This is a genomic window from Corallincola platygyrae (assembly GCF_039544265.1).
In the GTDB taxonomy this organism is placed as follows: domain Bacteria; phylum Pseudomonadota; class Gammaproteobacteria; order Enterobacterales; family Neiellaceae; genus Corallincola; species Corallincola platygyrae.
Map to the genome: position 1 here is coordinate 346029 of NZ_BAABLI010000004.1, position 57356 is coordinate 403384.

Annotated in this window: 57 protein-coding genes (2 of these 57 cut by a window edge); 46 read left to right on the forward strand and 11 right to left on the reverse strand. The window is 50.3% G+C overall.

All coding sequences use genetic code 11. The annotated features are described in order from the left end of the window. Both fliD and ABEA14_RS02195 read left to right on the forward strand, forming a co-directional pair. On the forward strand, positions 1-1346 hold the 3' portion of the coding sequence (gene fliD, locus ABEA14_RS02190; protein WP_345338177.1) for a flagellar filament capping protein FliD. Its footprint begins 202 nt before the window's first position; only the last 1346 of its 1548 coding nucleotides appear in the window; its start codon lies off the left edge, out of view; the stop codon is at positions 1344-1346. Positions 1347-1469: 123 nt separating this feature from the next. After that, positions 1470-3509 (forward strand): motility associated factor glycosyltransferase family protein, encoded by a 2040-nt coding sequence (locus ABEA14_RS02195; RefSeq protein WP_345338178.1) that lies wholly within the window; start codon positions 1470-1472, stop codon positions 3507-3509. A gap of 72 nt (positions 3510-3581) precedes the next feature. Here ABEA14_RS02195 and pseI read toward each other — a convergent pair whose 3' ends face one another. The 7 genes from pseI to fliS are packed head-to-tail and all read right to left on the reverse strand — an operon-like array spanning position 3582 to position 9762. Further along, positions 3582-4631 (reverse strand): pseudaminic acid synthase, encoded by a 1050-nt coding sequence (gene pseI, locus ABEA14_RS02200; RefSeq protein WP_345338179.1) that lies wholly within the window; start codon positions 4629-4631, stop codon positions 3582-3584. After that, positions 4624-6156, reverse strand: a complete 1533-nt coding sequence (gene pseG, locus ABEA14_RS02205; protein ID WP_345338180.1) for a UDP-2,4-diacetamido-2,4,6-trideoxy-beta-L-altropyranose hydrolase — start codon at positions 6154-6156, stop codon at positions 4624-4626. Before pseG ends, pseI begins: the two co-directional genes overlap by 8 nt. Further along, complete coding sequence (pseF, locus tag ABEA14_RS02210) at positions 6156-6860, reverse strand: pseudaminic acid cytidylyltransferase (RefSeq protein ID WP_345338181.1); 705 nt, start codon at positions 6858-6860, stop codon at positions 6156-6158. The genes pseG and pseF overlap by 1 nt, the downstream gene beginning before the upstream one ends. Positions 6861-6863: 3 nt before the next feature. Beyond that, positions 6864-8021, reverse strand: a complete 1158-nt coding sequence (pseC, locus tag ABEA14_RS02215; protein ID WP_345338182.1) for a UDP-4-amino-4,6-dideoxy-N-acetyl-beta-L-altrosamine transaminase — start codon at positions 8019-8021, stop codon at positions 6864-6866. Next, on the reverse strand, positions 8018-9019 hold the full coding sequence (gene pseB / locus ABEA14_RS02220; protein ID WP_345338184.1) for a UDP-N-acetylglucosamine 4,6-dehydratase (inverting): 1002 nt from the start codon (positions 9017-9019) through the stop codon (positions 8018-8020). The genes pseC and pseB overlap by 4 nt, the downstream gene beginning before the upstream one ends. A 28-nt stretch (positions 9020-9047) precedes the next feature. Further along, positions 9048-9350 (reverse strand): hypothetical protein, encoded by a 303-nt coding sequence (locus tag ABEA14_RS02225; protein WP_345338185.1) that lies wholly within the window; start codon positions 9348-9350, stop codon positions 9048-9050. Further along, positions 9343-9762 carry a flagellar export chaperone FliS gene (gene fliS / locus ABEA14_RS02230; RefSeq protein WP_345338186.1) on the reverse strand — a complete coding sequence of 140 codons (420 nt, stop codon included), beginning with the start codon at positions 9760-9762 and terminating at the stop codon, positions 9343-9345. Before fliS ends, ABEA14_RS02225 begins: the two co-directional genes overlap by 8 nt. A 283-nt stretch (positions 9763-10045) precedes the next feature. Here fliS and ABEA14_RS02235 point away from each other — a divergent pair, with 283 nt between their 5' ends. The 32 genes from ABEA14_RS02235 to ABEA14_RS02390 all read left to right on the forward strand — a co-directional run bounded on the left by ABEA14_RS02235 (position 10046) and on the right by ABEA14_RS02390 (position 42005). Then, positions 10046-11488, forward strand: a complete 1443-nt coding sequence (locus ABEA14_RS02235) for a sigma-54 dependent transcriptional regulator (protein WP_345338187.1) — start codon at positions 10046-10048, stop codon at positions 11486-11488. Positions 11489-11705: 217 nt separating this feature from the next. Beyond that, positions 11706-12848: a sensor histidine kinase gene (locus tag ABEA14_RS02240; RefSeq protein ID WP_345338188.1), complete on the forward strand. Its 1143-nt coding sequence runs from the start codon at positions 11706-11708 to the stop codon at positions 12846-12848. 1 nt (position 12849) lies between these two features. Beyond that, positions 12850-14214, forward strand: coding sequence for a sigma-54-dependent transcriptional regulator (locus ABEA14_RS02245; RefSeq protein WP_345338189.1), 1365 nt, complete (start codon positions 12850-12852; stop codon positions 14212-14214). 174 nt (positions 14215-14388) lie between these two features. Next, positions 14389-14715, forward strand: coding sequence for a flagellar hook-basal body complex protein FliE (gene fliE, locus ABEA14_RS02250; protein ID WP_345338190.1), 327 nt, complete (start codon positions 14389-14391; stop codon positions 14713-14715). 30 nt (positions 14716-14745) lie between these two features. Continuing rightward, the gene (gene fliF, locus ABEA14_RS02255) at positions 14746-16488 is read left to right on the forward strand and encodes a flagellar basal-body MS-ring/collar protein FliF (RefSeq protein WP_377776169.1); all 1743 of its coding nucleotides are present in this window, start codon (positions 14746-14748) and stop codon (positions 16486-16488) included. Between the two features lie 20 nt (positions 16489-16508). Continuing rightward, complete coding sequence (gene fliG / locus ABEA14_RS02260; RefSeq protein WP_345338191.1) at positions 16509-17567, forward strand: flagellar motor switch protein FliG; 1059 nt, start codon at positions 16509-16511, stop codon at positions 17565-17567. A 51-nt stretch (positions 17568-17618) separates the two neighbouring features. Continuing rightward, positions 17619-18581, forward strand: coding sequence for a flagellar assembly protein FliH (gene fliH, locus ABEA14_RS02265; protein ID WP_345338192.1), 963 nt, complete (start codon positions 17619-17621; stop codon positions 18579-18581). Further along, complete coding sequence (gene fliI, locus ABEA14_RS02270; RefSeq protein WP_377776168.1) at positions 18559-19962, forward strand: flagellar protein export ATPase FliI; 1404 nt, start codon at positions 18559-18561, stop codon at positions 19960-19962. Before fliH ends, fliI begins: the two co-directional genes overlap by 23 nt. Before the next feature lie 11 nt (positions 19963-19973). After that, positions 19974-20432, forward strand: coding sequence for a flagellar export protein FliJ (fliJ, locus tag ABEA14_RS02275; RefSeq protein WP_345338193.1), 459 nt, complete (start codon positions 19974-19976; stop codon positions 20430-20432). A 92-nt stretch (positions 20433-20524) separates the two neighbouring features. Beyond that, positions 20525-22195 (forward strand): flagellar hook-length control protein FliK, encoded by a 1671-nt coding sequence (locus tag ABEA14_RS02280; RefSeq protein ID WP_345338194.1) that lies wholly within the window; start codon positions 20525-20527, stop codon positions 22193-22195. Between the two features lie 80 nt (positions 22196-22275). Next, positions 22276-22809, forward strand: a complete 534-nt coding sequence (fliL, locus tag ABEA14_RS02285) for a flagellar basal body-associated protein FliL (protein WP_345338195.1) — start codon at positions 22276-22278, stop codon at positions 22807-22809. Between the two features lie 10 nt (positions 22810-22819). Beyond that, a complete protein-coding gene (gene fliM, locus ABEA14_RS02290) occupies positions 22820-23887 on the forward strand; it encodes a flagellar motor switch protein FliM (RefSeq protein WP_345338196.1) in 1068 nt (355 codons plus the stop codon). Then, positions 23887-24309, forward strand: a complete 423-nt coding sequence (gene fliN, locus ABEA14_RS02295) for a flagellar motor switch protein FliN (protein ID WP_345338197.1) — start codon at positions 23887-23889, stop codon at positions 24307-24309. Before fliM ends, fliN begins: the two co-directional genes overlap by 1 nt. After that, positions 24306-24710 carry a flagellar biosynthetic protein FliO gene (gene fliO / locus ABEA14_RS02300; RefSeq protein ID WP_345338198.1) on the forward strand — a complete coding sequence of 135 codons (405 nt, stop codon included), beginning with the start codon at positions 24306-24308 and terminating at the stop codon, positions 24708-24710. The genes fliN and fliO overlap by 4 nt, the downstream gene beginning before the upstream one ends. Further along, entirely contained in the window at positions 24707-25462 is a 756-nt protein-coding gene (fliP, locus tag ABEA14_RS02305) for a flagellar type III secretion system pore protein FliP (RefSeq protein ID WP_345338199.1), read from the forward strand. The genes fliO and fliP overlap by 4 nt, the downstream gene beginning before the upstream one ends. A gap of 8 nt (positions 25463-25470) precedes the next feature. Continuing rightward, a complete protein-coding gene (fliQ, locus tag ABEA14_RS02310; RefSeq protein ID WP_345338200.1) occupies positions 25471-25740 on the forward strand; it encodes a flagellar biosynthesis protein FliQ in 270 nt (89 codons plus the stop codon). Continuing rightward, the gene (gene fliR / locus ABEA14_RS02315) at positions 25740-26519 is read left to right on the forward strand and encodes a flagellar biosynthetic protein FliR (protein ID WP_377776167.1); all 780 of its coding nucleotides are present in this window, start codon (positions 25740-25742) and stop codon (positions 26517-26519) included. Before fliQ ends, fliR begins: the two co-directional genes overlap by 1 nt. 17 nt (positions 26520-26536) lie before the next feature. Beyond that, a complete protein-coding gene (gene flhB / locus ABEA14_RS02320) occupies positions 26537-27667 on the forward strand; it encodes a flagellar biosynthesis protein FlhB (RefSeq protein ID WP_345338202.1) in 1131 nt (376 codons plus the stop codon). A gap of 82 nt (positions 27668-27749) precedes the next feature. Further along, entirely contained in the window at positions 27750-29858 is a 2109-nt protein-coding gene (gene flhA, locus ABEA14_RS02325) for a flagellar biosynthesis protein FlhA (RefSeq protein WP_345338203.1), read from the forward strand. 27 nt (positions 29859-29885) lie between these two features. After that, positions 29886-31337, forward strand: coding sequence for a flagellar biosynthesis GTPase FlhF (gene flhF / locus ABEA14_RS02330; protein WP_345338204.1), 1452 nt, complete (start codon positions 29886-29888; stop codon positions 31335-31337). Continuing rightward, entirely contained in the window at positions 31330-32202 is an 873-nt protein-coding gene (locus ABEA14_RS02335; RefSeq protein ID WP_377776166.1) for a MinD/ParA family protein, read from the forward strand. The genes flhF and ABEA14_RS02335 overlap by 8 nt, the downstream gene beginning before the upstream one ends. 4 nt (positions 32203-32206) lie before the next feature. After that, complete coding sequence (locus ABEA14_RS02340) at positions 32207-32923, forward strand: RNA polymerase sigma factor FliA (protein ID WP_345338205.1); 717 nt, start codon at positions 32207-32209, stop codon at positions 32921-32923. A gap of 47 nt (positions 32924-32970) precedes the next feature. Beyond that, positions 32971-33354, forward strand: coding sequence for a chemotaxis response regulator CheY (gene cheY, locus ABEA14_RS02345; protein WP_345338206.1), 384 nt, complete (start codon positions 32971-32973; stop codon positions 33352-33354). A gap of 21 nt (positions 33355-33375) precedes the next feature. Then, positions 33376-34110, forward strand: a complete 735-nt coding sequence (locus ABEA14_RS02350; protein ID WP_345338207.1) for a protein phosphatase CheZ — start codon at positions 33376-33378, stop codon at positions 34108-34110. Between the two features lie 14 nt (positions 34111-34124). Next, positions 34125-36281: a chemotaxis protein CheA gene (locus tag ABEA14_RS02355; RefSeq protein WP_345338208.1), complete on the forward strand. Its 2157-nt coding sequence runs from the start codon at positions 34125-34127 to the stop codon at positions 36279-36281. A 54-nt stretch (positions 36282-36335) separates the two neighbouring features. After that, the gene (locus tag ABEA14_RS02360; RefSeq protein WP_345338209.1) at positions 36336-37454 is read left to right on the forward strand and encodes a protein-glutamate methylesterase/protein-glutamine glutaminase; all 1119 of its coding nucleotides are present in this window, start codon (positions 36336-36338) and stop codon (positions 37452-37454) included. Beyond that, positions 37447-38190: a flagellar motor protein gene (locus tag ABEA14_RS02365; protein WP_345338211.1), complete on the forward strand. Its 744-nt coding sequence runs from the start codon at positions 37447-37449 to the stop codon at positions 38188-38190. The genes ABEA14_RS02360 and ABEA14_RS02365 overlap by 8 nt, the downstream gene beginning before the upstream one ends. Before the next feature lie 2 nt (positions 38191-38192). Further along, positions 38193-39149 (forward strand): flagellar motor protein MotB, encoded by a 957-nt coding sequence (locus tag ABEA14_RS02370; protein ID WP_345338213.1) that lies wholly within the window; start codon positions 38193-38195, stop codon positions 39147-39149. 24 nt (positions 39150-39173) lie between these two features. Beyond that, positions 39174-39965, forward strand: a complete 792-nt coding sequence (locus ABEA14_RS02375) for a ParA family protein (RefSeq protein WP_345338215.1) — start codon at positions 39174-39176, stop codon at positions 39963-39965. Further along, positions 39962-41041, forward strand: a complete 1080-nt coding sequence (locus tag ABEA14_RS19315; protein WP_377776165.1) for a chemotaxis protein CheW — start codon at positions 39962-39964, stop codon at positions 41039-41041. The genes ABEA14_RS02375 and ABEA14_RS19315 overlap by 4 nt, the downstream gene beginning before the upstream one ends. A 54-nt stretch (positions 41042-41095) precedes the next feature. Continuing rightward, positions 41096-41575, forward strand: coding sequence for a chemotaxis protein CheW (locus ABEA14_RS02385; RefSeq protein WP_345338217.1), 480 nt, complete (start codon positions 41096-41098; stop codon positions 41573-41575). Positions 41576-41597: 22 nt separating this feature from the next. After that, positions 41598-42005, forward strand: a complete 408-nt coding sequence (locus ABEA14_RS02390) for a DUF2802 domain-containing protein (protein ID WP_345338219.1) — start codon at positions 41598-41600, stop codon at positions 42003-42005. Positions 42006-42048: 43 nt separating this feature from the next. On the opposite strand, the gene ABEA14_RS02395 is transcribed toward ABEA14_RS02390, so the two are convergent. Continuing rightward, a complete protein-coding gene (locus ABEA14_RS02395) occupies positions 42049-42378 on the reverse strand; it encodes an EscU/YscU/HrcU family type III secretion system export apparatus switch protein (protein ID WP_345338221.1) in 330 nt (109 codons plus the stop codon). Positions 42379-42380: 2 nt separating this feature from the next. Continuing rightward, positions 42381-44675, reverse strand: coding sequence for a flagellar hook-length control protein FliK (gene fliK, locus ABEA14_RS02400; protein ID WP_345338222.1), 2295 nt, complete (start codon positions 44673-44675; stop codon positions 42381-42383). Positions 44676-44810: 135 nt separating this feature from the next. Here fliK and ccmA point away from each other — a divergent pair, with 135 nt between their 5' ends. The 10 genes from ccmA to ABEA14_RS02450 all read left to right on the forward strand — a co-directional run bounded on the left by ccmA (position 44811) and on the right by ABEA14_RS02450 (position 52951). Continuing rightward, entirely contained in the window at positions 44811-45470 is a 660-nt protein-coding gene (ccmA, locus tag ABEA14_RS02405) for a cytochrome c biogenesis heme-transporting ATPase CcmA (RefSeq protein ID WP_345338223.1), read from the forward strand. Continuing rightward, complete coding sequence (gene ccmB / locus ABEA14_RS02410; RefSeq protein ID WP_345338224.1) at positions 45470-46138, forward strand: heme exporter protein CcmB; 669 nt, start codon at positions 45470-45472, stop codon at positions 46136-46138. The genes ccmA and ccmB overlap by 1 nt, the downstream gene beginning before the upstream one ends. A 55-nt stretch (positions 46139-46193) precedes the next feature. Then, entirely contained in the window at positions 46194-46961 is a 768-nt protein-coding gene (locus ABEA14_RS02415) for a heme ABC transporter permease (protein WP_345338225.1), read from the forward strand. After that, on the forward strand, positions 46958-47161 hold the full coding sequence (gene ccmD, locus ABEA14_RS02420) for a heme exporter protein CcmD (protein WP_345338226.1): 204 nt from the start codon (positions 46958-46960) through the stop codon (positions 47159-47161). Before ABEA14_RS02415 ends, ccmD begins: the two co-directional genes overlap by 4 nt. Further along, the gene (gene ccmE, locus ABEA14_RS02425; RefSeq protein WP_345338227.1) at positions 47158-47634 is read left to right on the forward strand and encodes a cytochrome c maturation protein CcmE; all 477 of its coding nucleotides are present in this window, start codon (positions 47158-47160) and stop codon (positions 47632-47634) included. Before ccmD ends, ccmE begins: the two co-directional genes overlap by 4 nt. A 1-nt stretch (position 47635) precedes the next feature. After that, a complete protein-coding gene (locus tag ABEA14_RS02430) occupies positions 47636-49636 on the forward strand; it encodes a heme lyase CcmF/NrfE family subunit (protein WP_345338228.1) in 2001 nt (666 codons plus the stop codon). Then, complete coding sequence (locus tag ABEA14_RS02435; RefSeq protein WP_345338229.1) at positions 49633-50208, forward strand: DsbE family thiol:disulfide interchange protein; 576 nt, start codon at positions 49633-49635, stop codon at positions 50206-50208. Before ABEA14_RS02430 ends, ABEA14_RS02435 begins: the two co-directional genes overlap by 4 nt. Continuing rightward, positions 50205-50699: a cytochrome c-type biogenesis protein gene (locus tag ABEA14_RS02440; RefSeq protein WP_345338230.1), complete on the forward strand. Its 495-nt coding sequence runs from the start codon at positions 50205-50207 to the stop codon at positions 50697-50699. Before ABEA14_RS02435 ends, ABEA14_RS02440 begins: the two co-directional genes overlap by 4 nt. 8 nt (positions 50700-50707) lie before the next feature. Continuing rightward, positions 50708-52066, forward strand: a complete 1359-nt coding sequence (ccmI, locus tag ABEA14_RS02445) for a c-type cytochrome biogenesis protein CcmI (protein WP_345338231.1) — start codon at positions 50708-50710, stop codon at positions 52064-52066. A gap of 66 nt (positions 52067-52132) precedes the next feature. After that, positions 52133-52951, forward strand: a complete 819-nt coding sequence (locus ABEA14_RS02450) for an MlaA family lipoprotein (RefSeq protein WP_345338232.1) — start codon at positions 52133-52135, stop codon at positions 52949-52951. Positions 52952-52998: 47 nt separating this feature from the next. Here the strand turns inward: ABEA14_RS02450 and ABEA14_RS02455 are convergent, their stop codons facing one another. Together ABEA14_RS02455 and ABEA14_RS02460 are read right to left on the reverse strand one after the other, a co-directional pair. Continuing rightward, complete coding sequence (locus tag ABEA14_RS02455; protein WP_345338233.1) at positions 52999-53316, reverse strand: hypothetical protein; 318 nt, start codon at positions 53314-53316, stop codon at positions 52999-53001. A 173-nt stretch (positions 53317-53489) separates the two neighbouring features. Next, positions 53490-55082, reverse strand: coding sequence for a peptide MFS transporter (locus ABEA14_RS02460; protein WP_345338234.1), 1593 nt, complete (start codon positions 55080-55082; stop codon positions 53490-53492). Positions 55083-55452: 370 nt separating this feature from the next. On the opposite strand from ABEA14_RS02460, the gene rfaH reads away from it, so the two are divergent. Together rfaH and ABEA14_RS02470 are read left to right on the forward strand one after the other, a co-directional pair. Then, positions 55453-55968, forward strand: a complete 516-nt coding sequence (rfaH, locus tag ABEA14_RS02465) for a transcription/translation regulatory transformer protein RfaH (protein ID WP_345338235.1) — start codon at positions 55453-55455, stop codon at positions 55966-55968. A 348-nt stretch (positions 55969-56316) separates the two neighbouring features. Further along, positions 56317-57356 carry the beginning of an SLBB domain-containing protein gene (locus tag ABEA14_RS02470; protein WP_345338237.1) on the forward strand. It continues 1732 nt past the right edge of the window, so the window shows 1040 of its 2772 coding nt (coding positions 1-1040); the start codon lies at positions 56317-56319; its stop codon lies off the right edge, out of view.

Consider the following 57356-nt stretch of genomic DNA (forward strand, 5'->3'; position numbering starts at 1 on the left):
TGAAGCTCGACAATACCTTTAATCAGCGCTCAGTGACCTTTGCCAACGGCAAAGAGCCTGAAGAGCAAAAGTTTACCGTTACGGGTGATTCCAGCTCAACTGAGGGTAGTTATGACATCGAAGTGATGCAGACTGCTCAGGCCCACAAGCTTACTTCGAACTTTGCCATTGGCGAGTTCGACCCAGTAGGCGAGGGTACGATGGATATTACGGTTGGCAGCGAAACTTACTCCATTGAGGTAAGTGCCACCGATACCCTAAAAGACGTTAAAGACAAAATTAATGACATCGCTGGCGAGAGCATCAGCGCAACTATTGTTACCACGGACAGCGGTGTAAATCTGTCACTTGCCAGCAAGAATACCGGCGAGGCTAATGCCATTGAGATCGCCGTGACTGACGTGGATGGAGTAGCTGATGCCAATGGCCTGTCACGTCTTCAATACGACACTAACTATAGCGCCAATATGCAGGAAACCTCTGCGGCGCAAGATGCGCGTATCAAGATTGACGGTTTCCTGGAAGTTTCCTCTGATACCAACAAGTTTGAGGGCGCGATTGAAGGCGTCACCATCTCTGTTAAAGAGGCTCATCCTGCGGGTGAAAGTGATACTTTCAACCTGTCTTTGGATAAAGAAAGTACGAAGGAAAAAATCCAATCTTTTGTTGATGCCTACAACCAGATGATGACGGTGGTTGATAACCTTACCTTCATTAATCGGGATGGCAGTGGCAACGTAGTAGACAGCAGCTCTTCAGATGACGATAGCACGGCGCTAACAGAAGAAGAGCGCGAGCAGCAGCAGATGGAGCGAGAGAAAGGCGTTCTGTCCTCTGATGCCACGATCAGAACCATGATCAACCAGTTCCGTGCGACGCTGTCCGACCCGGTAACCACGTCTGACGGCACCACCATGAACTTGTCAGTATTGGGCATTGAAACTCAAACTGACGGGACACTGAAGATTGATGAAACCAAGCTTGATGATGCATTGGAAAACAACTTCCAGCAGATCAGCGAGGTGTTCTCCGGATTCGAAACCAAAGATGTTGATGGCAATGTGATCGCGTCTTCAGATGGTGTGGCTGATAAGCTCAACAATCTGGTTCGCGAGTACGAAAAATTTGGTGGTATTCTGCAGACCAAATCCTCTTCGTTCAGCGACTCAATCGAAAAGTTGAATACAGAACAAACCAACTTCGATGAGATGATTGCGCGTTACGAAGCCCAGCTTTATAACCAATTTTTATACTTGGATACGATTTCTGCTCAGCTGGATAATACCAGCTCATACCTTGAGCAGCAGTTCAAGAATCTGCCAGGCGTGGCTGGTAGCAACGACTAACACCCTAATCACTTTTAAAGAGTTAGGCAGAGAGCACCTTTATGGTGCTCTTTTTGCATTATGCTCTTTGATAATCAATATTTTGGCGCTGCTAAGACGCCCATCGCTATTCGGGAGCCTTCTATGGCGATTCAGGTAGATAAAAACAGTCTTAACCTGCTCAGACAGGTGCTTAACCTTACGTTCACCAAGAACCTGGCGTTTTTAAAGGAACGCTTTCCTCACCTGGCAGAAAAGTTCGAAACTTATAAACCAAAAAGCATGGGACTGGAGATGGATCCCATGGGGCGCCTTAATATCTGCGGCGCAGAGGGCTTTATTTATGACGGTGACCCCAAGCAGGTTTGTGAAGAGCAAGCGAAACAATACTTTGACCGCCCGGTTACTGGGATTTACCGCTTGAGCCAGCAGGGCTGGGAAGCGTCGATGAAGCTATTTCGTCACGCTAACCTGCTCAAAGAGTTGGTGGACATGGGTGAAGGCTACGCCAAGAAAGCGGTGGAAGCGGGAGTACGCGAACCTTATCACTGGTTTCCGTTTTTTACCGTTTTGGGAGTAGGGATCGGCTACCACCTAGAGAAGATCCAGTTACAGGCTGACAAGATTGGCCACCTGTTTATTTATGAGCCGAACGATGATCTTTTCTACGCTTCGCTGCATGTGACAGATTACCGTCAGCTATTTGATACTTTTACCAGTCAGAATAAAGGCATCACGCTACTGGTAGGGTGTGGTCAGGAAGAGTTTGTTCATACCGTTCAAAAAGTGATGTTTAAAATCGGTATCTTCAAGTCGTGTGCGTTGCCGATCTATCGTCACTATGACAGCAAAACGGCCGATGAAAGCTTGCGTCGTTTCTTTGATAACTTAAGTAATTTCTATGCTGGGTTTGGCTTCTTCGAGGATGAGGTGATTTCGACCCGCCATACCATGAAGAATATGGCTGCAGGCTGTAACCTGATGGCCAATGATGTCGGTGAACATGGCTTCGACCGGCCCGTGTTTATCTGTGCCAATGGCCCATCGATTGATTACTCTCTGGATTACATCAAACAACACCGCGACGAGGTCATTGTTATCTCCTGTGGTACGGCGTTGAAGACGCTGCACAATGCGGGGATTAAACCGCACATCCATATTGAAATTGAGCGCGTCGAGTATCTGGCTGATTGGATCCGAGAGGTTGATCCTCAAGGTGACTATTTGAAGGACATTCACCTGGTGGGTATGAATACACTTTCACCGGGCGTCGTTAGCCAGTTCAAAGAAGCGACGCTGTTCTTTAAGCCGAATGATGTGGGTACAGAACTGGCGCGCGTGACGCTGTTTAAAGATTTTGCCCAGTACCTTCACCTGTTTAACTCAAATCCAACGGTATCAAATGCCGCCATGGCGTTGGCGATCCACTTCAAGGCGCCACAGGTTTATCTGTTTGGTGTCGATGTGGGCTATGTGGACCCTGAGTATCACCACTCCAAAGCAAGTGCCTATTATGGCCAGTTTAAGGGGGTGTTTGAGAAAGGGGGCTCAGGTGCCCATAAACGCGTGAAAGGTAACTTCCGCGACATGGTATCAACCAGTGCCGTTTTCGATTGGTGCCGACACGTACTTGAATTGGTGATCCGAATTAAAGGGGAGGGCATGGAGTTCTTTAACACCTCCGACGGTGCGCGAATTGAAGGTGCGACCCCTTGTAAAATAGAAGATATTTCGCTGCCAGAGGCGCCTGAGACTCCGTTCGATTCTGACCAATGGATCGCCAAAGCCAGGGTACAGAAGCCTGTGACGTTCGAGATGCTGTATGACAATTTCCGACAGCGACAGCGTACTATTCGCAAACTGCTCAACTTCCTCGCAGATGACGACGTTCTTGAGATCGACTGGGCAGAAAACGATGTGTTTGATCTGTTCCAGCGAAATCACCTGCAGCTTAGAAAGCACGTCGGTGGGCAGGACAACCCATCGGTAAGGATGATTGAAGGTAGTATGACTTACCTTCAGATCACCATCCTGGGTTACATGCATATGATCCCAAATAACGACCTTCGCAACCAGTTTGTCACGGAAGGGATTGAGCTGTTTGTACGTTACTTCAAAGAGATGAAGACAATCTTTAAAGGCTTGGAAAAAGAGCTGGAAGAGCTAGCCTTGAAAGTGAAGTAATAGTAAGGGGTATTCCCGGTAGTAAAAAGGCGACCTCTGGGTCGCCTTTTTCACTGTTGTCGCGGGGATTATTTAGTCTATCAAGTCCCAACTCAGTGGCGTGCCACGCTCGATATCGGTTTTGGCACATCTTCCCAACAGCTCAGGGTAATGTTTCGGCGCCAATCCAAATCCAGGTCGGATCCGTTTGATGTTTTCAGAAGTCAGAGCTTCACCTGCAACGATATCTTTTATTGCATATACCGAGCGTCTGAAGGTCAGGTTAGCCTCTTCGACAGGCTTTCTTTCGTAGCCCGCCTTACCCAGTGCCTGCCACGCTGTTTTTGTGTCGTTACACAGTTGCGCCAACTCCGCCGGCTCCAGAGAAAAGCTCGAATCAGGTCCCACATCTTCCCGACTTAGGGTGAAGTGTTTTTCAATCACACTTGCGCCCAATGCTACTGAGGCAACAGACACCGTGGTGCCGAGTGTGTGATCTGATAAGCCGCTAATCACATCAAAGCGATTCCCAAGGTCTGGCACTGTATGCAGGTTGCTCTGATCTGCCGGGACTGGATAGCCACTGATGCAATGCAGTAAAACTATCTGATCGCAGCCGCCACTTTTTGCTGCCTGCACAGCCTCTTCAATTTCAGCCAGATTGGCCATGCCGGTGGAGATAATCATCGGCTTTCCGGTACTTGCAACACGCCGGATTAGGGGCAGGTCCACGGCTTCAAATGACGCGATTTTATAAGCGGGCGCATCCAATGATTCCAGCAGATCGACCGCAGTTTCATCGAAAGGGCTACTGAAACAGGTAATACCTAACTCTCGTGCTTTTTCAAAAATGGCCTGATGCCACTCATAAGGAGTGTGTGCTTCCTCATAGAGCTGGTAAAGGGAATAGCCGTCCCATAAGCCACCCTCAATTTTAAACTCGGGTTTATCACACTCTATGGTCATGGTGTCGGCAGTGTACGTTTGGATCTTTATCGCATCAGCGCCTGCAGCCTTGGCCGCTTCGATGTGCTGAAGGGCTCTGTTCAGATCGCCATTATGGTTGGCTGACAACTCGGCAATAATATAGGGAGGGTGGTCTGGGCCAATTTTTCGGCCGGCGATCACTATCTCTTTACTCATCTGTCTCTTTCTCTCTTTTGTACCAGCCGGGAACATTATCTATCGGCTGATATCCGGCACGCCTGAATAGTTTTTGCGATGCCACATTGTGTTCTGAAATATACGCGAGCAGGGATAAGTCAGGAAATCCCATTTCAACTAAGGTTAACGCGTTGATGGCGTAACCTTTGCCGTAATGTCCAGGCGCTGTGTATATGGATATCTCGAAGCCACTTTGAGGTGTCTCTATCGGTGCTAATCGCAGATAGCCGACGGCTTCTTGGCTCGACATCATTAGAAACAGGTATTGATGGGTGTCGGCTAATTGCTTGGACAACCAGCGTAGGTGATCATCGTATTTTGGTGCAACTTGGCTGCGGGCATACTTTCGAGTTTCGGGTGCCGATTGCCACTCAAATAGCAGGTCGGCATCAGCCATTTCTATTGCCTTAAAACAAAAGCTTTCAGGCGAGAGTGCCAGCATTTTATTTACCACCCGTGACACGCCTTTACCATCAATATAGTCAGCGCTATCTAGCCCCAGCTGCTGCAGTTGATCAACGTTCGATAGCGCAGACGATAACAGTGAGGAAAGCTCACTAGTTGAGAGCGTACGCAGATCTCCCAGATAGTTTGCTAACGATTTTTCCGACAAGCGCTCGGCGATCGCCACTTGATTATCAGCCATGGTGAACAGCAGCGTAGGAAGCCCAAGGCAGCACCTCTCCCAGCTCGTTGTTCCTGCGGCCCCAATGGCAATATCTGAGTCTGCCATTAACTGACCCATCCCTTTGCAATCAATAATCAATTCGGCGTTGCTGATATTGTCGAGAATCTGTTTTAGCTCAGCTATCGATGGATAGGCGCTGCTAATGACGATCCGCATATTGAAATCAGCCGAGAGTTTATTCTCTATCAGAGCTCTGATGAGTTGCTCAGTAAATCGATACTCATCGGCCCCTCCCATGCTGATTAGCAGCTGTGGTTTTTGAGGGAGAGGCTGTTTTCTTCGTGGCAGCACCTGCTCTCTTAGTTGCTGAAACTCCGGTCTTAAAAGAGCGTAAGAGGTTCCGAGCAGGCAGGCACAATCTTCTCTAACGTATGGCTGATATTGCCTCGGTGTCGCATTGACGTTCTGATTGAGCAACAAATCGCAATTGAGTGGGCGATCGGCGAGGTCATCAATGACCATCACCTGTTTGGCTAATACATATGCGCCCTTATGCCATGAGGATGACAACTCATAGTGATCAACCACCAGCCAATCACAATGCGCAGCCACCTTGTTGGCTCTGGCCCAATTAAAAAAGGCATCTCGCGTTAGACAAAGGTCGGTTTGCTCGCTGTCTTGCTCAGTCGTCGCGATGGTTAAAAATGCTTGATGATTCTGTGCAAGTAACGACTGGTAAGTGGCAGGGGTTGATTCCCTGATCACAAACAGTGTTTCGACTTGATATTGTTGCAGTTGTTTTGCCAGGGTCAGGCAACGATGAAAGTGACCACTTCCGATGCTGATTGACGCATCACACCGAAACAGCGCCAGCATCAAGTCAGTTCTCCCGCTTGTTGAAGCGCTTGATACATAAATTCAGCACGAGTCCAGTCTTCCTCGGTATCAATATCCTGAACCAAGTGGCGAGGAATGATAACGCCGCTACTGTGAGGCGCATAAAGCGGTAGATCTGTAAGAAACGCATCGCTGTCTCCCCAGTAGAACTGGCCTGCATCATGGTAGTGTTCTTCCAGATCTTGAGAGCGTGTCATTGTGTATTCTGGATGCGCGGGAGATACGCAACCAGCGCTATCCAACACTAGAGAGCGTTGGACGGGAAAAGGAAAACTGGTGATGGCAAACGCATACCTGGTGGCATTTTTCTGAAGTTGTAACAAGCCTGACGCTAGAAACTCTGGCTTAAGAAAAGGGTTGGTAGCGTAGATACAGCAGGCATGGTGGAAGCTTCTCCCCTGCTGACCATAGGCTTCCAGTGTTTGTTTCATAATTGCCTGTGTGCCGGTGTAGTCGTCAGCCAGTGATGTTGGCCGCATAAATGGGATTACTGCACCGCATTGCTTGGCAACCTCCGCTATTTCCGGGTCTTCGGTAGACACCATGACTTCATCAAACAGGCCACTTTCATGTGCTGCTTTGATCCCGTGGGCAAGCATAGGCAGACCCGCAAACGGGCGAATATTTTTGCGGGGAATACGTTTACTTCCGCCACGAGCAGGAATAACTGCAACGCAACTCATTTTTTATTGCCCCATGATGTCAGCAAGGGTGTCGATGACATAGTCTTGTTGTTGCTCTGTAAGCTCAGGATAAAGCGGCAAGGTAATGGCGCGACTCGCATAGGCTTCTGCGATGGGGAAATCCCCACTTTGAAATCCCATCTCCTGATAGTAGGGCTGCAGATGGATTGGCGTGTAATGAAGATTTACGCCAATGCCTCTTGATTTAAGCTCCTCAAAAATCGAGCGGTGTTCAGAGGCTTTGTTTTCAGGGAGTACCAGCATAAACAGGTGGTAGGCACTCAGCGTATCAGCAGCCACTTGCAAGTAGTTGAGCCCCAATGCCTGAAGTTTTTCCTGATAGTTTTTGGCTAGCTGATTGCGTTGCGCTATCCAGTTGTCCAGATGGCGCATCTGGCTATTACCAAGTGCGGCCTGAATATCTGTCATGCGATAGTTGAAACCCAGCATCTGCTGTTCGTAATGCCAGGCTGGGGCTTGCTTCAACTTCAGATCTTCAGGAGCTCGGGTAATACCATGACTCCGGTAGAGGCGCATCTGTTTGGCGTAACTGTCGTTATTGGTAACCGCCATGCCACCTTCTGCACTGGTGATCACCTTGACCGGATGAAAGCTGAATACAGTGATATCACTGAAACGACAGCTCCCTGTGACAGCGTCACGATAGCGACTGCCGATGGCGTGGCTGGCATCCTCGATAATCTTGATTCCCAGAGGGGAGCAGAGAGTATGAATGGCCTCCATATCACAGGGCTGACCTGCAAAGTGAACTACCACCAACACTTTCGGCAAGGAATCGTTTTTTGCCGCTGCCTCGAGTTTTTCTGCAAGCGCTTTAGGGCAGATATTGCCAGTGGATAGATCGATATCCACAAAGTCTATTTGGGCGCCGCAGTAAAGCCCGCAATTTGCGGAGGCGACAAATGAGTTGGGACTGGTCCAGAGCATGTCTCCTTGGTTCAGTCCCAGCGCCAAGCAGGCGATGTGCAGTGCCGAGGTTGCGCTATTGACGGCAACCGCATGTTTGGCACCGCAATAGTCGGCGACAGTCTCTTCGAATCGCGGAACCTGAGGGCCCTGCGTTAAGAAGTCTGATTGCAGCACTGCGACAACTGCATCAATGTCTGCCTGGTCAATAGACTGCCTGCCGTAGGGGATCATTGTATTGCCTGCTCATTCATTGCCTGGATACCTTCAATATCTAGGAAGTCGGTGTTATCACGGCTGTTATATTCAAACCCTTGCTCCACCAGCTTGGCAGTTTCACCAATGGCGTTGATGCCAAAGTTGTTGGAACGGCTGCTGAACTGAATGGAAGGTGCGATGACAAAATGGTCTTCAAACTCGAAGGTATGATAGGAATCGTCTGCAGGGCACATGACTTCATGAAGCTTTTCGCCGGGGCGAATGCCAATAATGTTGATTTTCAGCTCAGGTGCCATCGCCTTAGCAAGGTCGACGATCTTCACCGATGGGATCTTCGGAATAAAGATTTCTCCGCCACACATGCGAGCAAAGTTCTTGAGTACAAAATCGACGCCCTGTTGAAGAGTGATCCAGAATCGTGTCATTTCATCATGGGTGACTGGTAACTCTTTTGCACCGTCGTCAATCAGTTTCTGGAAGAAGGGCACCACTGAGCCACGAGACGCAACGACGTTGCCATAGCGAACTACGGCAAAACCGGTCTTGTGTCCGCCTGACATGTTGTTGGCAGCGACAAACAGTTTGTCGGAACACAGCTTAGTTGCGCCGTATAGGTTGACCGGGTTGGCGGCTTTGTCTGTCGACAGAGCAATCACTTTTTCGACGTTGTTGGCCAGGGCTGCATCGATGACGTTTTCGGCACCATTGATATTAGTTTTGATACATTCCATCGGGTTGTATTCTGCGGCTGGCACTTGTTTAAGTGCTGCAGCATGAATAACGTAATCAACACCGTTCATCGCCCGGATTAGACGTTCTTTATCTCGAACATCACCGATAAAATAGCGCATGCAAGGGGCATTGAAGACCTGTTGCATCTCATACTGCTTCAGTTCGTCTCGAGAGTAGATAATGATTTTCTTGGGGCTGTACCTTTCAAGCAGGGTCTTGACGTACTTTTTACCGAATGATCCCGTACCACCAGTGATGAGAATCGATTTACCGTCAAACATGGGAAGTCCTTACCTTATTAAAGGCGATCTATCTATTATTCTGATAAGCATTTTTGCCTTTACCAGCGCGTTTGGAGCGGAGCAACAACTCTTTGGTTTTGTCCTGTCTGCTGGTAATGGTTTGTTTAATTTGAAGTACTAATGCGTTGAGCTCGGCCAATTCTGAACGGTCCTGGCAGTTTTTTGCGTGATTATTCACTGCCGTTAACCATTGCTCAAAGCCCAAGCTAGCTAAATCCAAATCTGGCTCGGGTGGCTTATCCAGTGTCTGCTGCAGGTTTCTTCCCTGCTCGACAAGCACTGCATAATCAGACTGCTCGGCTTTACTCACTTTCCGCAGCCTTCTTTTTCGCCAGGTCATCACGGACATCTTGCGGAATACCGTCCCAACCCTCTTTGATGTTTCTCATCACACCGGTCACTGCATCCATCGCTTCCAGCTCACCGTTGACTGAAGCTTGGCCCAATTTAAAGATGCAGAAATCATAAAGATCGTAGAGATTGCGGGATATCTCTCCGCCAACCTCCATATCCAGGCTTGCCTGCAATACACTAATAAGCTCAATGGCCTTGCCGATTTTAAGCCCTTTTGCTTCATGGTCTTTTCGCTCAATCGCTCCGCGGGCGGCGGCGACATTACCCAGAATATGCGCCATGATGGCTGATACCTGTGTATGAGGGTCCGCATCCGTCAGCGAGCTCACCGTACCTTGTCGGTACTGCTGAATCGATGTTCTTGCCATGTTCGTTTACCTTCTTCTGCGTTGTTACGCATGTGTGCAGTTGCTGTTCATAGTAGCAGCGTCAAAGATCCGCACAGACGGATCTGCCTCTCATTTGTGTAAGCAAATTGAGTGCCAGCGATCTAAACTGAGACTTTGCTCCCACTCCGATGTTGCTCTATCAGGCTCTTTCAATACAATAGAAGCCGATATTAATATAAGACCTCAGTAAAAGACGGTTTCTCCAGCGTCAAGGAAATGGCGGATTTTTCCGCAATACCCAGAGGGTTAAAAGGTTCCACTTATGCAGGGATTATCTGACGTTCTCGTCATTGATGATAATAATGAGCGCCGCGCGCAGTTAGATCTTCTATTAGGCTTTATCGGTGAAAGTTGCAGGGTCACAGGCTCTGATAACCTGGCGCTCATCAACAGTGAGGATAGCTGGCGCGCCGTAATAATAGGGGACATAGCAGACGAAGAGCCTTTGGAGTTCATTCAACGTCTTGCTTCTGTCCATCCGCTCCAGCCCTATATCCTGTTGGGTGATGATGGTGGTGTAGAGCTACCAAACCTGGTGGGCTCTCTGGAAATGCCTTTTAGTTACAGCAAAATGACGGAAGTCATTCATCGCTGTCAGGATTATCATCGTAAGCGCCCCGGCGGTAAGCCACAAACCGCCAGTCAAACCAAACTATTCCGAAGCTTGGTCGGTCGAAGCGACGCTATCGCGCAAGTGCGTCAGCTCATCGAACAGGTTTCCGTTACCGATGCCAACGTGCTGGTATTGGGAGACTCAGGTACGGGTAAAGAGGTGGTGGCGCGTAATATTCATTACCTGTCTGCCCGTCGTGACGGCCCGTTTGTTCCCGTCAACTGTGGTGCTATTCCAGCCGAGCTGCTGGAAAGTGAATTATTCGGTCATGAGAAGGGCGCTTTTACTGGCGCAATTACCAGCCGCAAAGGTCGCTTCGAATTGGCTCAGGGCGGCACACTGTTTCTTGATGAAATCGGTGATATGCCGCTGAACATGCAGGTTAAATTGCTACGCGTATTGCAGGAGCGTGTATTTGAACGTGTTGGCAGCGCTAAGTTGGTAACCGCCGATGTACGCATCGTCGCAGCGACGCATCGCAATCTCGAAGGCATGATCAGCGATGGCGGCTTCCGTGAAGATCTATACTACCGTCTGAATGTTTTCCCTATCGAGATGCCCGCACTTTGTGAACGTCAGGACGATATTCCTCTGTTGCTGCAGGAATTGGTATCTCGACTGGAAGCAGAACATAGTGCTGCTATCCGATTTACTGATAAGGCGATTGACTCTTTGATGTTGCACCCATGGTCGGGTAACGTCCGAGAATTATCTAACTTGGTTGAACGTTTGGTTATTCTCTACCCGAACGGCGTGGTTGACGTAAATGATCTGCCGCCTAAGTATCGTCATATTGAAGTAGAAGAGTACGAGCCGGTTTACTCTGAAGAAGTGTTGGAGCGTGAATCTCTTAATGCCTTGTTCAGAGAGGATGCTGAGCCTCTGATCGGTGAAGCTCAGGTGCCTCATGAGCTACCTGAAGAGGGGATCAACCTAAAAGAGATGCTCTCTGATATTGAAACTGACTACATTCAGCAGGCCTTGGTAAGACAAGACTGGGTGGTTGCGCGTGCTGCTGAACAGCTCGGTATGCGCCGCACCACGCTGGTAGAGAAAATGCGTAAGTACAGCATTGCTCGCGACGACGAGTAGCCAGTAAGTAAAAAGTTAATAGTAACGACTTAAAAAAGCGTACCTTTACAGGGTGCGCTTTTTGCGTTTTATAGGCGTCATATTCTCGTCAGACCTAATGACCTCCCCTTTTTATTTATCGCCTAAACCTTCTTAAGTTCATTTAAAACAGTCTCTTATCTTTTATGGCATGAATTTCGCTGATACGGGGTATCGTGTCAATGGGAGCGACAATGAGATGACACCAAGTACTCTTACAACACCCGCAGAGGTATCAGCGACAGCATCGGCTTTGCTCGGTGGTGATATGGCTGAACAGTTGGCTAGCGGCAAAGCTCAGCCAAAAGAGCAGGGTGTGACTAACAATGCCAGCCGCATGCGTCACCTGATGGAGATCCTGCCTGCAGGACTCGTCGTGATTGATGGTGATGGTATTGTTAGGGAAGCGAACCCCATTGCTATCGAGATGTTAGGTGAACCACTGATTGGTGAGTTGTGGCGAAACATTATTGCCCGAGCATTTGCCCCTCAGGCCGATGACGGTCACGAAGTATCTCTAACCAATGGCCGCCGCGTTAAGCTGGCGACAACCGCGCTTTCGCCTGAGCCTGGTCAGTTAATCCTGCTGACAGATTTGACCGAAACCCGTCAGTTGCAGGAAAGATTCAGTCATATGCAGCGGCTGTCTGCGCTAGGCAAAATGGTTGCGTCACTAGCGCACCAGGTAAGAACGCCGCTGTCTGCTGCCATGCTGTATGCCGCTAATCTGGGTAACAACACACTCAGCGGCGAGAATCGGCAAGCATTCCACCAGAAACTCCTGTCCCGCCTGCAGGATCTTGAGCAGCAGGTTAATGACATGCTGCTATTTGCACGCAGTGATAGTCAGTTGGCGGCTTCGCCACTCTCGATGCAGGCGCTTCTTACTGATGTTCAGTCCCGAGTCGACGCCATGGTGACAAAAAGCCGCGGCAAACTGACTTTGGTTCTGCCTGAACCAGACGTTGAAGTGCTGGGCAATGCGCCGAGTTTAGCCAGCGCCATGAGTAACCTGGTACACAACAGCCTGCAGGCATCAGCCACTCAGATAGAGATTGCAGCGAAAACAGAAGCTGAACGAGTGATGATCACTATTACCGACAACGGCAAGGGGATCCCTGAACCGATGCTCAGAAAAGTGATGGAGCCTTTCTATACCAGCCGCAGCCAGGGAACTGGTTTAGGACTTGCGGTTGTGCAGGCCGTTGCCACTGCGCACAAGGGCAAGATGCTGCTTAGCTCAGAAGAGGGCAAAGGGACCCGGGTAACCCTGGTTCTGCCCATTCGTAATGAACACCAAAACCATGCAGATGTGCCGTTAAAGCAGGTTTGGGGAGGATAAGATGGCCGAGACTAAAGTACTGGTAGTTGAAGATGACGCCGGCTTGAGAGAAGCCTTGGTCGATACGCTGATGATTTCGGGTTACCAAGTGACCGAAGTTGATTCAGGTGAAGCCGCCTTGCTTCAACTCTCCAAAGAGAAGTTTGATATTGTCGTCAGTGATGTACAAATGCCGGGTATGAGTGGATTACAGCTACTCAGGTCTATCCGCAGCAAATTACCGCAATTGCCAGTACTGATGATGACAGCTTATGCCACGGTGGATGCCGCTGTGACGGCGATGCGCGAAGGTGCCAACGATTATCTGGCAAAACCTTTTGCCCCTGAAGTGCTTTTAAACCTGGTCAGCCGCTATGCACCGACGGAAGGTAAAGAGCGCTATTCCCCCGTGGTCGGAGACCCGGCCAGTGAGCAGCTATTAGCTTTGGCAGCCAAGGTCGCGGCCTCAGAAGCGAATGTGATGGTGCTTGGTCCCAGCGGTTCAGGTAAAGAAGTGCTGGCGCGCTATATTCATGACAACTCGCCTCGGGCAGACGGCCCCTTTATTGCCATTAACTGTGCTGCCATCCCTGAAAATATGCTCGAAGCAACACTGTTTGGTTATGAGAAGGGCGCATTTACCGGCGCATTACAAGCGTGCCCTGGCAAGTTCGAACAGGCGCAGAACGGAACCATTTTACTTGACGAGATCACCGAAATGGATCTGGGTCTGCAGGCTAAATTACTGAGGGTCCTGCAGGAACGTGAAGTGGAGCGGTTAGGTAGTCGCAAGACCATCAGTTTGAATGTGCGCGTTTTGGCAACCAGTAACCGCGAGTTAAAACAAACCGTTACTGAGGGCAAGTTCAGGGAAGACCTTTACTATCGATTGAATGTATTTCCGCTTACCTGGAAGCCGCTGAACCAGCGCCCGGGAGATATCATTCCATTAGCTGAACATCTACTGGCGCGGCATAGTCAGCTTTCTGGCACCGCTGTACCTGAGCTGACAGCAGCAGCGAAACACCGGTTGCAGATGCATGCCTGGCCGGGGAATGTCAGGGAGTTGGATAACGTCATTCAGCGTGCCTTAATCCTTCAGTGCGAAGGGCGAGTGGATGCGACCGATCTGATTATTGAAGATGAGATGCAGATGCCTGTAACTGAGCCATTAGTGTCGACCCACGTTGAAGAAACAACCGCAGCAGATGACGGTGATGGTTTAGGCGGTGAGCTTAAAATGCAAGAGAATCAAATTATTCTGCAAACACTGGCGTCCTGTCAGGGGCGTCGGAAAGATGTCGCTGAGAAGCTGGGGATCAGCCCTCGCACCCTAAGATACAAGCTGGCGAGAATGCGTGAAATGGGCATCGAAGTGCCAGCGTAACAAGTTCTTAGCATATTTGATGGCGGGCAATTTGCCCGCTTTTCAATTGGTTAACAAAACAAACTCCATTATTTCTCTTCTACTTTCTTGCCAATGTAAATAACTTGGCAAGCTCTTTGCAGTTTATGTTCCCAAGAGCGAAAAATTGACGCGAAATGCGTTGGGAGCATTCAGATGCAAGTTAAAGCACACGACCTATACAGCGAAATGCAGGCGATGATGCGCCAGGCCCAGGGAACCGAAATGCGTCCCGATGCCGTGGCTACTAATAACGCTGGAGATAAGTTCGGTGGTTTACTCAAAAACGCAATCGACGGCGTCAATGATCTGCAGTCACAGACTGGACAGTTGAGAACAGCCTTCGAAATGGGTGATCGCAGTGTCAGTCTGGGCGATGTAATGATTGCTTCGCAGAAATCGAGTGTTGCTTTTCAAGCTACGGTCCAGGTTCGGAACAAGCTTGTAGAGGCCTACAAAGAGATTATGAACATGCCGGTTTAACCCGCTGTTCATTGGTACGGAGATTAGATTGTGGCTGAAGCAACCCCGAATACAGAATTGATGGTCCCTCAAGATGGGGCGGATACAGGAACGCAGGCGGATACCGAAGAGAAGAAGTCGTCGGTGCTTTCGCATTTAGGCAGTGTTGATGTCTTGCGACAAATAACCATTATCTTGGCGCTCGCCATCAGCTTGGCGATTGGTGTGTTTGTATTGATCTGGGCGCAAGACCCGGAGATGCGTCCTCTGCCAAGGATGGAAAGTGATGAATTGCTGCAGACACTGGATTTCTTCGACCAGAACCAGATCAACTATCGCCTTGACCGTGACACCATTTTCATTCCCGCTACCGAATACCAAGACATTAAGTTGAAGTTGGCCCGTGCTGGCCTGGGTGCTGAACCTGCCAATGGTACGGACATCCTGATGCAGGATATGGGTTTTGGTGTAAGCCAACGCCTGGAGCGTGAACGTCTCAAGCACAGTCGTGAACAGCAACTGGCTCGCACCATTGAAGATCTCCGCAATGTTAAGCGTGCTCGCGTGTTGCTCGCTATCCCTCAGCAGTCTGTATTCGCGCGTCGTGAAAAGAGCCCCAGTGCCACGGTGGTTGTGACTGTGGGCCGTGGCTCAACCTTGAGTCGCGAAGAAGTCGATTCAATCGTTGATATCGTTTCCTCTGCGGTCAACGGCATGGAGCCAACACGAGTGACCGTGACTGATGCCAGTGGTCGCCTGCTTAACTCGGGTTCACAGGATGCGTTGTCTGCCAGGTCTCGTAAAGAGTTTGATCTGGAGCGCCAGCGTGAATCTGAATACCTGAACAAAATCGACTCGATCCTAATTCCCGTTGTGGGCTTAGGTAATTACACCGCTCAGGTAGATGTCACCATGGACTTTACCTCCGTAGAGCAGACTCAGCGTCGATTCAATCCCGACCTGCCTGCGCTGCGCAGTGAAATGACCATCGAAGAAAACTCTGTAGGCAGTGCCATCGGTGGTATCCCAGGTGCGCTTACCAATCAACCACCTGCGCAGGCAGATATTCCTGAAGTTGCTGGTGGTGGCGCTGCTGGTGGTGGCGGGACCCCAGGTCGTAGCCATCGTGAAGCAACGCGTAACTACGAGCTGGATACGACTTTGAGTCATACCCGTCAGCAGGTAGGTGTGGTGCGCCGAGTGAGTGTATCTGTTGCTGTTAACTATAAAAACGTACCAAACGCAGAAACTGAGGGTACCGACCTTGTGCCTCGTTCTCAGCAGGAGCTGTCAAACCTCCGTCGCTTATTGCAAGGTGGTCTGGGCTTCAATGTACAGCGCGGTGACACGCTGGAAGTAGTCACTATTCCGTTCGTTAAAGAGGATGAACTGGCTGACATCTCTGTGCCTATCTACGAACAACCTATGTTCTGGACTGGTATGCGCATGATCACCGGTATTCTGAGTGTGCTTATCCTGGTACTGCTGGTAGTGCGTCCAATGCTGCGTAAGCTGACAGCGAAAGAGGATGATACAGCAGATGAAGATAGAGCATTGCTCGACGGCGCTGTTGCCCGCGGTATCGAAGGTGGATTGCTTGCCGCTGAAAGTGAACTAGATAGTGAAGTGAACGAAGAGCTGATTGGTAGTATTGTTGGCGGCAAAGTACAGTTGCCGGACCTGCATAAAGAGGAAGATGTACTCAAAGCAGTTCGTGCGCTGGTGGCCAATGAGCCTGACCTGTCGGTACAGGTTGTTAAAGGCTGGCTAGAAGCTGAAGCAAACAAGAAGTAATCCTGGTTAAGGAATAGAAAATGGCTGAAGAAAAGAAAAAAGACGAAGCTGCCGAGAATAACAACCAGGAGTTTGATGTCGGTGAGATCAGCGGATTCGACAAAGTTGCGATATTGCTGCTCAGCCTGACAGAGGAAGATGCCGCGCAGATCTTGCGTCACCTGGAGCCAAAGCAGGTACAGAAGGTGGGTATGGCCATGGCGGGCATGCAGGACTTTTCTCAGGCCAAGATCAGCGCTGTTCATAACCTGTTTCTTGACGATATCCAGAAGTATTCAAGTATTGGTCTGGACAGTGAAGAGTTCGTGCGGAATGCCTTAACGCAAGCTCTGGGTGAAGACAAAGCTGGCAACCTGATTGACCAGATCATCATGGGCGGTGGCGCTAAAGGTTTGGATTCACTGAAGTGGATGGATGCACGTCAGGTCGCCAATATTATTCTCAACGAACACCCGCAGATCCAAACTATCGTGCTCTCTTATCTGGAGCCTGAGCAGTCCGCCGAAATTCTGGCGCAGTTCTCAGAGAAGGTACGTTTGGATCTGACAATGCGTATCGCCAATCTCGAAGAAGTACAGCCTGCCGCTTTGCAAGAGCTTAACGAGATCATGGAGAAACAGTTCGCTGGTCAGTCCGGTGCACAGGCAGCCAAGATGGGCGGCTTGAAGGCTGCCGCAAACATCTTGAACTACCTGGATACCAATGTTGAAGGCCAGTTGATGGATTCTATTCGTGAAAACGACGAAGAGATGGCACAACAGATCCAAGACCTGATGTTCGTATTCGAGAATTTGGTTGACGTGGATGACCGTGGTATCCAAGCACTGCTTAGAGAAGTGCCACAAGAGCAACTGCTTAAAGCGATTAAAGGTGCTGATGACACCCTGCGTAACAAGGTCTACGACAACATGTCTAAACGTGCTGCAGAAATGCTTAAAGATGATCTCGAAGCGATGGGACCTGTGCGTATCAGTGAGGTTGAAGCAGCACAGAAAGAGATTCTCTCTATCGCTCGTCGTCTGGCGGATGCCGGAGAGATTATGTTGGGCGGTGCCGGCGGTGGCGAAGAGTTCCTTTAACTCATCAGCGGCATACCAGTAGCGTGATAGATAAGCGAGTGCAGCAGCCCAATGGCAAATAAGAACGAAAACGAAATAGACTCCTGGCAATTGCCTGATGTGGGTGAAGAGATCGATTTTGACTCGATACCTACCAATGCCATGGGGCTCCGACCTGGTGAGCGTCATGAGATCGAGGTGGAAGAGGAAGAGGAGATCCCTGTTCTTACCGCCGAGGAGTTGGAGTTAATCCGCAAAGCTGCATACGACGAAGGACTATTGCAGGGCCATGAAGAAGGGCACGCAAAAGGTTTTGAAGAGGGTAAAAAAGAAGGTTTTGAGCAGGGGCATAAAGAGGGATTGGTAAAAGGCCAGGCGGAAGGTGAAGCTGCGGGGGCTGCGTTAGTCCAGGAGCGAGCAGAAGCCTGGTCAGCACTGGCACGTCAATTTGAGCAACCGTTGATGCATGTGGATGGGGAAGTTGAGCGCAGCTTGGTTGGATTGGTAGTCGAATTAGCCCAAGAAGTTATTCGTTGTGAAATTGCCACTAATGAAGAGGTGATACTTAAAGTGCTGAGAGAGGCCACGAATGCGCTTCCGCTCAGTGCGAGAAAACTCTCTATCAGTTTAAATCCTGACGATTTGGCACTGGTTGAACGTCACTACAGTGAAGAGATGCTGAGCGAGCGTGGCTGGCAGTTAAGCGCAGAGCCGTCCATGAACCGAGGTGACTGCCAGATTTCTTCAGAACAATCCTATGTCAGTGTTTCACTCAAAGAGCGAGTGAAGACACTGATGGAGCGTTTCTTACATCAAAGTGTACCTGCGCTGGAGCCGGATACGACACCTTTGCCCGCGCAGGGCACAGCCCCAGTCACTGAATCGCCAGTCTCTGAATCGGCAGTCACTGAAGCTGTGGCCGGAGTAGAGCAGGCTGAAGGGCTAATAGAACAACTCGAACAAACGAACTCACCTGAACCACTGCAAGAAAGTGCTAAACCGTCAGGAGAAGATGATGCATCGCCTGAGAAATAGCGCCGCGCTGGTGTCCCAGCTTCATCACTATCGTAAAGCGATCAGTGCACCGCGCCCTGTTGTTTCAGGCATGTTAACCCGCGTTGTTGGCCTCACATTTGAGGCCGTTGGCTGTCGCGCACCTATTGGCAGCCGCTGCAAAGTGGAAACCCTCGAAGGGGAAATTGAAGCTGAGGTAGTTGGCTTCAGCGGTGAAATTCTCTATTTGATGCCAAGTGGTGAAGTCAAAGGGGTTGTTCCCGGCGCAAAGGTCACTCCCACTTCCAGTGAATACGGTATTCCGGTGGGTATGGAGTTGTTGGGACGCGTTGTTGACGGTAATGGTCACCCTATCGATGGACGCGGCCCCTTGGTTACCAATGACCGCGCATCTTTAAAAGCTGAGCCTATCAATCCGATGATCCGCCGCCCCATTCAGCGCCCCTTAGATGTTGGCGTTACCGCCATCAACAGCGCCCTGACCATCGGCGAAGGCCAGCGGATGGGGCTCTTTGCAGGCTCTGGCGTGGGTAAAAGTGTACTTCTGGGCATGATGACCAGGGGAACAACGGCCGATGTGATTGTGGTGGGCTTGATTGGTGAGCGTGGCCGAGAAGTAAAAGAGTTTATCGATGAGATCCTGGGCGAAGAGGGAAGACAGCGTGCGGTTGTGGTAGCAGCCCCTGCTGATGCCTCTCCTCTGATGCGGCTTAAAGGCTGCGAAACCGCGGTCACTATTGCAGAGTACTTCCGAGATCAGGGGTTAAACGTACTCTTGCTGATGGATTCTCTCACCCGATTTGCACAGGCTCAGCGAGAGATTGCCCTTGCAGTAGGCGAGCCTCCGGCGACCAAAGGGTATCCGCCTTCGGTATTTGCCAAATTGCCGCAACTGGTTGAGCGTGCCGGTAATGGGGGCGATGGACAGGGCTCAATTACTGCCTTCTACACTGTTCTGGTTGAAGGGGACGACTTGCAAGACCCCATTGCTGATTCCGCGCGAGCCATTCTCGATGGGCATATTGTCTTATCCAGAGAGTTGGCGGATGAAGGTCATTACCCGGCCATTGATATCGAAAAATCGATCAGTCGTGTTATGCCCATGGTTACCAGCGATGAGCATCAATTATTGGCTCGCCGCCTCAAACAGATTTACGCCACTTATCAGCGCAACCGCGATCTTATCTCCATTGGTGCTTATGCCCGAGGGAGTGATCCTGAAGTAGATTTGTCCATTCAGATGCTGCCAGTGATTAACAACTTCCTGCAACAGGGTATGAAAGATGTGAAATCTTATGACGCCTGTCTGGGAGCGTTGCAGCAGGTACTGATGCAGAGTGTTCAGCAAAGTCAGCAGAATATGGCCCCTGGCGCTGTCCCGCAACAAGGTATGCCGCAGTAGAGGAATAACCAATGGCAAAGCTGGCTCAATTACAACTGGTCGCCAAGATGGCTGAAGAAAAAGAGCAACAGGCGGCACGTCAGTTGAAACAAGCATCTGAGCGGGTCATGGCGGAAGAGCAGCAAGAAACCATGCTTCAGCAGTATCGCTTGGATTATCTCAGACAATTGAGACAAAAAGGCAGTGACGGTTTAGGCAGCGCGGTTTACTTCCAGTTCCAGCAGTTTTTAGACCGACTGGATGGCGTGCTGATCGGTCAGCAGACCAAAATTACAGAGGCGAAGGCCGCACAGCAGCAACGTCGTTATCACTGGGACCAGGCGAGAAAACAAAGAAATGCCATCGATCTATTGATCGAGAAACAGAAGAAAGCACAGCAGGTAAAAGCAGATAAATTGGAGCAAAAGCTGGCAGATGAATTCTCTACCCAGCAACTTGTTCGCCGTTTGATGACAGAGGAACAGAACTAATTTGGTGGACTGGAACGGATATTGCTTTGTCTGTTGGTAATAAGAATATTCAGCTGAAAAGCGGCAAATCTTGCCGGTTTTGAGAGGTAAGCATGGCATCAATGCAAATGGCCGCAGGCCTAAGTGAACAGGATGCGGGCCTGTTTGATGGATTGTTTGGCGCTTCGGTCAACGGAGACGGCGAGTCAGATCTGTTTGCAGAAATGTTAGATGAGACGTTAGCGGCATTTCAGCAGGCGCTGGCGGAAGGCGAAGTCGAGCAGGGCGATTGGCTCAACAGTCTGCAACAGAAATTTGGTGAAGATGAGCTTGATGGACTGCTGACTCAACTGGGGTTGAAGCTGGAAGATGGTCATCTGACAGCGCAGGTGCCTGATGAAGCAACCCTGCACTCCGACAAAGAAAATCAGCGGGCAGAAGCAACTTTAGATGTTCCTGATCAGAACCCCATTCCATCCGCAGGCGATGAGTCACTGGATACTCCAGATAACCTGTTGAATTTTTTGACCTGGGCGGAGAGTGCGCTTAACCGACGCGTAGCGGACCAAGAACAGTCCAAAGCTGGTAAGGGTGTGTCGGGTGATACCTCCACTGAGCCGCTAGTCGACGGGGAAGTATTGGACGCAGCCAATGTTGATAATGACATTGAGAGTATTTCTGCCGGAGTCGAACTGGAGTCCGCACTGTCCGTTGATGGCAATAAGAGCAGCGAAGAGTTACAACGAGCCAATGTCGCTGTTAGTGAGCAAGGCAAAGATCAAGCAAATAGGCCTAACGAACAGACAGTTGCTGCATCAGTGCAACAGCCACAAACACAAACCGTTTCAGGTAGGGGCGCTGAGCTCAGACCAGATCTTGTTGCGGCTCCTCAACCATCAACCAGCGATACGCCGGTAGACGCCGAAGTAGAGTCTGCTATCGAGTTAATTCGACGCGCTGCTAACAACCAAGCCACTTCGCCATCGGCATGGAGCGGCAAATCAGGTCAGCCTATGGCCAATGGCATTGCTGGCACGGCGACTGCGAGCGACTTAAAAGCTGAGGCCGATGCTAAACAGCAGGGACTATTTGACGCGCTGGCGGGAGACGCTGAAGGCGGTGAGCCAGAACCGGAAGCAGAGGTGTCTGTATCCCGGCTGGCGAATGCGGTGGCACAGCAACTAGGCAGTCGGAATGGCGAAGGCCCCGTGCCGCAAGCAAACCTGACCTCTGCATTTGAAAGGGCCGAGTTGGCATCCCAAGGGGTAATTTCGCAATCTCAAACAGCAACGGGTACCGCAACTCAAACACCACAGGTGCAGCAAGCAAGAGCTGATCTTCAAACCATGTTGCAGCAGGCCGTCGATATACGCCAACAAGAGGTGGCTGCCAACCAGCTTCGTGAACGAATGATGCTGATGGTGAACGGTCGCATGGATAGAGCCGAGATCCGCTTGGATCCACCTGAACTTGGTTCGATGATGGTTCGTGTGCAAGTGCAGCAGGACCAGGCACAAGTGCAGATTGTGACTCAGAACCAGCAAGCGAAAGAGATGCTGGAGCAATCCTTGCCTAGACTGAGAGAGATGTTGCAACAGCAAGGCGTTGCTTTGGGAGATACTCAGGTGTCACATCGCGAGTCTCAGGGCGAGCAGGGGCAGGCCCATGAACATGATCCTGCACTTGCCTTTGAGCATGCGCAGGAAGATATGCTGGAAGCTGAGATAGATATCCCTGTGATCCAGCGCCAGATTGCGCCGGGAAGAGTGGATTACTTCGCCTGATCCCATAGGAGCAAGCTGAAAAATGTGGTAGCTTGCGGCTTAATTTAGTGACTAATTTTTAGCTTAAAAAACGTACAGTTATGGCAGAAGATCTCGAATTAGAGTTAGACGACGGCGAAGGCAAAAAAAAGCCGATGATGCTCATTATCATCATTGCGGTCGTAGTGTTGGTCGGTGGTGGCGCGGCTGCCTTTTTCCTGTTGTCTGGTGATGACTCCGCACCAGCTGAGGCTGCTGTTGAAGGTGACTCTGCAGCGGCTGCACCCGCAGCGCCTGCAGGAGATGCTCAAACGGGCAATGCACTCTATGTAGCAATGCCAAGGCCGTTTGTGTTTAACGTGCCGGGTAGCGGCCGGGACCGACTGGTACAGATTAAGGTGCAACTGCTGGTGAGAGGCGGTAATAACGAGTCATTGGCTAAGAAACATATTCCGATGATTGAAGGCACCCTGTTGAAAACCTTCTCCGGCGCAAATGCCGACGAATTGGCAACGCTGGAAGGTAAAGAGCGTCTGCGCGAGCAAGCTTTAAATGATGTGAAGTCTGCTCTGCAAGGATTGGAAGGCACTGAAGTGGTGGAACAGGTTCTGTTCACCGGCTTCGTGATGCAGTGAGCGTACTCCGATGGCGGTAAGCGATCTTTTATCACAGGACGAAATCGACGCGCTATTACACGGTGTTGATGAGGTCGAAGAGGAAGAGGTCAGTGACGGTGGCGATGGTGCCGCCCAATATGACTTCTCTTCTCAGGACCGAATTGTCCGGGGGCGGATGCCGACCCTGGAGATCGTTAATGAACGTTTCGCTCGTCATATGCGCATCAGCCTGTTCAACATGATGCGCCGCACGGCAGAAGTGTCGATCAATGGCGTTCAAATGATTAAGTTCGGTGAGTACGTACATACCCTGTTTGTACCTACATCACTGAACATGGTTCGATTCCGCCCGCTGAAAGGCACGGGATTGATAACCATGGAAGCTCGTCTGGTTTTCATTCTGGTAGACAACTTCTTTGGTGGCGATGGCCGTTATCACGCCAAGATTGAGGGGCGAGAGTTTACCCCGACTGAGCGCCGCATTATTCAGATGCTGCTTAAAATCATCTTCGAGGATTACAAAGAAGCATGGGCTCCGGTGATGGACTCTGAATTCGAGTACTTGGATTCGGAAGTGAACCCGGCCATGGCTAACATTGTGAGTCCGACAGAAGTGATTGTTGTGAGCTCCTTCCATATCGAATTGGATGGTGGTGGTGGTGATTTCCATATTGCACTGCCTTATTCGATGCTTGAGCCTATTCGTGAACTGCTCGATGCCGGTGTTCAAAGTGACAAAGAAGACACCGATATGCGCTGGTCCAAAGCGCTACGTGACGAGATTATGGATGTGCCTGTAGAGATACATGCCACCCTGCTGGAACATACTCTGTCGTTGCAGGAGATCATGAATATGAAAGAGGGGGATGTGATCCCGGTCGAGATGCCGGAACACGCCACCGTTTATGTTGAGGAACTGCCCACTTATCGTGCCAAACTGGGACGCTCCCGCGACAATCTTGCATTGAAAATTGCTGAAAAAATTAAGCGTCCTGAGTCAGTTAAATCTGACTTAGAGATGGTGACGCGCCAAGGGGTGCGGATCGACTCAGACGCAGAACTTGAAGAACTCGAACGTACCATAGGGGAAGCCTGATGAGTAACGATAACGAAGATATCCCTGACGATTGGGCAGCTGCGTTTGCAGAACAAGAGGCTGCTGAAGCGGGTTTAGTTGAAGAGCCTGCAGAGACTTCGACCGAAGTGGCTGAATTTGAAGAGTTGGCCGAAGATGAATCGCCACTGTCCGCTGAAGAGCGACGCAAGTTAGATACGATCCTGGATATTCCGGTCACCATTTCAATGGAAGTAGGCCGAAGCCAGATCAGTATCCGCAACCTGCTGCAATTGAATCAGGGCTCGGTGGTTGAGCTCGACCGTGTGGCGGGTGAGCCACTTGATGTTTTGGTTAACGGCACCTTGATCGCCCATGGCGAGGTGGTTGTGGTAAACGACAAGTTTGGTATTCGTCTGACAGATGTTATCAGCCAAACGGAAAGGATTAAGAAACTCAAGTGAGTGCATTCAGCTTACTGACGACTTCAGCATCGACTGCCGTACAGACCAGTGCTGGCAGCGGTGCGGCCAGCTCACAAATTCTCTCCCTGCTGTTTTCTCTGATCACCGTCCTTATCATTATTTTTCTGCTCGCCTGGGTGCTTAAGCGGTTTAATATCGGTGTGGGACAAAGTCGGGGCGCCATGAAGGTTCTCGCGACACTGGCCATGGGCCGAAACGAGCGCATCGTGTTGGTTGAACTCGGAGATAAACAGCTTTTACTTGGCGTTACCGGCCAAAACATCAATTTACTGCATACGTTTGACGAGCCTATTGTGGTTGAGGAAAGCGGCAGTGGAAGCAATCCATCGGCACTGTTTCAACAGAAGCTGATGAGCTTTATGAACAAAACGGAAAAGTGATGACACGGATATTGCTGATTCTCGTGATGGCTTGCTTGGCGCCTTCTGTATGGGCGGCAGATCCTATTGGTGGAAGCCTGCCTGCGGTGACGGTCACAACAGCCCCTGATGGCTCCCAGAGCTACTCGGTAACCCTCCAAATCCTTGCCTTGATGACAATGCTGTCGTTCCTGCCAGCCATTGTCATTATGATGACTTCGTTTACCCGAATTACCGTGGTATTAGCGATCCTGCGGCAAGCAATGGGATTGCAGCAAACACCTTCAAACCAGGTGATTGTCGGTATTTCACTGTTTCTCTCGTTCTTTATTATGGCGCCAGTGCTCAACAAGGTTTATGACGATGCGGTTGCGCCCTATATGAATGAGCAGCTTGAAGCGCAACAGGCATTTGCCCTGGCAAAACAGCCGTTTCGAGAGTTCATGATGTCTCAGACCCGAATTAAGGATCTGGAGACATTTGTTGAGATCGCAGGCTTGCAGGATGAAGTAACCGCGCCGGAAGAGGTACCGATGACGGTACTGATCCCAGCGTTTATTACCAGTGAGCTGAAAACCGCATTTCAGATCGGGTTTATGCTGTTCATTCCATTTCTGATTATTGACTTGGTTGTGGCCAGTGTACTGATGGCAATGGGTATGATGATGTTGTCACCTATGATTGTGTCATTGCCGTTTAAATTGATGTTGTTTGTGTTGGTTGATGGTTGGAACCTGGTCATGGGTACCCTGGCAACCAGCTTTGGACTATAGGGGGACATATGAGCCCTGAAATGTTTGTCGACATCTTCCGAGATGCGCTATTTGTAGTACTGACTATGGTGGCGGCAATTATTCTGCCATCATTGGGCATTGGTTTGGTGGTGGCTATTTTCCAGGCCGCTACATCCATTAATGAACAGACCCTGAGTTTCCTGCCACGTCTGATCGTGACCTTGCTTACATTGATGTTTCTTGCCAACTGGTTGGTGCGGGTATTGATGGACTTCACCATCAATATGATTAAAGAGATCCCCATGGTCATCGGCTGATGGAATTTCCAATGAACATCATCATGGAATCAATGGCCGCATACATATGGCCATTGTTTCGCATCACTTCCATGTTGATGGTGATGGTTGCCTTCGGCACGCAAAATGTACCTACCCCCATCCGTTTGGGCCTATCGATAGCTATCACTATTGCCGTTGCTCCTGCGCTACCTGCGCCCCCGCCCATTGATATGTTCTCTATTCAGGGCGCTTTGGTCACCATGCATCAGGTGTTAATCGGTACGCTGACTGGCTTCATCTCGATATTGGTGCTGCACACCTTTGTTGTGGCGGGACAGGTTGTGGGTATGCAGACCAGTTTGGGTTTTGCGTCTTTGGTGGATCCTAACAATGGGCAGTCGGTTCCTGTTATCGGTCAGTTTTATCTGATGTTGGCTACGCTGCTGTTTTTTGCCATTGATGGCCACCTTCTGATGATCCGCATTATCGTTGAGAGTTTTCACACCATGCCAGTGGGGCCAGAAGGTATCTCGCTGCCAAAATTTGAAGCCGTGGCGCGCTGGGGAGGTTGGATGTTTGCCGGCGGATTAGCGTTGGGGCTCAGTGCTTTAGTTGCTTTGCTGCTGATTAACTTCTCCTTTGGTGTGATGACCAGAGCCGCGCCGCAGTTAAACATTTTCACTATCGGTTTCCCGGTGACCATGTTGTCAGGTTTGCTGATTATCTGGTTGACCCTCGGGAATTTCGTCAGTCATTTTGAAGCACAGTGGTATAGAGGCGTAGAGCTTATGTGCCAGGTGCTCAATGATGCTTGTTAGCTTAGGAGCGAAAGCAGATGGCTGAAGATAGCGATCAGGAACGTACAGAAGACCCCACACCCCGACGATTACAACAGGCGCGGGAGAAGGGGCAGGTTGCGCGTTCGAAAGAGCTGAACACCGCTGCCGTACTTCTGGCATCGGCGTTCGGCATGCTGATTTTTGGTCAGTCGTTGGCGGAAACCCTGGCCAAGGTAATGAAGCGCATGTTCACGTTGAATTATGATGAGGCACATGACGTTAATCAGATGATGAGCGCCTGGCCTGATGTGCTGGTTCAACTGATCTTCCCAATGGGCGGATTTATCGCGCTACTATTTGTTGCCACCTTCGCCGGCACTATTTTGATGGGCGGATTGACCTTCAGTGCTGAGGCGATGGCACCGAAGCTTAACAAGATGTCGCCCTTTAAAGGCTTCAAACGTATGTTTGGGGTTCAGGCTTTAGTTGAGCTACTTAAAGCCTTGGCCAAGTTTGTCTTTATCGCTCTGTTTGCCTATCTGCTGCTCTCATTCAAATTCGAAGAAATATTGCATATCAGCATTGAGGACTTCCCCGGCAACATTGCCCATGCCGTGCAGATGCTGTTGTTGATGTTCATTATCCTCTGTCTGTCGTTGCTGTTTATTGTGGCGATTGACGTGCCATTTCAGATCTGGAATCACACCAAGCAACTGCGGATGACCAAGCAGGAAGTGCGGGATGAGATGAAGGATGTGGAGGGTAAACCGGAAGTCAAAGGCCGTATTCGCCAGATGCAGCGTGAAATGGCACAGCGGCGGATGATGGCGGAAGTGCCCAAAGCTGATGTAGTGGTGACCAACCCCACCCATTATTCAGTGGCAATAAAATATGATGTAGATGGGCCCAGCGCCCCGCGTGTGATCGCCAAGGGTAATGATGAAGTGGCGATGAAAATAAGAGAAATTGCCCGTGAAAAAGAGGTGCCTATTATGGTTGCGCCTCCGCTTGCCCGCGCCATCTATTACACCACCAAACTGGATAAAGAGATCCCTGAGGGCCTGTTCCTTGCTGTGGCGCAGGTGCTGGCTTACGTCTATCAGATGGAACAGTTCAAGAAAGGTACTGGCAAACGCCCGACGCCACTGCCGAATGAGCTGCCGATCCCGGATGAACTGAAACACTAATCCCACCTCTGCTTTTTCTATGCATAGCTTGGCCTGACTATTGCAGTGACGACCCTATAGTCAATTTTGTGTCGCATTAGCTATGGATTTAAGAGCCACTCTCGGCAGTCTAGATTTTCAACGTGTTCGCCAAATCCAAGGGATTGGTGCTCCCATCATCGTACTGGCTACGCTGGCGATGGTGGTGCTGCCAATGCCCCCGCTATTGTTGGACATGCTGTTCTCATTCAATATCGCGCTGGCGCTGGTCGTATTGCTGGTGACGGTATATACCCTGCGCCCACTTGAATTCGCCGCTTTTCCTACCGTGTTGCTGGTTGCAACGTTATTGCGTTTGGCACTGAACGTTGCCTCTACACGTGTGGTATTGCTGCGAGGCCACGAAGGCCCAGATGCGGCCGGTAGCGTGATTGAAGCTTTTGGCTCGGTAGTGATCGGCGGTAACTATGCCGTTGGTTTGGTGGTGTTTGCCATTCTGGTAATTATCAACTTTGTGGTTGTCACAAAGGGTGCCGGGCGTATCTCGGAAGTTAGCGCACGTTTTACCTTGGACGCGATGCCGGGCAAACAGATGGCCATTGACGCTGATCTGAATGCCGGTCTTATCAGTCAAGACCAGGCGCGAACCCGTCGCGATGATATCGCCAGGGAAGCCGACTTCTACGGCTCTATGGATGGTGCCAGTAAGTTTGTAAAAGGGGATGCTGTCGCTGGCATCCTGATCTTGTTCATTAACGTCATCGGTGGCTTCATCATTGGTATGGTGCAGCACGATCTGGGCTTTGGTGAAGCGTTACAGATTTATACCCTGCTCACCATTGGTGATGGCCTGGTTGCTCAGATCCCGGGCCTGCTATTGTCTATCGGCGCGGCGATTATGGTTACTCGCCAAAGTGCATCAGCCGACATGGGCCAACAGGTTATCTCTCAGATGTTTGATAACCCGAAGGCGCTCATTATCTCTGCTGCTGTTCTGTTCTTGATGGGGATCGTCCCAGGTATGCCGCATTTTGCATTTCTTGCCTTAGCTGCAGCGGCTGGTGGTGTTGCTTATGCTATGCATCGTAAGCGTATTGCTGCGGAGAAGGCTGCTGCTGAAGCCGCTGCCAATGCACCGACGCCAGAACAGCAAGCTGCCGCAGCGCCACCGAAGGAGCTTGGCTGGGATGATGTGCGTCCAGTCGATGTGATTGGGCTGGAAGTAGGCTACCGCTTGATCCCGCTGGTGGATAAAGGGCAGGGCGGTGAACTGCTGAACCGGATTAAAGGCGTGCGCCGTAAGCTCAGTCAAGAGTTGGGTTTCTTAGTACCCGCAGTGCACATTCGCGACAACCTGGACCTACCACCTAATACCTATCGTGTATCACTCATGGGGGTTTCAGTGGGCGAGGCGGAAATCCGTCACGACTGTGAACTGGCTATTAACCCTGGGCAGGTGTTTGGCCGTGTCGATGGTGTTGATACCACTGACCCCGCCTTTGGACTGGAAGCGACCTGGATCAGCCCTGATCAGCGTGAACACGCACAAACGCTGGGTTATACCGTCGTTGATGCCGCAACCGTGGTAGCCACTCACTTGTCTCAAGTGCTGACTAACAATGCCAGCAGCCTACTGGGCCACGAAGAGGTTCAGAACCTGCTAGATATTCTGTCGAAGAACAATCCAAAACTGGTTGAAGGCTTGGTGCCTGAAATGCTGCCTTTGGGGCACATTGCCAAAGTGCTCCAGAATCTTCTCAATGAAGGTGTACCGATCAGAGATATGCGAAGTATTGCTCAGACTCTCAAGGAATATGCGCTTAAGAGTCAAGATCCTGACGTGCTTACAGCAGCATGCCGAATCTCTCTTCGCCGCATGATCTGTCAGGAAATCAATGGGATAGACGAAGAAATGCCAGTTATCACATTGGCGCCAGAGTTGGAACAGATGTTGCACCAGTCTATGCAAGCCGCCGGAAATGAGGGCGCAGGTATTGAACCTGGACTCGCCGAGCGGATGCAAGCAGCACTGACTGAGTCAGCGCAACAGCAAGAGCTAGCAGGCCAGCCTGCGATATTGCTGACATCGGGAATACTGAGAGCCACATTGGCCAAGTTTGTGAAAAACACCATTCCTAGCTTGCGGGTACTGTCGTACCAGGAGATACCGGACGACAAGCAGATAAAAATTATCTCGTCTATCGGGCAGTAATAGAAGCCCTGCAACGGAGAGAAGGACATGAAGATTAAGCGTTTTTTTGCCAAAGATATGCGTACAGCACTGAATGAAGTAAAAGCCACCCTGGGTGCTGATGCTGTCATCATGTCCAATAAAAAAGTCACTGGTGGCGTCGAGATCGTGGCGGCGATTGACCAGGATACAGGTGCCAAGAAACCGGCACCGGCAAAACGCCCTGCAGCAGAAGAAGCGGTACCGTCATTTGACAGCCTGCGTAACAAGCTCAGCCAGGTGGCGCGTCAACAACCACCTAAGCCAATCGCTGAAGCAAAGATTCACCGAACTATGCCAGATAACGCATCACAAGACGAAGACCAGATCGCTGATTCGCTACAGGCATTGCTTGCTCGTCAAAACAAACCTGACACCCATTCAGCTGCCAAGCCTGCTAAGGCTCCTCGTCCAATTGGTGCCTCAGCTAAGCGTCCATTGCAGCCCCAAAACACCCCCTCTCATGCGGGTGAATCTCAGTGGGGGGGCCTGAAGCAACCTTCTCATAGCCGTGGGCAGAATAGTGAGATGGAACAACTCAAGGCTGAGATGACTCAGATGCGCAAACTACTGGAGCATCAGTTATCAGGATTGATGTGGCAGGAAGTAGAGCGTCGCGAGCCGATGCGTGCCATGCTGGTTTCTCAGCTTAAAAAGATGGGATTTGCAGACGATCTGGCGGATCAGGTTGCATGTTACATTCCAGACGAAATGGAAGCGCACGAAGCGTGGCCAAAAGTTCAGAACCTGATAGCCGACCAATTGATCACCAACAACGACGCGATTATGCGCGAGGGTGGTGTGGTTGCGCTACTTGGGCCTACTGGCGTAGGCAAAACCACGACCATTGCAAAGATCGCAGCACGCTATGCGATGCAATATGGCGTTGACCAGGTTGCCTTGGTGACCACGGATACCTATCGAATTGGTGCTCATGAGCAGTTGGCAACCTATGGCAAGATCCTCGGCTGCCCGGTAAAAGTGGCTAAAGATGCCGAAGAATTGGCGCAGACACTACATCAGCTTCGCAATCGTTCGTTAGTACTGATTGATACCGCAGGCATGGGCCAGCGAGATACGCGTCTGACTGAACAGCTGCAAACGCTAATGGATGGCAGCGAACATGAAATCAAAAACTATTTGGTGCTTTCCGCTACATCTCAGCGTCAGGTTCTTCAGGAAGCGGTATCTCATTTCCGTCGCATCCCGCTTGCTGGTTGCATTTTCACCAAACTTGATGAATGTTTGAGTTTGGGCGAAATTCTGAGTGTCACAATTCAAAACGCCTTACCTATCGGGTATCTTACTGACGGACAACGAGTCCCCGAAGATATTCAGGTCGCAGATCCACGCTATCTTGTGACGAGGGCGACAGAGCTGATGGAAAGTACCAGCCAAGAGGAAGGTTACCTCTGGACAACTGATACATTCAGTGAGATCAATTCAGAATTATATGACTAACATGTTTTCCGACCAGGCGAGTGGTTTAAGAAAAATGAATCGCGCTCAGATGGTAAAAGTAATCGCTGTCACCGGAGGTAAAGGTGGCGTAGGTAAAACCAACGTATCTATTAATACGGCTGTAGCGATGGCCGAGCAGGGAAAACGTGTACTTGTTTTAGACGCTGACCTTGGGTTAGCGAACGTAGACGTAATGTTAGGTCTACGTGTTGAACATAACTTGTCTCACGTTTTGTCTGGTGAAGTTGAGCTGGAAGATATCCTGCTCGAAGGCCCTAAGGGCATCAAGATTGTGCCCGCTTCGTCAGGCACCCAGTCTATGGTTGAGCTGTCTCAAACTGAGCACGCAGGATTGATTCGTGCGTTCAGTGAATTGAGAACCCAGTTCGACGTTCTTCTTGTTGATACCGCGGCAGGTATTTCAGAAATGGTGCTGAGCTTTGCTCGTGCCGCGCAAGATGTGATGGTTGTCGTGTGTGACGAACCAACCTCTATCACTGACGCATACGCATTAATTAAATTATTGAGCCGTGAGCATGGTGTTTTTCGCTTTAAGATCGTGGCAAACATGGTGCGCTCTCTGCGAGAAGGGCAAGAATTATTTGCTAAGCTTACCCGGGTAACCGACCGATTCTTAGATGTGGCGCTGGAGCTGGTTGCTACCGTGCCTTTTGATGAAAATGTAAGAAAGGCGGTTCGTAAGCAGCAGGTTGTTGCAGATGCGTTTCCTAAATCTGCAGCGTCCATTGCGTTCAGAACTTTAGCGGCCAAGGCTGTTAATTGGCCAATACCGTCTCAGCCAACTGGTCACCTGGAGTTCTTTATCGAACAACTGCTGCAGAACCCTGAAACAATCGAAGAATAGTTGCGTGAATAAAGCGGCTGCCTATATAGCAGAACAACGTCAGACCATCGTTGAACAGCACGCTGGATTGGTCAAGCGAATTGCGCATCACCTGAAAGGGCGGTTGCCCGCCAGTGTTCAACTGGATGACCTCATTCAATCCGGCATGATCGGCCTGCTGGAAGCAAGCAAGAATTATGATGGTTCAAAAGGCGCGAGCTTCGAAACCTTTGCTGGTATTCGAATCCGAGGCGCCATGCTGGACGAAATCAGGAAGGGCGATTGGGCACCAAGATCTGTCCATCGCAACAGCCGAAAAGTCGCAGAAGCGATCGCAGATCTCGAACAGCAACTTGGACGTGATGCAACGGACACAGAAATCGCGCAAAAACTTGATATCACGGTACAGGACTACCATCATATCCTTAATGAAGTAAGTACTGGAAAGATCATAGGCTTAGAAGACCTCGGCGTTTCCGAGGATGTGATAAGCGGAGATCAAGATTCGGCACGGAGCCTACCTTTTGAAGGCATAGAATCTGAGCGCTTCCAAGCAGCCTTAGTGACCGCCATCAAAAGCTTGCCAGAGCGGGAAGCGCTGGTGTTATCGCTCTACTATGATGAAGAGCTAAATCTGCGAGAGATCGGGGAAGTGCTGGGTGTGAGCGAGTCTCGCGTCAGCCAGATCCATTCGCAGTCGATGCATCGGCTTAAAGCCAGATTGAACAATTGGACTAACTGACCCTGAGGGTCAATAACGTACCACGGTAAAGCTCACTGGAGGGCGTCTTGGATACAAGCATGAAGATTCTCATTGTTGATGATTTTTCGACGATGAGACGTATCATCAAGAATTTGTTGCGGGATCTTGGCTTCAACAATACTCATGAAGCTGATGATGGCAGTACCGCACTGCCTATGTTGCAAGGTGGTGACTTTGATTTTGTTGTTACCGATTGGAACATGCCAGGAATGCAGGGGATCGATCTGTTGCGCGCTATTCGTGCGGATGACAAACTGAAAAGTTTGCCTGTACTGATGGTGACAGCAGAAGCGAAGAAAGAGCAGATTGTTGCAGCCGCCCAGGCTGGCGTAAATGGTTACATTGTTAAGCCATTCACCGCCGCGACCCTGAAAGAGAAGCTCGACAAAGTCTTTGAGCGTCTCGGTTAAGAGACTGACGAGGGGAGCTTCATGGCTGATTCAAATCTGCCAAGCCTTACGCTTGAGCAGGCTCGTGCACTGGTATCGCATCTAGAAAGCGGCGAAGAAGACAAAGCACAGCAGTTGCTGGCCTCTTCTCACCCGGCTTTTTCCAGTGACTTATTTTCTGAAGTCGGTAAGTTGACACGTCAACTTCACGACGCATTGCAAGATTTTCAATTAGATCCTCGTTTAGGAACACTCGCAACCGAAGACATGCCTGACGCACAGCAGCGTCTGAACTATGTACTTGAAAAGACGGAAGATGCAGCAAATCGCACCATGGATGCGGTTGACGCAAGTCTGCCTATTGCGGACCGTCTAAATAGCGAGCTGGGCACCCTGATGCCAGCCTGGAAATCATTGATGGAGCGACAGATTGAACTGGGTCAGTTCAAAGAGTTGTGCCATAGCCTTAATGATTTCCTGACTTCTGCCGAAAAGGATTCAGAGGTGCTAAGAGAAAGGTTAACTGAAGTGCTAATGGCCCAGGATTTTCAGGACCTTACAGGACAAGTTATTCGTCGGGTTATCGAATTGGTTAGAGAGGTGGAAGACAATCTCATCCATCTGTTGACGGTATTCGGAGCACCTGAGAAGGCCGATGATAGCCAAGAAAAAACCGCCATCACTGCCGAAGGACCTATCGTTGATGCGGAACAAAGAGAGGACGTAGTCTCCAACCAGGATGACGTAGACGACCTCCTATCAAGTCTCGGATTTTAAGGGGAAAGGCGCCCATGGGGTTTGAAGTTGATGAGGACATCCTCCAGGACTTCCTGGTAGAAGCCGCAGAAATTCTTGAACAGCTGCAAGAGCAGTTGGTTGATTTGGAAAACAACCCAGAAGATGCTGATCTGTTGAACGCCATCTTCCGTGGTTTCCACACCGTAAAAGGTGGAGCCGGTTTCCTTTCATTGGCGGAACTTGTTGATGCTTGTCACGGTGCTGAAAACGTTTTTGACGTTTTGCGCCAGGGTAAGCGCCAGGTAACGCCAGAGCTGATGGATGTGATCCTGCAGGCGTTGGACAGTGTCAATGAGATGTTTGCCCAGGTTCAAGCCCGTGAGGAGTTAACCCCAGCAGACCCCGAGTTACTTGAAGAGCTTCATCGCCTCAGCGAGCCGGAAGGTGAAGAGTCGGCAGCTGAACCTGAGCCTGCAGTTGAAGAAACTGTCGACCCCGAAGTTGTGGAGGCTGAGCAGCACCGCGCAGAAGGCAGCATAGACGAGATCTCAGAGGATGAGTTCGAAGCGCTGTTGGATGAGCTGCACGGTCCAGGTGGTGGCCCAACGACTGATAGTGCTGCTCCTGCCGCATCAGATGATGGGGATATCACCGACGACGAATTCGAGGCTCTGCTCGATCAACTGCATGGCAAGGGCCAACATGGTGGTGCGCCTGCAGCGCCCGCTGCTCCGGCTAAATCTGCTGAGCAACCCGCAGCAGCTGCAGGCAGTGACGAAGAAATTTCAGACGATGAATTTGAAGCGCTGTTAGACCAATTGCATGGCCAGGGCAAAGGCCCTGCAGCAGGCGCTCAGGCAAAAGCCGCTGCGCCGGCAGCCCCAGCCGCCAAACCTGCTGCGCCTAAACCAGAGCCAGCAAAAGCAGAAACGCCCAAACCAAAAGCAGCGCCAGCAGCCAAGCCTGCGGCGAAGGAAAAACCGAAAGCGCCAGCTAAAGCAGCGGCAAAAGCACCAGCTAAACCGTCTGCACCACAGGCGGAAACCACCGTACGTGTTGATACAGCCCGACTTGACCAGATCATGAATATGGTGGGTGAGCTGGTATTGGTACGTAACCGATTGGTTAGCCTCGTGGGAGCGAGCCGTGACGATGAGGAATTGTCCAAAGCGGTTGCGAATCTGGATGTGGTCACCGCTGACCTCCAGGGCGGCGTCATGAAGACGCGAATGCAGCCGATCAAGAAAGTGTTCGGTCGCTTCCCTCGCGTCGTTCGTGATTTGGCTCGTAGCCTTAAGAAAGAGATCAGCTTGGTTCTTGAGGGTGAAGAAACCGACCTGGACAAAAACCTGGTTGAAGCTCTGGCAGATCCCTTGGTGCATTTGGTTCGAAACTCCGTAGACCACGGTATCGAAATGCCAGATGTACGTGAGGCCGCGGGCAAGCCTCGCTGCGGTACAGTTAAACTGACCGCGTCTCAGGAAGGTGATCATATCCTGCTTACCATCGAAGATGATGGTGCAGGTATGGATCCAGAGAAACTGAAGCAGATTGCTATATCTCGAGGTGTGCTAGATGAGGACAGCGCTGCGCGCATGTCTGACAACGAAGCATACAACCTGATTTTTGCGCCTGGATTTTCAACCAAGGTAGAGATTTCTGATATTTCTGGTCGTGGTGTGGGTATGGATGTGGTGAAAACCAAGATCACCCAACTCAACGGCTCTGTTCATATCGACTCCATGCGCGGAAAAGGTACAACCCTTGAGATTAAAGTCCCGTTGACGCTGGCGATCTTGCCTACCTTGATGGTCGTCATTGGCAAACAGACATTTGCTCTGCCTTTGGCGGCGGTAAATGAGATCTTCCACCTGGATTTGACCAAGACCAATGTGGTCGATGGTCAGCTAACCATCATCGTTCGAAGTAAAGCGATACCGCTATTTTATTTGGATGAATGGTTGCTGGTGGGTGGTGAGCCAAATCAGCAACGTTCAGGTAATGGCCACGTGGTCATCGTACAGCAGGGCACACAGCAGATCGGCTTCGTTGTCGACTCTCTGATTGGCCAGGAAGAGGTCGTAATCAAGCCACTGGGTGCCATGCTTCACGGTACACCAGGTATGGCAGGTGCAACCATCACGAGTGATGGTGGTATCGCCCTCATTCTTGACGTTCCCAGCATGCTTAAGCATTACGCCAGAAGATAAGTTTGATGCGCCGTGGCATTCCTAAATAACGGCGCAAACAGTGAGTGAGTATTAATGGCCATTAAAGTACTGGTTGTCGACGACTCCAGTTTTTTCCGTCGCAGAGTGAGTGAAATTCTCGAGAAAGATCGGGGATTGCAGGTTGTCGGTAGTGCGAATAATGGCAAGGAAGCGATTGCTCAGGTCAAAAAGCTAAAGCCTGACGTGATTACCATGGATATTGAAATGCCTGTGATGGATGGTATTTCAGCGGTGAAAGCCATTATGGCTGAAGATCCCACACCTATTCTGATGTTTTCATCATTAACGCAGGAAGGGGCAAAAGCCACCTTAGATGCGCTTGATGCGGGCGCAATGGACTTCTTACCGAAGAAGTTTGAGGATATCGCTAAAGACAGGGATGAAGCGGCGCATTTGCTGCAATCTCGAGTTACCGCATTAGGTAGAAGAAGAGCGGTTCGTCGCGCAGCGCCAGCTGCCGCACCGACTCGACCAACAGCGACTCGTCCTTTAGCCAACCGCCTCAGTTCAGCATCTGCTACAGCTGCTAAGCCGACCGAATCGAAGAGAACCGCGCCGATCCGGAAAAGTGGCAAGCGCTATAAGCTGGTTGCTATCGGAACCTCCACCGGAGGACCTGTCGCACTGCAAACCATCCTAACCAAGATCCCTGCGAATTTTCCGCATCCGATTGTTTTAATTCAGCATATGCCAGCCACCTTCACGGGTGCTTTTGCCCAGCGCCTGAACTCGCTTTGCAAGATTAAGGTCTCTGAGGCAAAAGACGGCGACATGCTGCGTCCGGGGCATGCCTATCTGGCACCCGGTGGTAAGCAAATGCTGGTGGATGGTCGCGATTCAGCTGCCAGGGTTCGAATTATCGATGGCGGTGATAAGGTCAATTATAAGCCTTGTGTAGACGTCACCTTTGCTGCTTGTGCCAAGGTATTTGGTGGTGATGTCCTTGCCGCCGTGCTCACTGGTATGGGCGCAGATGGTCGTGATGGCGCCCGTTTGCTCAAACAGAAGGGCGCGAAGATTTGGGCACAGGATGAGAAAAGTTGTGTTGTCTATGGTATGCCGCAGGCTGTTGCTGCTGCCGGTTTGTCTGAAGCGTCATATCCTCTGGATGAATTTGCTGAACGAATAACTGTGGAAGCAGGGCATGGATAAACTGACCCTAATCGGGTTTGTTATAGCTTTATTTGCCATTGTTGGTGGCCTGGTGATGGAGGGTGGAAGTGCGCTCTCCCTTCTTCATGGCCCAGCGTTTCTAATCGTCGTTGGCGGTACGCTTGGCGCTGTGATGGTGCAAACCCCATGGAGGCAGTTTGCCCACGCATTTATCATGCTCCGTTGGATGCTGTTCCCACCTGCAGAACAACATAAAAAGCTGGTGACAGAATTGCTCGATTGGGCTGATGTTGCCCGCCAAAAAGGCTTTCTTGCCTTGGAAGAGGCCCTCGATAAAGAAAAAGATCCCTTTACCCGTAAAGCGCTCATTATGTTGATTGACGGTGAAGAGCCTGAAGTTATCCGTGATGCGATGGATACCGAGATCATTCTATATCGCGAGCATATGCTTCGCTCTGCCAAAGTGTTCGAGTCTATGGGCGGCTACAGTCCAACCATAGGCATCATTGGTGCAGTGCTGGGGTTGATCCAGGCGATGACCTTCCTCTCTGATCCCAATGAGCTGGGTAAAGGTATCGCGACCGCCTTCGTGGCAACTATTTATGGCGTGGGGTTTGCCAATATTCTGTTCTTGCCTGCTGCCAACAAGTTGCGTGCTCTCATCCATACCCAGGTGTTAAGTAAAGAGCTTGTGGTCGAAGGTGTTCTGGCCTTGGCTCAGGGTGAGAATCCACACCGTATCGAACACCGCCTGCTTGCATTTGTGCCTCGTTAGTCATGTACCGTTATCGTCGACGTCATCTGACCGAAGACCACGAAAACCTGGATCGCTGGTTAGTTTCTTATGCTGACTATATGACACTGATGTTTGCGTTTTTCGTTGTCCTTTACGCGATGGCGATGATAAACAATGAAAAATTCGAGCAGTTGTCCCATACGCTGGGTGAGGTTTTCAGTCAGCAGAAAGATCCTGGAAAGGGCGCGACAGGTGAGGGCGTCCTTACCGAAGTGAAAGATTCGGAGATCCCGCTGCATGGCGAGAGTTTGCTTGAGTCAAAAGGCGCTAAACCGGTTGACTCTGATACCCAGTTGACCAGCCTGGATAAGGAGCTGACAGGCACCCCTTTAAGTGAGCTAAAAGAACAACTGGATGAAGCTCTGTTACCCGTGGTGGAGAGTGGATTGGCTGATGTTGAGTTGATAGGGGATTGGTTAGTTATCGAACTCAAAAGTGGCCTGTTGTTTCCCAGTGGCTCTGCAGCATTGGGCCCTAACGCAGAGCCTATTCTATCGTCTGTTTCTGATACCTTGGCAAAGTCCCAGAATTATCTGCGGGTGAGAGGCTATACCGATGATATTCCGATCCGAAACGAACAGTTTTCCTCAAACTGGGAGCTGTCTGTTGCCAGAGCAACATCGGTATTAAGACTGATGGAAAGGCAGATACAGCCCGAGAGACTGGCGATTGAGGCTTATGGTCCCTACCAGCCTAAAGTCAGCAATGATACGGCTGATGGACGAGCGACTAATAGGCGAGTCGTTATCGCCGTGTCACAGTATGCGTGGGCGCCGGAAGTATTTATTGCTAATGAAAGTCGTGAACTCGCCGATGAAACTCCTGCGGAAGTAGATGAACCAGCGCAAGCCGATGCTACAGTTGATGAAGGTAAGAGTAAGATCAGGTTTGTGAGGTTACCTAATGGCGCGTTACGCATTACCACTCGAGAAGATTAAGGCACTAAGCCGGGAGCTGTTCGATTGAAAACCTGGACCATTGCCAATCAAAAGGGGGGCGTGGGTAAAACCACAACCGCCATTACGCTCGCCGGGATCCTTTCTGAGCGTGGCCATAATGTGTTGCTGATTGACACAGACCCTCATGCGTCACTGACCTATTACTTGGGTGTTGATGCTGAGTCCCTTGATATTACGACTTACGATCTGTTCTTGGCGGGTCGCGCTGTTAAACGTGATATGGTTGAGCAGGCGCGCCTGCACACGCCATTTGAAGGCATAGACCTGCTACCAGCGACGATGGCATTGGCAACACTGGATAGAAAGTTCGGACAGCAGGAGGGGATGGGGCTTGTCCTACGCAGGGCGTTGTCATTGGTAAAAGACCAATATGATTATGCCTTGATTGACTGTCCTCCGGTGCTTGGCGTGTTAATGGTCAATGCACTCGCTGCCTGTGACAGGATCCTTATTCCTGTGCAAACCGAATTCCTGGCGCTGAAAGGGCTGGAGCGCATGGTCCGAACCATGGAAATCATGCAGCGGAGCTGTGATAACACTTTCCGTTCAACCATTGTTCCTACTATGTATGACAAGCGCACTCGAGCTTCTCTGCAGGCCCTTGAGCATTTGAAACACAAGTATCCAGATGCTGTCTGGAACGGCGCCATTCCTACAGATACCAAGTTCAGAGATTCAAGTTTGCATCACCGTCCTCCAAGCATTCATACACCGCACAGTCGTGGCGTGGTTGCCTACAAAACGCTGCTTAGCTACTTACAGCAAGTAACAAGCGACACTCAGGATGAGGCATGAAAGATTATCTGAGTGCCACAGAGCGAACCATGGCGGAGTACTTTACCGCCATGCTGAGAGAAGAGTTTGATGTCGATGAATCAGCAGAAAATTCTGCTGAACTTAAATCGCCGAAGCCTGAACAGGCGCAACCTGAACAACAAAGTGTACAGGTTCAACTGACACCTGAAACACCAGAAGCAGCCAAGCATGCTGTTGATAACGCAAGTGCCTGGGATGAAAAGGTTGAAGATGGCAGTGATGCCGACATTGTTCCGAGTCAATTGACGGCAGCGCCGAGATTAACAGAGCTGCCCGAAGCTGAAACAGGGCAACTGGTCCGTCAGGCCCAGCCAGTAGAAGAGCTGCTTAAACAGGTCTCACAGCACGCTACGACGCCAACGATCCCTGCAGTTCCCGAAAAAGCTCCGGTGGCTGAGGAGATCAACGATTGGGATCCGGAACTGCTGGCACGTGAAAATGCAGAGGGCGAAGTTGAGCCTTATCAGCCCACTGAATTTGCAGAACCGGAGCCATCCTCTCCAACTATCGGCGTCAACCCAGAGCTCGATGGCTTAAAGAGTCTTTTGGCAGAGTCAGGACTTGAGCAACTGGCCGAAACCATTATCCCGCCAGAAACGCCAGCCAAACCCATTGAAGACAACGAGTTTCAAACGCTGTTTTTCGAAGTTGCAGGATTAACCCTGGCGGTACCCCTGAAGCAATTGGGTGGGATTTTACCTATCGAACGTGTTCATAAGCTGATTGGAAAGCCAGATTGGTTTAAAGGTGTGATGAACGCACGTGGCGAAAAGCAAAATGTAGTAGATACTGCGATGTGGGTCATGCCAGAGAAATACAATGAAGAATTGGCAGAGCACCTAAACTATCAATATCTTATAATGCTAGATAGTTCACCTTGGGGGCTTGCCGTTGAAAACATGGTGACGGCAGAACCGCTATCCCAGGACGGTATTAAGTGGCGCACAGAGCGCAGTAAGCGCCCATGGCTCGCAGGAATGGCTGTAGACCGTATGTGCGCGCTACTGGATGTAGAACAACTGATTTCTTTACTAGATAAAGGACTTGAAAGCTGAGGCTTTCAGTCGATATCGCATTAACCAAAGCGTAGGAGCTTAGGAGCAAAACTCATGGCTGAAGAGCGTAATACCCAGATTGATGATGAAGTGCTGCAGTGGGTCACATTCAAACTTGAGAGTGAAACCTACGGCATCAACGTGATGCAGGTGCAGGAGGTATTACGATATACCGAAATCGCTCCCGTTCCCGGCGCTCCAGACTATGTTCTAGGTATCATTAACTTGCGCGGTAATGTCGTGACGGTAATCGACACCCGCTCCCGTTTTGGCCTGCCACCGGCAGAGCTTACTGACAATAGTCGTATCGTTATCATCGAAGCGGAGAAGCTGGTTATCGGCATCTTGGTCGACAGTGTTGCAGAGGTGGTTTATCTGCGTGCGTCAGAAATCGATACCGCGCCAAATGTAGGCACGGAAGAGAGCGCCAAGTTTATTCAGGGCGTCTCGAATCGCGATGGCGAACTGCTAATTCTGGTTGATCTGAACAAGCTTCTCAGCGATGAAGAGTGGGAAGATCTGAACAACTTCTAAGTTCGGGCAGGATTTCAATAGGATGAGTTTGGCGGAGCTGGCGCTTGTATTAGCGGTTTTGCTGCCAGTAATGGTTGCGGTTGCCGGGTGGTGGTTTAGTCACTCGGTAAACCAGCGTTTGGCCATGCTGGAGATGGAGCGGGACCAGGCTGAATTGCAGTTAAATGAGATGCGACAGGAGTTGCAGGAGATCAGAGCGGGCGCACTCGGTGTGGTCAAGCGGGTCAAACTGCTTGAGCAGGAGCTGGTAGAGACTGCAGAAAAGCAGGAGGCGATGGCACTGAATGAGCCGGAAAATCGTCTATACAACCGCGCAATGAAGATGGTATCGCTCGGCGCAGACCTCGAAGAGGTGATGACCGAATGCGAACTGCCAAGGGCGGAAGCTGAACTCCTATTTACCTTACATAAAAACAAAACGCCGGGATAAATCCGGCGTTTTTTCTACCTTTAGAATTCGAACCTTTGAGTTTTTAAGCCTTAGCCCCCACCCCACCCGATGCGGTACGCCAAAATTCTGGGGTTTTTCCCTGTAACAGGTAGGTAAAAGCAATCAATTCGGCGATCACTGCAAACAGCTCTTTTGGGATCTGCTCACCCAGCTCTATGTGCTGAAGAAACTTTGCCAGCGCTGGGTCGTGATGGATATGAACGCCATGTGCTTCTGCTTCTGCGATGATCTCCTCGGCTAATACACCATAGCCCTTGGCCACCACTTCAGGCGCCTGTTTACCATCGAAACCTAATGCAATAGCTTCCAATAACTGTTCTATCTCTTCATTCTGTTCGGGCCTGTTACTCATAGCTAAACCTTTACCTCTACCAATTGGTTAGCTTGTGGCATCAGTGTTGCCGGCACTCTGCCTTGTCGGCTGGCTAACTCGGTTTGGAATCCCATGTTCTGCAGCCTGTCGTCCAGTTGTGTCAAATGGTTGTCGACCAAGCGCTTTAAGTTTCCTTTGCTGGCGGTGAATTTGATTTTTAGCTGCTGCTCAGCCAACCTGGCTTGTGCCAGCAGCTCACCATAGCTGCCAACGTCCAGTTTCAATGTTAGTTGCCAGCTTTTAACTTTTTCAGCATCTGGTTTGTCTTTTGATTCATCCTTGAATCGGTCAATGCGACCCTCTACCTGTTTGAACAATTGGCCTTCGGCTATGGGTAGGCTGAAGTAACTGGTACCCGTTTGTGTATCACTGCTCTGAGCTTGTTGAAACTGCGTGGTTTGAGCGATTTGGCCAATGCTTTTCTGTGCAGCCTGCCAGGACGCAGAACCATATGACTGGTTGATGGTAGCAGCATCCGCTTTGGCTTTTCCTGATAGCGGGGTTTTGCCACTTTGGTTGGCGATACGCTGGCCAATTTTTCCAGAAAACAGAAGACTTAGGATCATGCCCAGCGTATCGGATGCCTGTGGAGAAACCGCTTGGCCTTGAACAGCAGCTATTGAGTTGGCGAGTACAAGCGGGTTAAAAGGCTGAAATGACAACTGTTGTTTGATCCACTGCTGGATCTGCTCAGGTTTCAGTGAATCAGACTTAGGTATCTGTGACAGCAATCCCGCCAATTTTTCTGTCACAGCGGCGGGTAAGGCCTGACTGGCATTGGAAGCCTGATTAGGTTTGGCGCCCTGAGCAGCGCTTGGCATCACTGCGTTCGTATTGGGCGATAATAGTTTTGCTAACTGTTGAAGGGACGACTCAAGTGGCTGACTGCCTTTGGCCAGCAACGGCAGCAAGTGCTGAAGAAGAGGCAGGTTAACTGGCGCAGGTTTTCCTTGGTTCGCTGTTTGCTCAATGCCAGGTAGTGTTATCGCTTGGTTGAAAGATATCTTGCCCGTGTTATCCGATATCAATAGTGGCTGATTAATGTTGGTCAGCTCTTGCCGAGCACCTAATGGAAGCAATGCCGCCAATGCCTTACCTAGCACCGACTGTGGTGAAATGGTGGGCAATGAAGCCACACTGCTGCTTGAGTTCATCGGCGATTGGGGTTGCACATTGGCGGGCGGCGCAGATGTATTTTGGATGGGTTGAAGGGCCGGCAGTTTGACTTGAAAACCATCCACTATCCGCTGGAATACAAGCTGGCTGGGCATTGCTTGTTTCCCTTTTTGCATCGCGAGTGCCGCGAGCTGATTTTGTAATGCTTTAGGTAATACAGAAGTTTTGTTATTTGGCAGAGAGACGACCATCTCGCCTTGAGTGTTCCTGCTCAGAGGCAAACTAATTTGTTGCATTGCTGGTTGTGAGTTAAGCAATGACGCAGCGTCGGTTTTGGCCAAATTGATGTTGGTAAGCTGAATAGTCGGCTGCTGCCAGCGCAGTGTCACTGCAAGCTGTTTGAGTGCTTCACCCAGCGTGGCTGCTGGCTTGGGATGAGACTGGACGATATCAACATTCGGCTGTTGATTTTGCGGCAGTCCCGGCATAGGAGCAGGCAGCGCGTCAATCACACTGCCAGGCAGGTTGATTGGTCCTGCCGGGGAACTTAGCTGCCACTGACCAGAATTAGCATTTAGGTTCAGGGACTGAACCAGTGTTTGTAGCTGAGCAGGCGATAGTGTGACTTGGTTTTGCAGCAGCTCAGCTCTGCTGTAACTGCCATTGCTCTGTGTCGATAACAGATTGACTAGCGTGGTGACCTGTTGCTGGGTTAATGACAACTGAGCTGTCAGTTGGGCTGATTGAGCGGGCAGGGTCAGTGTCAGCTGGTTGGCGGCCCCTTCAACTTTTAAAGTTACTGTGACCGGAAGTGAGCTTCTTGGCTGAGATAAGGCTTGCTCAATAAGTGGTTTCAATTGTGGTGGTAATGAGGTGTTAGCAGGCAACGTTATTGTCGATGATTGGCGGCCACTTTGGCTGGCGTCGGCGGCCTGGCCAGCGTTTGCACTGTGGCCCGTACTCTGGTTTGCACTCTGACTTTCGCTGCGCGCTGGAGACAGCTGTAAACGACCAGCCTCAAGCTTCAGCTCGCCTTGGAGCCGGTAACTACCTGACTGCGGCTCGGCAAGGCGACCTATCGCGGCTGTAGAATCACTGCTTACACTTTTGGTCGCAGTCGTTGCTGAGCTTTGCTGTGAAGGAATAATCTCATTACTCATAGCGCTAGCCTAGTGTGAGTCAGCGTCCTCGGCAATCTCATTGAATAATTACTGTGATAACCGGAGGATTGCCAGTGGCTGAGCCTGTGTTAACATCGGGTAACTTTTCCTTTTAATCGCGAGTAACCCCTTCGAATGCTGGAAGCACGAGACCTCTGTTGTATTCGAGATGACCGACTGCTTTTCCAGTCCCTGAACCTCACTATTGCTCCCGGCGAATTACTGCAGGTTGAAGGCCCCAATGGCGCCGGTAAAACAAGTTTGCTGCGTATTCTGGCCTGTCTGGCAACGCCACAGGCGGGGCAACTGCTGTTTGAGGGCTCATTGGTTTCTGACGATCGCGAAGGCTATTTGGCAAATATGCTTTATCTCGGCCACAAGCCAGGAATCAAACAAGAGCTGACGCCGCTGGAAAACCTGGAATTTTACCAACGCGTTTCGCCAGTCACCGATCAGTTATCGGCGTGGGAACTACTCACTTTAGTTGGCCTGGCTGGTTATGAAGATATGCCAGCTGGGAAATTAAGTGCCGGCCAACAGCGAAGAACTGCACTGGCGCGTTTGTGGCAAAGCAGCGCCAAGCTATGGATTTTGGATGAGCCTTTTACTTCTCTTGATAAACAAGGGGTGGCAGGACTTCAAAAGCGATTTGCTGAGCATCTGGCGACTGGTGGCGCGATTATCATGACTACTCATCAGGAGTTGCAGATGGAAGCGGAGAATGTGCGTCGCCTGCGTTTGGGGCAAACCCTTGCCAGTGCCGAGCCTGTTGAAGCCGTTGAGGTGGTTGCCTGATGTTTGCTACCTACCGATATTTGATAGGTCGGGAGTTAACGATAGCCTTGCGACGCAAGGCCGATATCGTAAACCCTCTGCTGTTTTACCTCATTGTTGTCACGTTGTTTCCGCTGGGCATAGGGCCCGAGCCCAATCTTTTGCTGCGTATGGCGCCCGGGATAGTGTGGGTAGCGGCGCTGCTTTCCTCTATGTTAGCGCTCGAGCGTTTGTTTAGAGACGATTTTCTTGATGGCACTCTGGAGCAGATGTTGCTATTGCCGGTACCTGCCAGCATAGTAGTGCTGGCGAAAGTGACTGCCCACTGGCTGCTAACCGGCCTGCCGATTGTATTGTTCTCTCCATTACTTGCCGTGCTGCTTGGACTGGATATCAACACATTTAAAGCGGTGCTTTGGACGTTGCTTATCGGCACTCCAGCTCTGAGTTTGCTGGGAGCTATTGGTGTAGCGCTTACGGTAGGTATTGGTCGAGGCGGGGTATTGGTCAGTCTGCTGATCCTGCCTTTGTACATTCCTGTACTCATCTTTGCGACATCTGCCATTGATGCCGCGGGTTTGAATATGCCATACAATGGGCAGTTGGCTATTCTGGCCGCCTTTTTTGTTGGCGCACTGGTATTGGCTCCTATTGCCACTGCCGCTGCGCTCAAAGTAAGTAATAGCTAACTAATAAAAGTAAGTAATAGCTAACGATAACTAGAAACATGTTTTGGGGTTAACTATGTGGAAGTGGCTACATCCCTACGCGAAAGCTGAGAATGCGTATCGGTTAGCGGGGCGGATGCTGCCCTGGTTTGCGATTCCAGGCACTTTGCTTTTATTGCTGGGTACAGTTTGGGGTTTAGGCTTTACGCCGACTGACTGTAAGCAGGGCGATGGGTTCCGAATTATCTATATTCACGTTCCTGCTGCTTTTATGTCGATGGGGACCTATGCCGCCATGGCCATTGCTGCGCTGATTGGCATGGTATGGCAGATCCGTCAGGCTGATTATGCGGTTGCGGCTTTTGCGCCTGTCGGCGCTGCTTTTACTGTTATCGCGTTGGCTACCGGTGCCATCTGGGGTAAACCCATGTGGGGTGCTTGGTGGGTATGGGATGCACGGTTAACTTCTGAACTTATTCTGTTGTTTCTTTATCTGGGCGTGATTGCGCTCTACAACGCTTTTCCAGATCGCACGCTCGCCGGGCGTGCGGCAGGCATTCTGGCCTTGGTTGGTGTCGTGAACCTGCCCATCATCCACTATTCAGTTGAGTGGTGGAATACGCTGCACCAAGGTGCCACCATCAGTAAGTTTGAAAAACCTTCCATGGCGACCAGTATGTTGTGGCCACTGCTTATCAATATTCTGGCGGTATCTTTGGTGATGGGGGCTATTGGTTTAGCCAGCTTCCGTAATGAAATTCTGCGCCGTGAATCCCACCGTCCATGGGTTGCGAATGCTCTTGGCCTTGACGTTGATAAATCTGGTAAGGAGGGGCAAGCATGAAGCCAGTGATTGGAGAGTGCCTGCCCACCGGCATTCACGATGTTTATATCGCTGCCTCATTTGGCGTTTCTGCGGCAGTATTGATTGGTTTAGTCGCTTGGGTGGTCTGGTCCAAACGAACACTCAAAAAAGAGATTGCATCTCGTCAGGCAAGAGATAAGCGCCGTGGCCAGGCGCAAACAATGGAGCGAGCACTATGAACCCTAGACGTAAAAAGAGACTACTCGCGGCACTTGCGATACTGGGTGGCTCTGGTGCCATTATCGGCCTGATGACTTATGCACTTACCCAAAATATTGATCTCTTTTATACCCCCAGCGAGTTGGTGAACGGTAAAGGCCACAGCTTAGAAAAGCCCGTGGTCGGTCAGCGCTTGCGCATCGGTGGCATGGTGGTGCCGGGTTCGGTTAAGCGTGATCCCCAATCCCTGAAGGTAAGTTTTGATGTGATTGATAAGGGGCCCATTGCCACTGTGGTTTATGAAGGCATTTTGCCGGACCTGTTCCGCGAAGGGCAGGGTATCGTTGCTCAGGGCGTGCTGATTAACGCAACAACAGTAGAAGCAAGCGAAGTACTGGCTAAACACGACGAAGAGTATATGCCGCCAGAAGTCGCTGAAGCGTTGAAAGATATGGACCACATGAAGTCCGATTACGGCAAGACGGAGAGCTAGGATGATCCCAGAGATTGGTCATTTCGCCCTGATCATCGGCTTGATGCTGTCCATACTATTGGCCAGCTATCCGCTATATGGCGCTTTTAAGCAGAAAGAGGGGCTGATGAGGTTGGCCAGACCGTTGGCGTTAGGTCAGTTTGGTTTCACGTTGATCTCATTCTTATGCCTTGTGTGGGCGTTTATCTATAACGATTTCACCGTCGCCTATGTGGCGCATAATTCGAATACTGCATTACCGATCTACTACCGTATCTCCGCTGTGTGGGGGGCTCACGAGGGCTCACTGCTACTTTGGGTTCTGATATTGAGTGGATGGACGGCCGCCGTCGCTGTGTTCAGTCGCACGCTGCCACTTGATGCGGTTTCCCGGGTATTGGCTGTAATGGGGATGGTCGGAATTGGCTTTTACCTGTTTGTGCTACTGACATCTAACCCTTTCGAGCGGTTACTACCTATTTTTCCCGTTGATGGCCGTGACTTGAACCCATTGCTGCAGGACATTGGTCTCATTATCCACCCGCCACTCCTGTATATGGGGTATGTGGGCTTTTCTGTGGCGTTTGCATTTGCTATTTCGGCGTTGATGACAGGAAAGCTCGATAGCGCTTGGGCGCGCTGGTCACGTCCCTGGACCATGGCGGCCTGGATCTTTCTTACTCTGGGTATTGCGCTGGGTAGTTGGTGGGCATATTACGAGCTGGGCTGGGGCGGCTGGTGGTTCTGGGACCCAGTTGAAAATGCTTCCTTTATGCCATGGCTGATTGGCACTGCACTTATTCACTCGTTGGCTGTAACGGAAAAGCGCGGAGTATTTAAAGCCTGGACTGTACTGCTGGCTATCTCAGCGTTTTCATTGAGCTTGTTAGGTACTTTCCTGGTTCGTTCTGGCGTACTGGTTTCTGTGCATGCCTTTGCCAGCGACCCCACACGTGGTCTTTTTATTCTGGGCTTCCTGGGTATTGTTGTAGGTGGCTCTCTGGTTTTATTTGCCTGGCGCGGCAGCGAAGTAAAGAGTCATGGCCGTTACGAACTGTTCAGCAGGGAAGTATTGCTGATCGGTAATAACGTGTTTTTGACGGCGGCAACTCTGGTTGTGCTGTTGGGAACCCTATTGCCTCTGTTCTACAAAGAGTTGGGCTTGGGCAGTATTTCTGTCGGCGCACCTTTCTTTAATGACATGTTTACCGTATTGGTTATCCCATTTGCGATCCTGCTGGGTATCGGGCCGCTGACTCGCTGGCGCCGACAGTCGTGGGCACCGCTTGCTATGCCTCTCACTATTGCTGGTGGCGTGGCCTTATTGCTTGCTTTTGCACTGCCCTGGATCTTTGCCGATAGCATGACGTGGCATGCAGTGCTCGGACTGGCGTTGGCGATTTGGGTTCTGTTGGCCACAGTGCATGAGATACGTTTGCGTGTTGGTGTTAAGAAGGATGGTTTGAAAGGGCTGATGCGCCTGACCAAATCTCACTGGGCTATGGTTCTGGGCCATGTTGGGTTTGCTGTGACCCTTATAGGTATCGCACTCACCAGCAGCTATACCATCGAAAAAGATTTGCGTATGGCACCGGGCGATCGTGTGGAAATGCGAGGCTATCAATTTGAATTCAAAGGCGTAAAACCAATTGAAGGCCCTAACTATACTGCCAGCGCCGGTGTGCTAGCAGTGTATAAAGGTGGTAAAGAGCTCACTACTCTGGTAGCAGAGAAACGCTTTTATCCGGTGCAGCGCTCAGTGATGACCGAGGCTGCTATTGATGCTGGCCTGACCCGCGACCTATACATGGCGTTGGGTGAAGAGCTCGATGGTGGCGCTTGGGCGGTTCGTATTTACTACAAGCCTTTTGTTCGTTGGATATGGGCTGGTGCCTTGTTTATGTCATTTGGCGGACTCTTAATGCTGCTGGATAGGCGTTATCGACTCAAAGGGCGCGTGGTCAAAGCTGCCAAGCAGCAAGGGACAAGCCCGACGCTTAAGCAGAAGGAGGCCAGCGCATGACCAGAGGCCAAAGAGTATTTCTGTTTCTGATCCCATTTATTCTGTTTATTGGATTATCGGCCTTTCTGATGCGCGGTTTGTTCTCAGATCCGCGTGAGCTGGAGTCAGTTCTGGTCGGTAAGCCGGTGCCTGAATTCCAACTGCCTGATCTGTATCAGCCAACCAAGGTTCACGATCAGACCCTATTTGGTGGTGAGCCCATGCTGCTGAATATTTGGGCGACCTGGTGCCCCACCTGTAAAGCCGAGCATGCGTTTCTAAATCAGTTGGCAGAGCAGGGGGTTCGAATTGTCGGACTCAACTACAAAGACGATCCGGAGAAGGCAAAGCGGTGGCTTGCGCAGCTGGGTAATCCCTATCGGGTGAATCTGCTGGATGAACGTGGCACCCTGGCGTTGGATTTGGGCGTGTATGGCGCACCAGAAACTTACATTATTGATGGCAATGGTGTGGTATTACATCGTCATGTGGGTGATGTGAATCCACGTAACTGGCAGGCGAAGTTAGCGCCCATTTACCATCAGGCCGCCAGCAAACAGGTTGCTGGAACCGCAAGTGGAGTCGCGAGATGAAGCCAATTATCTCAATTGTGTTTTTAGTTCTGCTCAGCGTGGGTGGTTATGCGAACGCGGCTATCGAAGCGTATCAGTTTGAGGACGAAAAGCAGGAAGCCTTGTTCCGGGAGCTGACTGCTGAGTTACGCTGCCCCAAATGTCAGAATCAGAATATCGCAGATTCAGATGCGGCATTGGCGCAGGACCTTCGGGAAAAAGTATTCCTGATGGTCAGTGAAGGTCAGGACAAACAACAGGTGGTTGACTATATGGTCGCCCGATACGGCCACTTTGTGCACTACCAGCCACCTACCAGTGCCGCCACATTGATTATGGTTGGCCCAATTTTGCTGATTGTCATCGCCATGATTGTCGTGTTTTGGCGTGTGCGGCAAGGCAAGCTTGAGAGCGCAACGGATGAGCTTGATGAAGAGGTGCTGAATAAGATCCTCGAACAAGACCAACCTGACTCTTCTGACTTAGTGTCAAACCAGAACAACAAGGATTAAGCGAAAAGATGACCCAATTTTGGTTAGCAGCATTTTGTCTGGTTATTCTGGCGTTAGGTTTATTAATTCCTCTGTTTCGCTCGAAGGGCAATGCGAAAGAAACTCATGTTGATCAGGCTGCGCTTAATAAAGGCATTTACCGTGAGCGATTGGCTGAACTGAAAACTGAGTTGGCTCAGGGAGAAGTTGATCAGGCGAATTTTGACTCTATGGTCAAAGAGCTTCAATCAAGCCTGTTTGATGATGTCAGTGGCGTTGACGCAATCGATGCAGATGTCAAAGGCAAGGCGGCAAAAGAGAAACATGGTGTTGCGTTAGCTGTAGCCGCGCTATTGCTGGTGGTGGCGCCAGTTGTTTGGTATTGGCAGTTTGGAGCACATCAGCAGGTAACCCACTGGCAGCAAGTACACGCGCAATTACAGGATTACATTCAGCGTGGTGTGATGCAGCAGGGTGAGCCGCTGTCTGAATCAGAAATGCGTGACTTTGCACTAGCGCTGCGAACAGAGCTGCAGGTGAAACCCACTGACGATGCCACGGTTTGGCTACTGCTTGGTCGCATAGGTATGGCGATCGGTGATGGTGAGCTGGCCATGGAGTCGATGGAGCGTGCTTATGAGATGGCACCTACAAATCCATCCGTGGCGCTTGGTTATGCTCAGGTTGCACACTACTCAGACGATCCAAATGTCACTCACCGTGGTGCTAGAATTCTCGATGCCTTGATTGCCCATAACCCGGAGAATCTTGACGCGCTTTCGTTAAAAGCGTTTCAGGCATTTGAGAGAGGTGAGCACCAAGCGGCGAGAACTATCTGGCTGAAAATGTCCTCCTTGCTTGACGATGCTGACCCGCGTAAAGCGACCATTGAACGCACGCTGGCGATGTTAGATGCGCAACTTGCTGGTGGAGCAGGAGAGGGAGCAGGAGAAGTGCACACTAATCCTCACGCTCAAGCGCTGCAGGACACGCCTCCAGAGCAGCCCGCGGCCAACGCCCCTGCCGAGAAAGCGCCATCAGGGCAGGAGTTATCAGTGATCGTTAAATTGGCGCCAGAGCTAAGAGAGTCTTTGCCTTCTTCGGGCAATCTAGTGGTGTTTGCCCGAGCAAAAGAGGGGCCGCCACTGCCGCTTGCCGTTAAACGTTTGCCGATAGGTAATTTTCCGGTCAAAGTCGTTTTGTCTGACAGTGATGCCATGATGCCGGAAATGAAGCTTTCCAGCTTCCCTGAAGTTTATGTCACCGCCCGGGTCTCCAAAGACCAAGACGTGAGGTTGTCAGCAGGAGAACTCGAAGGCATTGGTGATGCGCTTAGCTTAAATGGTGAGCCGCAAAATACGACAGTCGTTATCAGTACAAAACACTAGAGAGTTAGCGCTTAGAAACAGTGCTAACTGATTGAAAATAAAAATTAGAGCTTGAGCTTTTTCGATATGAATATGGATATCTTCTCTGCCCGCAAAGCTTTTAGTGGTGTCATCTGTGTGATTGCACTGCTGCTTAGTCTTCCCAGCTTTGCTGCCAAGTTTTCGGTGCCTGATCTCCCGGTACATGCATACCAGGACCCTTGGATTGATGCCCGCTACGATGACGACAGGGATCCTATTGAAGGGATTAACCGATTGATCTGGCGCTTTAACTTCAACTTTCTGGACCAGTATGTTTTCCGCCCAACCGCGGTAGTTTATGTTCATGCGGTGCCAGATCTTATGAAGGACGGTGTAAATAACTTTATTGAAAACCTGAATGAGCCTTCCAGTGCAGTAAACAATACACTGCAAGGCAAGTTTGGTGACGCGGGGAATAGCGCCGGTCGTTTTGCGGTCAACACCACCGTCGGTTTATTGGGTACGATCGACGTTGCACAACGTATGGGTATGGAACGCAAACAGGATGAGTTTGGCGAAGTGCTCGGTTATTACGGCATCGGCAATGGCCCCTATCTGATGTTTCCTGTACTTGGCCCAACTTCAGTACGAGAGGAAGTGGGCGATTACGTGGACAACCTTTACCCACCTCTTTCCTGGCTGAGTTTTACGCAAAAGCTCATTAAAGGTTTACTCACAGGTCTGTATAAGCGAGCAGAGTTAATGAGTCAGGAAAAGCTGCTGTATGACTCGTTGGACCCTTATGCCTTTGTGAGAGAGGCATACTTCAAGCATATGGAGTGGAAGGTTCACGATGGCAATGTGCCAGAGGACTTTGCTGAAGAAGAAGAGTTTGATGAGTTTATTGACGAAATAGACCTGTAAGAAGAAGCCGACATATTAGTCGGCTTTTTCATTGTTGAGACTTGGCGTTATTGAACTTTAGCCTTACTGATCTTGTGATCCTGAATTGCATCTTCAAGAAATGGCTCTACCGCCAACATCTGAGCTGGGCGGGTTAGGAGAGGGTAAAGAGGAATCGCCATAACCACCGGCACTGCTTCCCACCAGATATCTATATTTGCCAGCCAGATGAAGGGGGGAATAAGAAGAAGCAGTTTATAGATATTCACTGCCAGTTTTGACCAACCTTTAACATCTAAATAGGCTTTTGCAAAAATAAGAAGGCGCTCAGATGGTCTAAATGACTTCAGTTTTGGGTGGCTTGCTAATGTAAAATGCAGTGTCATACAAATCCCCTTTTGAACGCGACGTATTATGTCATAAAGGTTGGGTAAACGTACTTGATACGTTTAAGTCATATCGTCGGTTTAAAGTGTTACCTATGTTCCGGTTGCACAGAAGGGGCAACAAAAAAGCCCCGCATTTGCGGGGCTTCTAATTCGAACTTAATCAGCGTTGATTAGCTCTTGGACTCAGGCATTGCCTCGTGGCTGCCGATTACATCCATCTCTTCGTCCAATGCTTCCTCTTCTGTTTGAGGATGTGCATCTTCTGCACCATGCATCCAGTCGATGAGCTTGTCAGACATTAAGTACAGAACAACCGCTGAAACGACACCTGTGATAACCAGGCCACCGAAAATAGACAGCGACTTGTCTACCATGGCGGCTTCTTTGGCTGCGTCAACACACGCAGCCAGCTCAGCTGCATCAGTGATAGCTTTCGCTGTACAGGCCGACATGAACTCTTCACCGCCGCCATGAACACCGATGAGCGAGCCTACGAAGCCTGCAACGTAGTTTGCCAGTCCAGTAAAGAAGAACCACAAGCCCATAAACAGGGAAGCCAGTTTCACAGGCGCCAGCTTGGTGACCATCGAGAGGCCTACCGGGCTCAAACATAGCTCACCCAAGGTGTGGAACAGGTAAGCACCAACTAACCACCACAGGCTTGCTTTTGCATCGCCACCTGCGATCTGCAGAGATGCGCCAACCATGAACAGGAAGCCCAAGCCCAGCAAGAACAGACCCAGCGCAAATTTCACTGGTGATGTCGGTTCTTTCTCACCCAACTTGATCCACAGACTGGCGAAAACGGGTGCGAAAATCACGATAAAGAACGCGTTGATAGACTGGAACCATGCGGTCGGTACTTCGAAAGCACCAACAAAACGGTCGGTAAACTTGTCTGCGTAGATGTTCATCAGGCCACCGGCCTGTTCAAAACCTGCCCAGAATACGATGGTGAACAAACCAAGGATAAAGATTACCTTGATGCGGTCTCGCTCAACTTTAGTGAGAGGACCTGTTTGGCCTTCATCTTTCTGACCTTGGTTCGCTTTCAGCTTAGCAACAGGCACAGTACCAATATCGCCCAACAGCTTCTTAGCAAATGTCAACTGGATAAGCAGAGACAGCAACATACCAACACCTGCTGCAGCGAAGCCAGCCTGGTAGTTCTTAACAAATACTTCCTGACCATTAACCATTTCGGTATAGCCGAAAGAGTTGTATGCAGATGCCACCAGAATACCTGAGAGGAATGCACCGATGTTAATACCCATATAGAAGATGGTGAATGCACCATCACGACGATGATCGCCTTCCTGATACAGATCGCCAACCATGGTTGAAATGTTGGGCTTAAACATACCGTTACCGCAGATAAGCAGTGCAAGACCGGTATAGAAAACAGCATTTTCCTGACCTGGGAACCAGCCGTGAGGCATCGCCAGCGTAAATTGGCCCATGGCCATCAGGAAACCACCAATTAAGATCGATTTACGTTGACCCAGATGGTTATCTGCCAGCCATCCACCAATCAGAGGTGTGAGATAGACCAGCATAGTAAAGGTGCCGTAAAGGCTGATCGCATCCTGTTCGGTCCAGCCTAGGCCGTTACCACCTTGTCCCTGAACTTTATCGACCAGATACAGCACCAGAATGGCGCGCATTGCGTAGTAGCTGAAGCGTTCCCACAGTTCCGTTCCGAACAGCAGAAACAGCCCCTTGGGATGACCCAGTAGGGTCCCCTGAGAAGGAGTGTTGCTCATGTTAATTTCACCCTGGAGGAGTAATTAGTATCGTTATGCTTATAAAAAATCCGGGAAACCATGCCCGAACGGCTGCTGAAAATCAATGAGGCTAATCACTGTTAGCGAGATTTGACGGGATACGACTGTAAACTTCAAACAGTTAGACGAGTTAAAGGGCTTAAAGAGAAGAATTATTCAGCGGCAACTTTGGCAGAACAGCGGTTTTGAGCAACTTCTCGGCAGCCATTTGTCTATATCTCGACGTGCTAATTTAAGGCTGGTAAACTGCGCGGCGCATGGAATCAGCGAGTAGCTATTCATAGCGACTATTATTAGTGCCGCACTTTGAGTCGTTTTCGTTCATCACTCGCATGCCAAGGAGCGCCAGTTGCAGTCGTCAAAATTAGAACGTTGGTTTTTGCTTAAATGCAAACCGCGCCAGGAGCAGCGGGCAGTAGCTAATCTAGAGCAGCAACTGATTGAGGCATATGCCCCTCAAATTGATGTTTCCAAAATCAAACGTGGTAAACGCACAACTGAAACAGAGCCACTGTTTCCCGGGTATCTGTTTGCCCGATTTGACCCCCATTTCGTTAGCTTAACCTCAGTTCAATCAACTCGTGGAGTTAGCGCTGTTGTGCGCTTTGGTCAGCAGTTGGCTGAAGTTTCAGATCAAGCGATAAGAGACATAAAGGATAAGTGTTGCAATCAAGATGCTCCCGAAGTATCTGCAGACTTGCCCTCCAAAGGTGACAAAGTGCACCTGACTGACGGCAGCCTCAAAGGATTGGAAGCGGTTTACCAGATGGATGATGGTGAACAGCGGGCATTCGTGTTGATCGATTTACTTGGAAAACAACAGCGAGTTTCAGTAGAGCAGGGGCATATCAGAAAGTCGCTCTAATGCCACAGAAGCGTAATTGTTCTGTCATACTCTGTGGCTCGACTTCAGTGTCGCTTTCTTTGACAGCAGGTAGGACATCACTCATCCGATGTTATAGAATGCGCGCCAATTTGAACAAATATTATCAATGACCGGGTGTTGAATCAGTCATTGATTCAAGAAAAATCAGAACGCAGGTGCTTTGGGAGCCGTAACCCAAGGGCGGTAGCGTGTCTGAATGAAAACATACTTGTTACCCCATTAGAGATGTAAAGACCTGCTTTGTTGTAGTAATCTTTCATCACTTAAGGGAGTTTTCGCCAATTTTTGGTTTTTAATCTTATTTTTGCGCTGGAACGCTACATCACCATGATAAGAAGTAAGTTTGTTCGCTTAGTTTTTAGCTCTTTGCTGGCATGCCTTAGTTTGGGTGCGTTGGCTGCAACCCCTACCTCCGCTCAAATCGAGCAGTTCAAACGCCTGCCGAAGGCTCAGCAAGAAGCATTGGCTCGTCAATACGGGATCGATATTAACCAGTTGAATCGCAGTGGTCGCAGTGGACAGGTCAATCCAGCGCAAATGCCCCAGACTATGTATCCAAGGGGGACTCAGTTCGATGAACAAGGAAACCCGATTGATCCTTCTCTCTCCGAACAAAAGGTTAAAGATGAGGAAGACCCTGATCAGTTGAAACCTTTTGGTTATGAGTTGTTTGCGGCCAGTCCTTCTACTTTTGCACCAGCAAATATGGCTCTGGTTCCGGGTAACTACATCATTGGTCCTGGAGATACGGTAAACGTTCAGCTTTATGGTAAAGAGAACCAGGAGCATGAGTTTCAGGTAACCCGTGAGGGCACCATTGATTTCCCTGCGTTTGGTCCAGTCAAAATCGCAGGTCTGACATACAGTGAACTGAAAAAATTCATTAAAGATGAAGTGGATCGTCAGACCATTGGTATCAGTGCCAATGTAACGTTGGGCGAGCTTCGTTCCATTCAAGTGTTTGTGCTTGGCGAAGCGCATAAACCTGGCGCATATACCGTTAGTGCTCTGTCTACAATTACGCATGCTCTTTTCGTCAATGGTGGTGTTAGCGATATTGGCTCACTGCGAAATATTCAGCTCAAGAGAGCTGGCAAAACCGTTGCTACGCTCGACCTCTATGATCTGCTTACAAAAGGCGATACTAGTAAGGACATGCGCCTGCAATCTGGCGATGTAGTGTTTATTCCTCCTGTAGGTGACACCGTGAGTGTTGATGGCGAAGTGCGCCGTCCGGCTATTTATGAGATTTCTGGAAAAGAAACAATGGCCGATTTGGTTGGGCTCGCTGGCGGATTTAAGTCTGGCGCTTATCCGCGCCAGAGTGTTCTTGAACGCATTGATGGCTCGAAGTTACGTAAGCCCTA

Excerpts from the sequence above, each read along its gene's own strand:
- ABEA14_RS02195 (WP_345338178.1), top strand. The coding sequence starts at position 1,470 with ATGGCGATTCAGGTAGATAAAAACAGTCTTAACCTGCTCAGACAGGTG.
- pseI (WP_345338179.1), bottom strand. The coding sequence starts at position 4,631 with ATGAGTAAAGAGATAGTGATCGCCGGCCGAAAAATTGGCCCAGACCAC.
- pseG (WP_345338180.1), bottom strand. The coding sequence starts at position 6,156 with ATGCTGGCGCTGTTTCGGTGTGATGCGTCAATCAGCATCGGAAGTGGT.
- pseF (WP_345338181.1), bottom strand. The coding sequence starts at position 6,860 with ATGAGTTGCGTTGCAGTTATTCCTGCTCGTGGCGGAAGTAAACGTATT.
- pseC (WP_345338182.1), bottom strand. The coding sequence starts at position 8,021 with ATGATCCCCTACGGCAGGCAGTCTATTGACCAGGCAGACATTGATGCA.
- pseB (WP_345338184.1), bottom strand. The coding sequence starts at position 9,019 with ATGTTTGACGGTAAATCGATTCTCATCACTGGTGGTACGGGATCATTC.
- fliS (WP_345338186.1), bottom strand. The coding sequence starts at position 9,762 with ATGGCAAGAACATCGATTCAGCAGTACCGACAAGGTACGGTGAGCTCG.
- ABEA14_RS02235 (WP_345338187.1), top strand. The coding sequence starts at position 10,046 with ATGCAGGGATTATCTGACGTTCTCGTCATTGATGATAATAATGAGCGC.
- ABEA14_RS02240 (WP_345338188.1), top strand. The coding sequence starts at position 11,706 with ATGACACCAAGTACTCTTACAACACCCGCAGAGGTATCAGCGACAGCA.
- ABEA14_RS02245 (WP_345338189.1), top strand. The coding sequence starts at position 12,850 with ATGGCCGAGACTAAAGTACTGGTAGTTGAAGATGACGCCGGCTTGAGA.
- fliE (WP_345338190.1), top strand. The coding sequence starts at position 14,389 with ATGCAAGTTAAAGCACACGACCTATACAGCGAAATGCAGGCGATGATG.
- fliG (WP_345338191.1), top strand. The coding sequence starts at position 16,509 with ATGGCTGAAGAAAAGAAAAAAGACGAAGCTGCCGAGAATAACAACCAG.
- fliH (WP_345338192.1), top strand. The coding sequence starts at position 17,619 with ATGGCAAATAAGAACGAAAACGAAATAGACTCCTGGCAATTGCCTGAT.
- fliI (WP_377776168.1), top strand. The coding sequence starts at position 18,559 with ATGATGCATCGCCTGAGAAATAGCGCCGCGCTGGTGTCCCAGCTTCAT.
- fliJ (WP_345338193.1), top strand. The coding sequence starts at position 19,974 with ATGGCAAAGCTGGCTCAATTACAACTGGTCGCCAAGATGGCTGAAGAA.
- ABEA14_RS02280 (WP_345338194.1), top strand. The coding sequence starts at position 20,525 with ATGGCATCAATGCAAATGGCCGCAGGCCTAAGTGAACAGGATGCGGGC.
- fliL (WP_345338195.1), top strand. The coding sequence starts at position 22,276 with ATGGCAGAAGATCTCGAATTAGAGTTAGACGACGGCGAAGGCAAAAAA.
- fliM (WP_345338196.1), top strand. The coding sequence starts at position 22,820 with ATGGCGGTAAGCGATCTTTTATCACAGGACGAAATCGACGCGCTATTA.
- fliN (WP_345338197.1), top strand. The coding sequence starts at position 23,887 with ATGAGTAACGATAACGAAGATATCCCTGACGATTGGGCAGCTGCGTTT.
- fliQ (WP_345338200.1), top strand. The coding sequence starts at position 25,471 with ATGAGCCCTGAAATGTTTGTCGACATCTTCCGAGATGCGCTATTTGTA.
- fliR (WP_377776167.1), top strand. The coding sequence starts at position 25,740 with ATGGAATTTCCAATGAACATCATCATGGAATCAATGGCCGCATACATA.
- flhB (WP_345338202.1), top strand. The coding sequence starts at position 26,537 with ATGGCTGAAGATAGCGATCAGGAACGTACAGAAGACCCCACACCCCGA.
- flhA (WP_345338203.1), top strand. The coding sequence starts at position 27,750 with ATGGATTTAAGAGCCACTCTCGGCAGTCTAGATTTTCAACGTGTTCGC.
- flhF (WP_345338204.1), top strand. The coding sequence starts at position 29,886 with ATGAAGATTAAGCGTTTTTTTGCCAAAGATATGCGTACAGCACTGAAT.
- ABEA14_RS02335 (WP_377776166.1), top strand. The coding sequence starts at position 31,330 with ATGACTAACATGTTTTCCGACCAGGCGAGTGGTTTAAGAAAAATGAAT.
- ABEA14_RS02350 (WP_345338207.1), top strand. The coding sequence starts at position 33,376 with ATGGCTGATTCAAATCTGCCAAGCCTTACGCTTGAGCAGGCTCGTGCA.
- ABEA14_RS02355 (WP_345338208.1), top strand. The coding sequence starts at position 34,125 with ATGGGGTTTGAAGTTGATGAGGACATCCTCCAGGACTTCCTGGTAGAA.
- ABEA14_RS02360 (WP_345338209.1), top strand. The coding sequence starts at position 36,336 with ATGGCCATTAAAGTACTGGTTGTCGACGACTCCAGTTTTTTCCGTCGC.
- ABEA14_RS02365 (WP_345338211.1), top strand. The coding sequence starts at position 37,447 with ATGGATAAACTGACCCTAATCGGGTTTGTTATAGCTTTATTTGCCATT.
- ABEA14_RS02370 (WP_345338213.1), top strand. The coding sequence starts at position 38,193 with ATGTACCGTTATCGTCGACGTCATCTGACCGAAGACCACGAAAACCTG.
- ABEA14_RS19315 (WP_377776165.1), top strand. The coding sequence starts at position 39,962 with ATGAAAGATTATCTGAGTGCCACAGAGCGAACCATGGCGGAGTACTTT.
- ABEA14_RS02385 (WP_345338217.1), top strand. The coding sequence starts at position 41,096 with ATGGCTGAAGAGCGTAATACCCAGATTGATGATGAAGTGCTGCAGTGG.
- ABEA14_RS02390 (WP_345338219.1), top strand. The coding sequence starts at position 41,598 with ATGAGTTTGGCGGAGCTGGCGCTTGTATTAGCGGTTTTGCTGCCAGTA.
- ABEA14_RS02395 (WP_345338221.1), bottom strand. The coding sequence starts at position 42,378 with ATGAGTAACAGGCCCGAACAGAATGAAGAGATAGAACAGTTATTGGAA.
- fliK (WP_345338222.1), bottom strand. The coding sequence starts at position 44,675 with ATGAGTAATGAGATTATTCCTTCACAGCAAAGCTCAGCAACGACTGCG.
- ccmA (WP_345338223.1), top strand. The coding sequence starts at position 44,811 with ATGCTGGAAGCACGAGACCTCTGTTGTATTCGAGATGACCGACTGCTT.
- ccmB (WP_345338224.1), top strand. The coding sequence starts at position 45,470 with ATGTTTGCTACCTACCGATATTTGATAGGTCGGGAGTTAACGATAGCC.
- ABEA14_RS02415 (WP_345338225.1), top strand. The coding sequence starts at position 46,194 with ATGTGGAAGTGGCTACATCCCTACGCGAAAGCTGAGAATGCGTATCGG.
- ccmD (WP_345338226.1), top strand. The coding sequence starts at position 46,958 with ATGAAGCCAGTGATTGGAGAGTGCCTGCCCACCGGCATTCACGATGTT.
- ccmE (WP_345338227.1), top strand. The coding sequence starts at position 47,158 with ATGAACCCTAGACGTAAAAAGAGACTACTCGCGGCACTTGCGATACTG.
- ABEA14_RS02430 (WP_345338228.1), top strand. The coding sequence starts at position 47,636 with ATGATCCCAGAGATTGGTCATTTCGCCCTGATCATCGGCTTGATGCTG.
- ABEA14_RS02435 (WP_345338229.1), top strand. The coding sequence starts at position 49,633 with ATGACCAGAGGCCAAAGAGTATTTCTGTTTCTGATCCCATTTATTCTG.
- ABEA14_RS02440 (WP_345338230.1), top strand. The coding sequence starts at position 50,205 with ATGAAGCCAATTATCTCAATTGTGTTTTTAGTTCTGCTCAGCGTGGGT.
- ccmI (WP_345338231.1), top strand. The coding sequence starts at position 50,708 with ATGACCCAATTTTGGTTAGCAGCATTTTGTCTGGTTATTCTGGCGTTA.
- ABEA14_RS02450 (WP_345338232.1), top strand. The coding sequence starts at position 52,133 with ATGAATATGGATATCTTCTCTGCCCGCAAAGCTTTTAGTGGTGTCATC.
- ABEA14_RS02455 (WP_345338233.1), bottom strand. The coding sequence starts at position 53,316 with ATGACACTGCATTTTACATTAGCAAGCCACCCAAAACTGAAGTCATTT.
- ABEA14_RS02460 (WP_345338234.1), bottom strand. The coding sequence starts at position 55,082 with ATGAGCAACACTCCTTCTCAGGGGACCCTACTGGGTCATCCCAAGGGG.